Origin of the sequence: Mucilaginibacter sp. 14171R-50 (assembly GCF_010093045.1) — a bacterium.
In the GTDB taxonomy this organism is placed as follows: Bacteria; Bacteroidota; Bacteroidia; order Sphingobacteriales; family Sphingobacteriaceae; genus Mucilaginibacter.
Genome location: NZ_CP048115.1, coordinates 4,433,938 through 4,491,608, shown reverse-complemented (window position 1 = coordinate 4,491,608; position 57,671 = coordinate 4,433,938). Strand labels below are relative to the sequence as shown.

General features: G+C 44.3%; 51 protein-coding genes and 1 tRNA gene (2 of these 52 only partly in view). 35 read left to right on the top strand and 17 right to left on the bottom strand.

The genetic code is table 11. The annotated features are described in order from the left end of the window. Positions 1-518, bottom strand: partial view of a lysophospholipid acyltransferase family protein gene (locus tag GWR56_RS20315; RefSeq protein ID WP_162433020.1) — the beginning only. 1,237 nt of this gene lie to the left of the window's left edge; only the first 518 of its 1,755 coding nucleotides appear in the window; its start codon is at positions 516-518; its stop codon lies beyond the left edge, outside the window. A 55-nt stretch (positions 519-573) separates the two neighbouring features. On the opposite strand from GWR56_RS20315, the gene GWR56_RS20310 reads away from it, so the two are divergent. Together GWR56_RS20310 and GWR56_RS20305 are read left to right on the top strand one after the other, a co-directional pair. After that, complete coding sequence (locus tag GWR56_RS20310) at positions 574-1,407, top strand: ComEA family DNA-binding protein (RefSeq protein ID WP_162433019.1); 834 nt, start codon at positions 574-576, stop codon at positions 1,405-1,407. Further along, the gene (locus GWR56_RS20305; protein WP_162433018.1) at positions 1,404-1,931 is read left to right on the top strand and encodes an adenine phosphoribosyltransferase; all 528 of its coding nucleotides are present in this window, start codon (positions 1,404-1,406) and stop codon (positions 1,929-1,931) included. Before GWR56_RS20310 ends, GWR56_RS20305 begins: the two co-directional genes overlap by 4 nt. Positions 1,932-2,018: 87 nt before the next feature. Here GWR56_RS20305 and GWR56_RS20300 read toward each other — a convergent pair whose 3' ends face one another. Continuing rightward, positions 2,019-2,186: a hypothetical protein gene (locus GWR56_RS20300; RefSeq protein ID WP_162433017.1), complete on the bottom strand. Its 168-nt coding sequence runs from the start codon at positions 2,184-2,186 to the stop codon at positions 2,019-2,021. A gap of 52 nt (positions 2,187-2,238) precedes the next feature. Here GWR56_RS20300 and GWR56_RS20295 point away from each other — a divergent pair, with 52 nt between their 5' ends. The 5 genes from GWR56_RS20295 (at position 2,239) to GWR56_RS20275 (ending at position 15,624) form a co-directional block, all read left to right on the top strand. Continuing rightward, a complete protein-coding gene (locus tag GWR56_RS20295) occupies positions 2,239-3,858 on the top strand; it encodes a DUF6377 domain-containing protein (protein WP_162433016.1) in 1,620 nt (539 codons plus the stop codon). A gap of 453 nt (positions 3,859-4,311) precedes the next feature. Then, complete coding sequence (locus GWR56_RS20290; protein WP_162433015.1) at positions 4,312-7,347, top strand: SusC/RagA family TonB-linked outer membrane protein; 3,036 nt, start codon at positions 4,312-4,314, stop codon at positions 7,345-7,347. Positions 7,348-7,360: 13 nt separating this feature from the next. Further along, positions 7,361-8,899 carry a RagB/SusD family nutrient uptake outer membrane protein gene (locus GWR56_RS20285; RefSeq protein ID WP_162433014.1) on the top strand — a complete coding sequence of 513 codons (1,539 nt, stop codon included), beginning with the start codon at positions 7,361-7,363 and terminating at the stop codon, positions 8,897-8,899. Positions 8,900-8,985: 86 nt separating this feature from the next. Continuing rightward, positions 8,986-12,282, top strand: coding sequence for a VCBS repeat-containing protein (locus tag GWR56_RS20280; protein ID WP_162433013.1), 3,297 nt, complete (start codon positions 8,986-8,988; stop codon positions 12,280-12,282). A gap of 6 nt (positions 12,283-12,288) precedes the next feature. After that, positions 12,289-15,624 (top strand): VCBS repeat-containing protein, encoded by a 3,336-nt coding sequence (locus tag GWR56_RS20275; protein ID WP_162433012.1) that lies wholly within the window; start codon positions 12,289-12,291, stop codon positions 15,622-15,624. A gap of 6 nt (positions 15,625-15,630) precedes the next feature. On the opposite strand, the gene GWR56_RS20270 is transcribed toward GWR56_RS20275, so the two are convergent. Continuing rightward, positions 15,631-16,569, bottom strand: coding sequence for a GyrI-like domain-containing protein (locus GWR56_RS20270; RefSeq protein ID WP_162433011.1), 939 nt, complete (start codon positions 16,567-16,569; stop codon positions 15,631-15,633). A 203-nt stretch (positions 16,570-16,772) separates the two neighbouring features. Here GWR56_RS20270 and GWR56_RS20265 point away from each other — a divergent pair, with 203 nt between their 5' ends. The 3 genes from GWR56_RS20265 (at position 16,773) to GWR56_RS20255 (ending at position 21,700) form a co-directional block, all read left to right on the top strand. Next, on the top strand, positions 16,773-18,101 hold the full coding sequence (locus GWR56_RS20265; RefSeq protein WP_162433010.1) for a vanadium-dependent haloperoxidase: 1,329 nt from the start codon (positions 16,773-16,775) through the stop codon (positions 18,099-18,101). Between the two features lie 5 nt (positions 18,102-18,106). Continuing rightward, on the top strand, positions 18,107-20,140 hold the full coding sequence (locus GWR56_RS20260; RefSeq protein WP_162433009.1) for a glycoside hydrolase family 65 protein: 2,034 nt from the start codon (positions 18,107-18,109) through the stop codon (positions 20,138-20,140). A gap of 216 nt (positions 20,141-20,356) precedes the next feature. Beyond that, positions 20,357-21,700: a M20/M25/M40 family metallo-hydrolase gene (locus tag GWR56_RS20255; RefSeq protein ID WP_162433008.1), complete on the top strand. Its 1,344-nt coding sequence runs from the start codon at positions 20,357-20,359 to the stop codon at positions 21,698-21,700. 14 nt (positions 21,701-21,714) lie between these two features. Here GWR56_RS20255 and GWR56_RS20250 read toward each other — a convergent pair whose 3' ends face one another. Further along, a complete protein-coding gene (locus GWR56_RS20250; protein WP_162433007.1) occupies positions 21,715-22,761 on the bottom strand; it encodes an endonuclease/exonuclease/phosphatase family protein in 1,047 nt (348 codons plus the stop codon). A gap of 65 nt (positions 22,762-22,826) precedes the next feature. Continuing rightward, a complete protein-coding gene (locus tag GWR56_RS20245; RefSeq protein ID WP_202925353.1) occupies positions 22,827-23,486 on the bottom strand; it encodes a phosphatase PAP2-related protein in 660 nt (219 codons plus the stop codon). A 228-nt stretch (positions 23,487-23,714) separates the two neighbouring features. Between GWR56_RS20245 and GWR56_RS20240 the strand changes: the two genes are divergently transcribed. Then, positions 23,715-24,104, top strand: a complete 390-nt coding sequence (locus tag GWR56_RS20240; RefSeq protein WP_162433006.1) for a plastocyanin/azurin family copper-binding protein — start codon at positions 23,715-23,717, stop codon at positions 24,102-24,104. A 144-nt stretch (positions 24,105-24,248) separates the two neighbouring features. Then, on the top strand, positions 24,249-25,454 hold the full coding sequence (locus tag GWR56_RS20235; protein WP_162433005.1) for a GAF domain-containing sensor histidine kinase: 1,206 nt from the start codon (positions 24,249-24,251) through the stop codon (positions 25,452-25,454). Between the two features lie 3 nt (positions 25,455-25,457). On the opposite strand, the gene GWR56_RS20230 is transcribed toward GWR56_RS20235, so the two are convergent. The 3 genes from GWR56_RS20230 to GWR56_RS20220 all read right to left on the bottom strand — a co-directional run bounded on the left by GWR56_RS20230 (position 25,458) and on the right by GWR56_RS20220 (position 27,405). Then, positions 25,458-26,078 carry a type II toxin-antitoxin system VapC family toxin gene (locus GWR56_RS20230; RefSeq protein WP_162433004.1) on the bottom strand — a complete coding sequence of 207 codons (621 nt, stop codon included), beginning with the start codon at positions 26,076-26,078 and terminating at the stop codon, positions 25,458-25,460. Beyond that, positions 26,078-26,410 (bottom strand): STAS-like domain-containing protein, encoded by a 333-nt coding sequence (locus GWR56_RS20225; protein ID WP_162433003.1) that lies wholly within the window; start codon positions 26,408-26,410, stop codon positions 26,078-26,080. Before GWR56_RS20225 ends, GWR56_RS20230 begins: the two co-directional genes overlap by 1 nt. Before the next feature lie 98 nt (positions 26,411-26,508). Further along, positions 26,509-27,405 carry a hypothetical protein gene (locus GWR56_RS20220; RefSeq protein ID WP_162433002.1) on the bottom strand — a complete coding sequence of 299 codons (897 nt, stop codon included), beginning with the start codon at positions 27,403-27,405 and terminating at the stop codon, positions 26,509-26,511. A 164-nt stretch (positions 27,406-27,569) separates the two neighbouring features. Between GWR56_RS20220 and GWR56_RS20215 the strand changes: the two genes are divergently transcribed. The 4 genes from GWR56_RS20215 to GWR56_RS20200 all read left to right on the top strand — a co-directional run bounded on the left by GWR56_RS20215 (position 27,570) and on the right by GWR56_RS20200 (position 30,216). Continuing rightward, positions 27,570-28,508, top strand: a complete 939-nt coding sequence (locus GWR56_RS20215) for a sugar phosphate isomerase/epimerase (protein WP_162433001.1) — start codon at positions 27,570-27,572, stop codon at positions 28,506-28,508. An 86-nt stretch (positions 28,509-28,594) separates the two neighbouring features. Continuing rightward, positions 28,595-28,990 carry a hypothetical protein gene (locus GWR56_RS20210; protein WP_162433000.1) on the top strand — a complete coding sequence of 132 codons (396 nt, stop codon included), beginning with the start codon at positions 28,595-28,597 and terminating at the stop codon, positions 28,988-28,990. A gap of 67 nt (positions 28,991-29,057) precedes the next feature. Continuing rightward, the gene (locus GWR56_RS20205) at positions 29,058-29,657 is read left to right on the top strand and encodes a Crp/Fnr family transcriptional regulator (RefSeq protein WP_162432999.1); all 600 of its coding nucleotides are present in this window, start codon (positions 29,058-29,060) and stop codon (positions 29,655-29,657) included. A gap of 115 nt (positions 29,658-29,772) precedes the next feature. Beyond that, on the top strand, positions 29,773-30,216 hold the full coding sequence (locus GWR56_RS20200; protein WP_162432998.1) for a carboxymuconolactone decarboxylase family protein: 444 nt from the start codon (positions 29,773-29,775) through the stop codon (positions 30,214-30,216). 64 nt (positions 30,217-30,280) lie between these two features. On the opposite strand, the gene GWR56_RS20195 is transcribed toward GWR56_RS20200, so the two are convergent. Both GWR56_RS20195 and GWR56_RS20190 read right to left on the bottom strand, forming a co-directional pair. Then, positions 30,281-30,622, bottom strand: coding sequence for a hypothetical protein (locus tag GWR56_RS20195; RefSeq protein WP_162432997.1), 342 nt, complete (start codon positions 30,620-30,622; stop codon positions 30,281-30,283). 45 nt (positions 30,623-30,667) lie between these two features. Then, a complete protein-coding gene (locus GWR56_RS20190) occupies positions 30,668-32,686 on the bottom strand; it encodes a beta-L-arabinofuranosidase domain-containing protein (RefSeq protein WP_162432996.1) in 2,019 nt (672 codons plus the stop codon). Positions 32,687-33,083: 397 nt separating this feature from the next. Between GWR56_RS20190 and GWR56_RS20185 the strand changes: the two genes are divergently transcribed. The 3 genes from GWR56_RS20185 to GWR56_RS20175 are packed head-to-tail and all read left to right on the top strand — an operon-like array spanning position 33,084 to position 35,240. Beyond that, positions 33,084-34,292, top strand: a complete 1,209-nt coding sequence (locus tag GWR56_RS20185) for a hypothetical protein (RefSeq protein ID WP_162432995.1) — start codon at positions 33,084-33,086, stop codon at positions 34,290-34,292. 25 nt (positions 34,293-34,317) lie between these two features. Next, the gene (locus tag GWR56_RS20180) at positions 34,318-34,698 is read left to right on the top strand and encodes a GreA/GreB family elongation factor (RefSeq protein ID WP_162432994.1); all 381 of its coding nucleotides are present in this window, start codon (positions 34,318-34,320) and stop codon (positions 34,696-34,698) included. A gap of 35 nt (positions 34,699-34,733) precedes the next feature. Beyond that, positions 34,734-35,240: a hypothetical protein gene (locus GWR56_RS20175; RefSeq protein ID WP_162432993.1), complete on the top strand. Its 507-nt coding sequence runs from the start codon at positions 34,734-34,736 to the stop codon at positions 35,238-35,240. A 70-nt stretch (positions 35,241-35,310) separates the two neighbouring features. On the opposite strand, the gene GWR56_RS20170 is transcribed toward GWR56_RS20175, so the two are convergent. Next, a tRNA-Arg gene (locus GWR56_RS20170) sits at positions 35,311-35,382 on the bottom strand. 43 nt (positions 35,383-35,425) lie between these two features. Continuing rightward, complete coding sequence (locus tag GWR56_RS20165) at positions 35,426-35,968, bottom strand: DUF6702 family protein (RefSeq protein WP_162432992.1); 543 nt, start codon at positions 35,966-35,968, stop codon at positions 35,426-35,428. 46 nt (positions 35,969-36,014) lie between these two features. Between GWR56_RS20165 and GWR56_RS20160 the strand changes: the two genes are divergently transcribed. Together GWR56_RS20160 and GWR56_RS20155 are read left to right on the top strand one after the other, a co-directional pair. After that, the gene (locus GWR56_RS20160; protein WP_162432991.1) at positions 36,015-36,593 is read left to right on the top strand and encodes a HupE/UreJ family protein; all 579 of its coding nucleotides are present in this window, start codon (positions 36,015-36,017) and stop codon (positions 36,591-36,593) included. 28 nt (positions 36,594-36,621) lie between these two features. Beyond that, positions 36,622-39,021: a M1 family metallopeptidase gene (locus GWR56_RS20155; protein WP_162432990.1), complete on the top strand. Its 2,400-nt coding sequence runs from the start codon at positions 36,622-36,624 to the stop codon at positions 39,019-39,021. A gap of 153 nt (positions 39,022-39,174) precedes the next feature. Here GWR56_RS20155 and GWR56_RS20150 read toward each other — a convergent pair whose 3' ends face one another. Both GWR56_RS20150 and ychF read right to left on the bottom strand, forming a co-directional pair. Continuing rightward, positions 39,175-41,604 carry an outer membrane beta-barrel family protein gene (locus tag GWR56_RS20150; RefSeq protein WP_162432989.1) on the bottom strand — a complete coding sequence of 810 codons (2,430 nt, stop codon included), beginning with the start codon at positions 41,602-41,604 and terminating at the stop codon, positions 39,175-39,177. Positions 41,605-41,704: 100 nt separating this feature from the next. Continuing rightward, positions 41,705-42,808, bottom strand: a complete 1,104-nt coding sequence (ychF, locus tag GWR56_RS20145) for a redox-regulated ATPase YchF (RefSeq protein ID WP_162432988.1) — start codon at positions 42,806-42,808, stop codon at positions 41,705-41,707. A gap of 199 nt (positions 42,809-43,007) precedes the next feature. Here ychF and mgtE point away from each other — a divergent pair, with 199 nt between their 5' ends. Both mgtE and GWR56_RS20135 read left to right on the top strand, forming a co-directional pair. Continuing rightward, complete coding sequence (gene mgtE, locus GWR56_RS20140) at positions 43,008-44,378, top strand: magnesium transporter (protein ID WP_162432987.1); 1,371 nt, start codon at positions 43,008-43,010, stop codon at positions 44,376-44,378. A 62-nt stretch (positions 44,379-44,440) separates the two neighbouring features. After that, a complete protein-coding gene (locus GWR56_RS20135) occupies positions 44,441-44,929 on the top strand; it encodes a DUF5362 family protein (RefSeq protein WP_162432986.1) in 489 nt (162 codons plus the stop codon). An 81-nt stretch (positions 44,930-45,010) separates the two neighbouring features. Here the strand turns inward: GWR56_RS20135 and GWR56_RS20130 are convergent, their stop codons facing one another. Together GWR56_RS20130 and GWR56_RS20125 are read right to left on the bottom strand one after the other, a co-directional pair. Then, complete coding sequence (locus GWR56_RS20130; RefSeq protein WP_067052999.1) at positions 45,011-45,331, bottom strand: DUF3276 family protein; 321 nt, start codon at positions 45,329-45,331, stop codon at positions 45,011-45,013. A 124-nt stretch (positions 45,332-45,455) separates the two neighbouring features. After that, positions 45,456-47,243: an ABC transporter ATP-binding protein gene (locus GWR56_RS20125; protein WP_162432985.1), complete on the bottom strand. Its 1,788-nt coding sequence runs from the start codon at positions 47,241-47,243 to the stop codon at positions 45,456-45,458. Positions 47,244-47,462: 219 nt separating this feature from the next. Between GWR56_RS20125 and GWR56_RS20120 the strand changes: the two genes are divergently transcribed. From GWR56_RS20120 to GWR56_RS20080, 9 genes are all read left to right on the top strand, one after another. Next, entirely contained in the window at positions 47,463-48,548 is a 1,086-nt protein-coding gene (locus GWR56_RS20120) for a Glu/Leu/Phe/Val dehydrogenase (protein WP_162432984.1), read from the top strand. Positions 48,549-48,597: 49 nt separating this feature from the next. Next, positions 48,598-49,545, top strand: a complete 948-nt coding sequence (nusB, locus tag GWR56_RS20115) for a transcription antitermination factor NusB (protein WP_162432983.1) — start codon at positions 48,598-48,600, stop codon at positions 49,543-49,545. A gap of 68 nt (positions 49,546-49,613) precedes the next feature. Next, on the top strand, positions 49,614-50,063 hold the full coding sequence (locus tag GWR56_RS20110) for a DUF1573 domain-containing protein (protein WP_162432982.1): 450 nt from the start codon (positions 49,614-49,616) through the stop codon (positions 50,061-50,063). A 10-nt stretch (positions 50,064-50,073) separates the two neighbouring features. Next, positions 50,074-50,397: a preprotein translocase subunit YajC gene (gene yajC / locus GWR56_RS20105; protein ID WP_162432981.1), complete on the top strand. Its 324-nt coding sequence runs from the start codon at positions 50,074-50,076 to the stop codon at positions 50,395-50,397. A 95-nt stretch (positions 50,398-50,492) separates the two neighbouring features. After that, positions 50,493-51,440: a YbbR-like domain-containing protein gene (locus GWR56_RS20100; RefSeq protein ID WP_162432980.1), complete on the top strand. Its 948-nt coding sequence runs from the start codon at positions 50,493-50,495 to the stop codon at positions 51,438-51,440. After that, positions 51,440-52,042, top strand: coding sequence for a dephospho-CoA kinase (gene coaE / locus GWR56_RS20095; protein WP_162432979.1), 603 nt, complete (start codon positions 51,440-51,442; stop codon positions 52,040-52,042). The genes GWR56_RS20100 and coaE overlap by 1 nt, the downstream gene beginning before the upstream one ends. Continuing rightward, positions 52,039-52,977: an MBL fold metallo-hydrolase gene (locus GWR56_RS20090; protein WP_162432978.1), complete on the top strand. Its 939-nt coding sequence runs from the start codon at positions 52,039-52,041 to the stop codon at positions 52,975-52,977. Before coaE ends, GWR56_RS20090 begins: the two co-directional genes overlap by 4 nt. After that, the gene (locus GWR56_RS20085) at positions 52,977-53,165 is read left to right on the top strand and encodes a DUF5522 domain-containing protein (protein WP_162432977.1); all 189 of its coding nucleotides are present in this window, start codon (positions 52,977-52,979) and stop codon (positions 53,163-53,165) included. The genes GWR56_RS20090 and GWR56_RS20085 overlap by 1 nt, the downstream gene beginning before the upstream one ends. 110 nt (positions 53,166-53,275) lie before the next feature. Beyond that, on the top strand, positions 53,276-53,725 hold the full coding sequence (locus GWR56_RS20080; RefSeq protein ID WP_162432976.1) for a MarR family winged helix-turn-helix transcriptional regulator: 450 nt from the start codon (positions 53,276-53,278) through the stop codon (positions 53,723-53,725). Positions 53,726-53,872: 147 nt separating this feature from the next. Here GWR56_RS20080 and GWR56_RS20075 read toward each other — a convergent pair whose 3' ends face one another. Continuing rightward, a complete protein-coding gene (locus GWR56_RS20075) occupies positions 53,873-54,442 on the bottom strand; it encodes a phosphatase PAP2 family protein (RefSeq protein WP_162432975.1) in 570 nt (189 codons plus the stop codon). Between the two features lie 136 nt (positions 54,443-54,578). On the opposite strand from GWR56_RS20075, the gene glmM reads away from it, so the two are divergent. The 3 genes from glmM to GWR56_RS20060 all read left to right on the top strand — a co-directional run. Further along, entirely contained in the window at positions 54,579-55,970 is a 1,392-nt protein-coding gene (gene glmM / locus GWR56_RS20070) for a phosphoglucosamine mutase (RefSeq protein WP_162432974.1), read from the top strand. Between the two features lie 77 nt (positions 55,971-56,047). Next, positions 56,048-57,184, top strand: coding sequence for a cysteine desulfurase family protein (locus GWR56_RS20065; protein ID WP_162432973.1), 1,137 nt, complete (start codon positions 56,048-56,050; stop codon positions 57,182-57,184). Between the two features lie 85 nt (positions 57,185-57,269). Beyond that, positions 57,270-57,671, top strand: partial view of a hypothetical protein gene (locus tag GWR56_RS20060; RefSeq protein WP_162432972.1) — the 5' portion only. It continues 108 nt past the right edge of the window; the window shows 402 of its 510 coding nt (coding positions 1-402); the start codon lies at positions 57,270-57,272; the stop codon falls past the right edge of the window.

The following is a 57,671-nucleotide window of genomic DNA, read 5'->3' as shown; positions in this document are numbered from 1 at the left end:
ACCTCTTGTTTTTCTATTTTAAAGGTAGATACTTCGCCCGCCGGGAAGATACCGATAGGCGTACCCTTTGCCAGTAGTTCCAACGTATTTTTTAGCCCGCTTATGCTTGACGAATGCTCAACGTTCTCAAAAGGGTTTACAGCGATAAAATAATCACTCAGGTTAGGTATCTTTTTTAGCAGAAAATTAGCCATCAGTTTGGCGTCGGGCCTAACCATGGTTAATATTTTAAGCAGTACCAGTCCTTCTATTCCGCCATAGGGGTGGTTGGCAATGGCTATAAAAGCGCCATTTTTAGGTATATGCTTTAACTCATTTTCGTCAAAATCGATTTCAATACCACAGCCTTTTAAAATAGCGTCGATAAACTCGGGGCCTTTTTTGGGTTGGGCCTGCGCAAACAGGTCATTCACCTGGTTTATTTTCATGAGCTCCATCAACAAAGCTGCCAGGCCGGGCATTTTAAGTTTATCCAGTTTGGTAGCCTTTGCAAACTCTTCGGTGGTTATTATTTTCATGCTAAAAGCAATAGATCTGTCGAAAATTATTAATTTAACAACTCAATGGCCGTTAATGAAAGCGCAGTTCAAAAATCACATCTCCCTTACTAAAAAAGAATGGAATGGCATGGTTGTGCTGCTGTTATTAATAGCGTCGGCGCTTGCCGCACCGTACGTTTATCAATGCTTTAGCAAAGATACTACAATAAACGTTACGGAATTCAAAAGCAATATAGCGGCGCTTAATAATGCCGGCCGGAAGTCTTTAAACAGCCTTAAAATGTCTCGAACCCCGCTTTTTAAGTTCAACCCCAATACCGCCGCCGCGGCTGACTGGCAAAAACTCGGGATTACAACTAAACAAGCGGAAACCATAAAAAACTATATAACCAAAGGCGGCCGATTTCGGAAGGCGGATGACTTAAAAAAAATATACGGTCTTACAACAAGCGATTATGAGCGCTTAGCGCCTTATGTTGTTATCCCGGAAGAGAAGGCCCCACCTACAGCACTTGTAGAATTAAATAGTGCCGATTCAGCCGGTTTAACATCCGTTGAGGGTGTTGGCCCTGCATTTGCAAAGCGTATCATATACTACCGCGAAAGGTTGGGGGGATTTGTTGCAAAAGAACAACTAAAGGAAGTTTATGGGATAGACGAGTTGAAGTATAAAGAGATAGCAGGGCAGGTTAGAGTTGATGCAGCTAACATTCGCAAGCTTAATATTAATACCATCAGCTTTGATAAATTGCGCCTGATGCCATACCTTAATTATAAGCAGGTGAATGCCATTATAGAATACCGCAAACAGCATGGCGACTATGCATCCATCAGCGATATGGAAAATATCGCCATTATTGATGCAGGAATTTTGCGTAAAATTGAACCTTATTTAATTTATAGATGATAGAGCAGCAAATTAAAACAGCTATACGCGATATTCGCGATTTCCCGAAGCCGGGCATCATATTTAAGGATATTACCCCTATATTAAAAGATCCGGCGCTTTGCGAAAAAATTAATGATGCCTTTATTGAAAAACTTCAGGGTATGCATATTGATGCCGTAGCGGGGGTAGAAAGCCGGGGTTTTTTGTTCGGCCTGGCCCTTGCAAACAGGTTGGGACTGCCGTTTATACCGGTGCGCAAAGCGGGTAAGCTGCCACATACCGTTAACCAGAAAGTTTACGATCTGGAGTATGGCACGGCTACTATAGAGATACACACCGACGCCTTTAACCCTGGCGACCGGATACTGATACATGACGACCTGCTGGCTACGGGCGGTACGGTAACAGCTGCCAGCGAGTTGATACAAGAGATGGGCGGCACTGTTGCGGGCTTTAGTTTTATAGTTGGATTAAGCTTTTTGAACGGCCTGCAAAAAATATCGCCCATTAGCGACAATATTACTGTATTAGCCAATTACTGATCCTCGCTTTTTATCGAGCCATTCCGGTATGTTTTAGCTATAAGATTTAAGAGATTTTTCTGTTAAATACAGCTGCCCGCATCTTATTTATACGCTGCGGGCTTTTTTATTAGGGGTTTTATAAAAATGTGTGTTTTGTAACAAATTTGGCAGATAATTAGTAATATTACGTTCAGGTAGATTTACCAGTTGATCTATAAAACCAAGCAAATTATAACCAGCGTTACCACTAATCAACTTGATCAGCAGCTGCATTTATGGCTTGTTTTATAGCGTTTAAGTTAAATCCCTTTTTTTGTAAACAAGTATGCGGTTTTTTCTGAAGGTTTTATTTACCCTGTCCCTGGCCTATCCTGTTATTACTATCGGCGCCGGTACAGACACCATTCTTACAGCGTTAAAAACCGAAATAAGTCGCAAAAACATATACGATAACGCCAAGCAGGCGCGCATACTCCGTTTAAAGAAATTACAACGCACCACCTCCAGACTCAATTATGCTAAGCAATATGATATTTGCCTGCAGTTATATGATGAATATAAATCGTACCAATACGATTCGGCGTATGTGTATGTAAATAAGCTCAAGGATATCAGCGTATCTATGAACGATATGTCGCGCGCGTATTACAGCCAGATAAAGCTTGGGTTTATTTTACTTTCATCCGGGATGTTCAAAGAAACCTTCGATAGTATGCGTGCGGTGGACCCGAAAGTGCTTAACGATTCGATGAAGGTGGAATATTATTTTATTATGTATCGCTGCAATACCGATCTTGCGAAATATAACAGCGATAAATATTTTGCCCCCGATTACATCAAAAAAGGCTACGCCTATATTGATTCGGCTATAAAGCTAAGCAAACCCGGCTCGGTAAACCGTATTTACTATACAGGGTTGAAACACGTTGCCGAGAATGATAATATAAACGGATCGCAGGAGCTTAGCAAACTTGCAGCGCCCAATGCGCCTGTATCTATGCACCTGCGGGCGATGATAACCTGCTCTTTGGGGCAGATTTACCTCAACAGCGACCGCAGGAAGGAGGGGGTAGCCTTGCTTGCACAATCGGCCATTGCTGATATTAAATCGTCGACGAAAGAGACTGTAGCGCTTTTCACCCTTGCCGAGCAGTTATATAAATCAGGTAATATAAAAGATGCTTATGCTTTTATCCAACTGGCTAAGGCTGATGCAGATTTTTATGGTGCAAGGCAGCGTAAAATACAGATTGGTGCCATTTTACCTTTGGTTGCGGCCGAAGAATTAAACCACTCTGAAAAAGAAAAACAAACCATCCTGATGTATTTGCTGGCTATTACGGCCCTTGCATCGTTAGTTATTTTGTTTTCGGTAATGATATATAAGCAACTGGGGAAACTTAAACACAAGGAACGCATTATTGAAGACCAGAACGTACAGTTAAAAGATATTAATTATAAACTGGTTGAAGACGCCCATATTAAGGAAGAATATATAGGTCAATTTTTCAAGATCATATCCGGCTATATACTAAAATTAGAGAAACTTAAAATGTCGGTTGATACCAAGTTATCTATAAAAAAGTATGACGACATCCGTCTGATAATCAACGGTATAAATATTAAGAAAGAGCGCGAGGCGTTATACTACAGCTTTGACCATATTTTTCTTAAGATATTTCCAAATTTTATCTCGGTATTTAATTCTCAGTTTGAAGAAAAAGACCAGATATGGCCGCATGAGCACGAGGTACTAAACACCGATCTGCGCATATTCGCCCTAATCCGCATGGGTATAAATGATAACGAAACCATTGCCAAGATCCTTGAATATTCTGTAAACACCATTTATGTATACAAGATGCGTATCAAAGCAAAGTCTAAAAATCCTGAACAGTTTGAACAGCGTATTATGGATATAAAAGCTGTTGATACCATTGGATAATGAAAACATGTTTCTGTATCATTTTAGATACTTTAAAAACTATATAGCATACTTTTTTAACATATTTTGCCCATAAAAGTGTTAATATTGATTATATTTTTCACTAAAAAAAGCAATATAAGTTACTGTAAATAAGCGTTTTAATGTTTATAAAGCTTATATTTTTTTATAAACGCACCAAAGTAGTAGGGAATGAGGCGCAGGACACACATCTTTGTATAGAGATAAAAAGTTTAGGCGACAAATGTTTATTTAACTTATATCCGATTGCTTTACAAAGCAAAGCTATAAACCAATATATACCGTACTAAGTATTAAGTTTTACAGGGACAGCCTATTACGCCGTGTCATTTTTTGTATGGCCGATTTTATATGCAACCCGAATATTTTATTAGTAAATAACAAAACCATGTACTAAATTTATATAACCAATTATTAATTAAACCACAAACTATGCAATTTAAACACTTACTCACATTATGTTTTTTTGCTTTAACCTGCCTCTTTGCTCAGCCGGTCCTGGCGCAAAACACAGCAATTACAGGTAAAGTAACTGATGCCAAGACCAGAGAGCCGCTGATCGGCGTATCTGTAGGCGCGGCAGGTGGTCTCGGAACATTAACCAGTGTTGATGGTACTTTCAGGCTTTCGGTACCGGCAGGAACTTCTGCCTTAACTTTTACCTACATTGGGTATAAAAGCTTAACGGTTCCGCTTAACGGCCAAACATCATTATCTGTTTCGCTCGAATCTTCAAGCACCTCTTTAAACGAGGTAGTTGTAATAGGTTACGGCAGCCAGCGTGTTAAAGATGCAACCGGTTCTGTAGCCTCGTTAAGCCCTAAAGATTTTAACAAGGGTGTTATAGCTACCCCCGAGCAGTTATTGCAGGGCCGTATTGCCGGCGTGCAGGTAACACCGGCAAGTGGCGAGCCGGGTGCAGGCGCTACCATAAACATACGTGGTGCCAGTTCTATCCGTTCGGGTAGCAGCCCGCTTTACGTAGTTGACGGCGTTCCGTTAGACAATGGCGGTACCTCCGGCGGTTTTGATAGCGGTGCAGGTAGCTCATCTGCACGTAACCCGCTGGCGTTTATCAACCCTGCGGATATCGAAAATGTATCAATATTGAAAGATGCATCGGCTTCTGCCATTTATGGTTCGCGTGGTGCAAACGGCGTTATATTAATTACTACCCGTAAAGGCCGCAAAGGGCAGGGCGTACAGTTCGGCGCAAGCACAAGCATTTCTAATGCCGCAAAAACTTACGATCTGCTTAATCGTCAGCAATTTTTAGCCGGCGTAAAAAGTGTTGGTTCAAACCCCGGCACTGTTGCTAAGGGTGGTGTAGATTATGGTGCTAATACCGATTGGCAAAAAGAAATACTGCGTACTGCCATATCTCAAAACTATAACTTAGCTTTTGGCGGTGCCAGCAATACCGGTAACTACCGCGCTTCAATAGGTTATGATAACCAGCAAGGTATCATAAAAAGAACCGACCTTAAACGTTTAACAGGTCGTTTAAACGCGTCGCAATCATTTTTTGGCGAGCGCTTAAAATTTGATCTGCAATCAACTATCTCTAATGTTAAAGACAGGTTTGCGCCAATTACCAACAACGCAGGCTTTAATGGTAGCTTAATTGGTGCTGCAATTCAAACTAACCCAACCATCCCTGTGTTTGACAGCGAGGGCAGGTACTTCTCATTAAACGGCTACGAAAATGGCTTCCCTAAAGGTAACACCTTCAGAAACCCGGTGTCATTATTAAACCAGATAGATGATACCGATAATGTTAACCGTTACCTGAATAACCTTACCATGACGATAAGATTATTTGAAGGCTTATCGTATAAAGGCAATGCCGGCGCGGATATAGCAAGGGGACAGCGGGAAACTTATTACGACCCTACCATCGTTGGTTTTACTGACGAATCGAACATAGGCGATTTTAAAGTTCCGTCGGCAACCGGCAACGGCCGCGGCATATTGGTACACAACGAAGTTACCAACTTAACAACTGAGCATACCTTAAACTATGATAAAAAATGGACCGACAACAGCTCAATCACAGCTTTGGTTGGTTATTCATATCAAACCTTTAAAAACTTTAACCGTGGTAACCTGGCCTGGGGCACTGCAACAGCCGGAGAGTTTGTGAAGGATTTTGACAAGTTTAAAAGCCACATGCCATACGATTTTAGTAACCGGAACGGCCTGGATAGCAGCAGCTATAAATTACAATCGTATTTTGCACGTGTAAATTACTCTTATAAAGATCGTTATATCGTAACTGCTACTGTAAGACGCGATGGTTCGTCTCGTTTTGGTACAAACAACCAATATGCAACTTTCCCGGCCCTGGCAGCTAAATGGCGCATAAGCAATGAAAGCTTTGCTCCAAAAAGCATATTTGATGATCTGAGCCTTCGTTTAAACTACGGTAAAACCGGTAACCAGGACTACCCTTCATATGCTTCAAAAAAATTAAGACAGAGCAATTATCTGGGTACTTCAAGCGCCACAATAGGCGCCGATAACCCCGACCTGAAATGGGAAACCCAAACCGCTTATGGTGCCGGTATTGATTTCAGCGTACTTAAAGGCCGTTTAAACGGTACCGTAGATTATTTCAACAAATCGCAGTCGGACCTTTTATTCTTAGACATACTTGCACAACCGGCTTCTTCTACAACCATCTGGAGAAACTTAGATGGTAATGTTAGAAATACCGGTGTTGAGGTAGGCTTAAACTTTGCCGCAGTACAGGGTAAGGATTTTACCTGGGATATTGCCTACAACATGACGTTTATAAAAAACAGGGTAGAAGATTTTGGTGCACGTAACGTAATTACCGGTAACATTGATGGCCAGGGCTTATCTGGTGCATACGCGCAGTTTATTGGTAACGGTTACCCGCTTTATAGCTTTAACGTTCCAAACTACTCTGGCTTAGGCCCTGATGGTTTCGGTATATACCCTCAAGGTATCGACGTATCGAGCATCCAAGGCAGCCCGCTGCCAACATTTACCGCTGGTTTAACAAACAGCTTCGGATATAAAAACTTTAACTTTAGCTTCTTCATGAACGGGGCTACCGGATTTTATATCTACAACAACACAGCTAACGCTTTCTTTTACAAAGGCAACCTTGTTAGTGGTCGTAACGTAACAAAAGCAGTAGCCATGACAAACGAAAATGCACTTAACTCTGGCGAGGTATCAACCCGTTTCTTAGAAAAAGGTGATTTCTTAAGGTTAAGCAACGCTACTGTTGGCTATACAGTGCCTGTAAACGGTAAGGTATTTAAAACACTCAGGTTCTCATTAACAGGCCAAAACCTGTTCCTGATTACTAACTACAGCGGCCTTGACCCAGAAATTAATACAAATAAAGAAAGAAATGGCGTGCCATCAAGAGGTATAGATTACACTTCTTATCCAAGCGCACGTACATTCACATTAGGTTTAAATGCAGGTTTCTAAAAAAAATATTAGTATGAAAAAAATAACATTAAGAGCGACGATTTGCAGTTTTGTTCTGTTAGCCACTGCAGGTTGCGCAAAATTAGATGAAAAAACATACGGCTCGGTAATTATAGATCCAAACAACGCATCGTCTACAGCGGATCTTAACGGGGTGTATTCTCAATTAAACGGTCAAACAGATCAGGCTAACACATATGCCCTGCAAGAGCACTCGACAGACGAAATGATGGGCCCGACACGTGGAACTGACTGGGGAGATTTTGGTACCTGGCGTAAGTTACACACACACACCTGGACACCGTCGCACAACCAGGTAAGCGATACCTGGGATCAGTTAAACATTGGGGTGTTCCGTGCAAGCCAGGTGATAGCCCGCGCTACTGATAACCAGATAAAAGCCGAAGCAAGCTTTTTGCGGGCTTACTTTATGTTCCAGGTAGTAGATTTGTACGGACAGCAACCCTTCCGCGATCCTGATGCTCCGAACTCTGCCATACCGGTTGTATTTAACAGGGCCGACGCTACAGCGTTCATCATCAAAGATCTTGAGTTTGCCGAAGCAAATTTAGGTGCTGCACCAAACATTGGTAAAGCAAGTAAAGCAGCAGCACAAGCATTATTAGCAAAAGTTTACTTGAACAAAGCGGTTTACACTGCAGCAACTGTGGGCGGGCCTTTCACTTTCCCTAAAGAGGATATGGATAAGGTTATAGAATATGCCAATAAAATTACAGCCGCAGGCTACACATTAGAGCCGGCTGGTAAATACTTCCAGGATTTTGCATGGGATAACTCTGAAAAATCTAACGGAAATATCTTCGGTATCTACAATACCCCATCAAACGTTCCGGGGTCGGCTAAAAACCGTTGGAAAATGGGCTTGCACTATAACCAAACACCAGATGGATGGAATGGCTTTACAACGCTTGCAGAGTTCTACAACTCGTTCCAGCCGTCAGATGAGCGCCGTGGTGTTGCTTATCCAGGCTTAACAGATAAGGTTGGTTTAAGGGCGGGTTTTGCTGTTGGTCAGCAATATGGCCCGGGCGGTAAAAAGTTAACACAACGTAGCGGTACGCCACTGGTGTTCACTCCCGAAGTTAACCTGAACTATTCTACCGAAGCACAGGGTATCAGGGTGTTCAAATACTTTCCACACCCAAATGCTGACGGAACTGTTACCGATAGCGGAGAAGATAACGACTACGTAATACTGCGTTACGCTGATGTGTTGTTAGAAAAAGCGGAAGCAATTATGCGCGGCGGTACCGATCCTAATGGCCAAACACCGTTGGCTATTGTTAACGCTATACGCACACCTCGCGGTGCGACAGCGTTAGGCAGTGTAACCGAAGCAGACCTGCTTGCAGAACGCGGCCGTGAGCTTTACTGGGAAGGCTGGAGAAGAAATGACCTTATCCGTTTTGGTAAATTTAACGATCCGGTTGATCAGCGCCCAAATGCTTCTGATAAAACACGCACTTTGTACCCTATACCACAACGTGCTGTTGATACCAACCCTAACTTGAAACAAAACCCAGGTTACTAACAGTTGAAACCAGTTTCCAATTAGTTATATTTGATTTTAAACGTAGCGAAGAGATTCGCTACGTTTGTTTTTTTGTATACTCTGCAATGTTAAAAAAAGCCAGCCTTTACCCCTTTGTCGCTATTTTTATAGCGCTGTCGGCCTGCCATAATAACGATGTGAAAAACCCGCTTTTTACGCTGCAGGATAATGCAGATTTGGGTGTGAATTTTATAAACCAATTGGTCGAAAAAGATCAAACCAACGTATTCACATTCCGTAATTATTATAATGGCGGCGGCGTAGCCATTGGCGATGTGAATAACGACGGGTTGAATGATATTTACCTTACCTCAAACCAGGGGGGCAATAAGCTATACCTGAACAGGGGAAACTGGAAATTTGACGATGTAACCGATAAGGCCGGGGTTAAAGGCACTAAATACTGGAGCACCGGCGTTACCATGGTTGACATTAACGGCGACGGATGGCTGGATATATACGTTTGCCATAGCGGTAACGTAATTGATAGAAAAGGGAATGAGCTTTTCATAAATCAGCATAACGGTACGTTCAAAGAAGAAGCTGAAAAATACGGTTTGGTGGATAACGGGCTGTCAACCCAGGCAATATTTTTTGATTTGGACAACGACGGCGATCTGGATTGTTTCGTTTTAAATAATTCGTTCAGGCCCATCGGATCGTTTGATTTCAGCCAGGACCTGCGGGCCCGCGTTGATGAACTTGGCGGGGCACATTTGTATCGTAACGATGGCGGGCACTTTACCAACATTACCAAACAGGCTGGTATATTTTCAAGTGATATAGGCTTTGGTTTGGGCGTATCTGTTGCCGATGTTAACCAGGACGGGTACCCCGATATTTACGTTTCAAACGACTTTTTTGAGCGCGATTACCTCTACATTAATCAACACAACGGTACTTTTAAGGAAGATATCCAATCTGAAATGGGGCACTTGAGCCTCGCATCAATGGGGGCTGATATTGCCGATATCAATAACGATGGCCACCCGGATATTTTTACTACCGAGATGTTACCCGAAGGCGACAAGCGCCTGAAACAAATGACCTCCTTCGAATCATTTGATGTAATTAAGCTTAAACAGCACGATGGGTACTACAACCAGTTTATGCAAAACTGTCTGCAATTGAACAATGGAGATGGCACATTCTCTGAAATTGCGTTCAAGGCAGGGGTTAGTGCTACCGACTGGAGTTGGGGCGCACTTTTTTTTGATATGGATAACGATGGCTGGAAAGACATTTTTGTATCAAACGGGATATTTAAAGATCTTACCGACCAGGATTATATCGAGTTTTTGGGCAATCGCGAAAGCATGGATAAAATTGCCGAAAAGCGGAAGTTTAACTATAAAGACTTCGCCGATAAAATGGTATCAACTCCGCTGGTAAACTACGCCTATGCGAATAACCGCGACCTTACTTTTACCAACAAAGTAAAGGAATACGGGCTGGATAAAGCTGCTTTTAGCAACGGCGCCGCATACGGCGACCTTGATAACGATGGTGATAACGACCTTATAGTAAACAATGTAAACTCGCCGCTTTTTATTTATAAAAATAATGCCGAAAAGCTGCATAATAATTACACACAGCTAAAATTACAAGGAGAGGGGCTTAACCGCTTTGGGGTGGGAGCCACCATAAAGGTGTTTGCCAAAAATGCGTCGGTGATGTATTATCAGCAGCCAACCCGGGGTTTCGAAAGCAGCACATCGCCCAACCTGATCACCATAGGTATAGGTAAGATAACCAAGGCCGACTCAGTACAAGTGATATGGCCGGGCGGTAAGTGCCAGGTTGTAAAAAACGTTCCCGCAAACAAAGCCTACACGTTTAAAATTGCCGATGCTAAACTACAGTACAATTTTGAGAAACCGGCTGTAAAGACACTGTTTACCGAAACTGCCACAACCCTGTTCGACACCGTCCCAAAGCACACCGAAGACAGCTTTATTGATTTTGATAACGAGCGACTGATGCTGCAAATGCTATCAACCGAAAACCCGTATATGGCAAAGGGCGATATCAATAAAGACGGCCTCACCGATTTTTATTTCGGCAGTTCAAAAGATAGTCCGGCTGCTATATATGTTCAGCAAAAGAACGGCAGGTTTAAGCAATACATCCCGCCTGATCTGGAAAAACAAGTGTATCTTGAAAACGCCGGCGCCGCATTTGGCGATTTTGACGGCGATGGTGATGAAGACCTGATCATTGGTGTGGGTGGCAATGCCGAAGAGGCGGGCACAAATATCTATTTTCCGCGGTTTTACGAAAACGACGGTAAGGGCAACTTGCATCGTAATCCGCAAAAAGCCATTCCTGTGTCGGTGAACGCGTCGGTAATAGCAGCCTGCGATTATGATAAGGATGGGCACCCCGATCTGTTTATTGGCGGGCGCAGTGTGCCCGGCACTTACGCCGTATCGCCGAACTCCTACGTCATGCACAACGATGGTAAAGGCAACTTTACCGATGTAACCAAACAAGTGTTAGGTGACATAAAACCCGGGATGGTTACGGCGGCCCAGTGGGCAGATATTGACGGCAACGGCTACCCCGATCTGGTAATTGCAGGCAATTGGATGGGCATTAAAATTTACCGCAATAATAACGGCAAATTTACGCCGGATAATCAACTCGACGGTTACAAAGGATGGTGGAGCAGCCTTGCAATTGCAGATATCAACAACGATGGGAAATTAGATATTATAGCGGGTAACCTGGGCCTGAACTCCAAATTTAGGGCAACTCAGGCCGAACCTATGAAGATATATATAACGGATTTTGACGGCAACGGAACAAAGGAGTGCATTACATCAATATATCGCCAGCATAAACCTTATGTGTTTCACATGAAGCCCGACCTTACCGGCCAGATACCCATGTTGAAAAAGAAGTATCTGAAATACGCAGATTACGCAGGGAAGCCCTTTGACGAAGTTTTCACTGAGGAGATGTTATCAGGAGCTGAAATGCATGAAATAAATTATCTGGCCTCAGCGGTGTTTATCAACAATGGCAATAACAAATTTATAGATAACCCGCTGCCATACCACGCGCAGCTCTCAAACGTGGGCACTATTTTGTGCGATGATATCGACCATAGCGGCACGCCGTCTATTATGCTTGGCGGTAACTTTTATGGCTTTAAGCCGGAGGTAGGCCGCCTTGATGCAAGTTACGGGCAAATTTATAAGTATACTAAAAAGGGATTTGTTTATATTCCGCCTGCAATAAGTGGCGTTAAACTTAACGGTCAGGTAAGGTCATCATTGATGATAAAAAACAGCCGGGGAGATAAGTACTACTTATTTGGGATGAATGATGATAAGCTTAAAGCTTACAAACTACGTTAAGCATATATGCTAAAGGCTAAACTATTCAAAAAACAGATCGTAATAATTTGCTGTGTTGCGCTTGCAGGCGCTATTGTGTGGATTTCGTGCAAAACAAAAAAAAGCGGCAATGGCATTTTTAAGCTCCTTACAGCGGAACAGACCCACGTCGACTTTGTAAACAAGAACACCGTTACCGACTCGGTGAACATACTCGACTACCTGTACTTTTATAATGGCGCCGGGGTAGCAACAGCCGATTTTAACAACGATGGGCTCGAGGATATTTACTTTGTATCAAACCAGAGCCCTAATAAACTTTATCTGAATAAAGGCGGGCTGAAGTTTGAAGATATAACGGCAAAAGCAGGCGTGGCCGGTACGGGTAACTGGAAAACCGGCGTGACCGTTGTTGATATAAATGGTGATGGTTTAAAGGATATTTATGTTTGCGTAGTGGCCAACTTTAAAGGTTTTAAGGGGCATAACCAGTTATATATAAATAACGGCGACCTTACTTTTACCGAGAGCGCCGCTAAGTACGGACTCGATTTTTCGGGCTTCTCTACCCAGGCTTCCTTTACAGATTACGATAAGGATGGCGATCTGGACATGTTTTTGTTAACATCATCCGTACATAGTAACGATACCTATGGCGACTCTACCCTTCGTTTTAAAACCAGCCATGATGCGGGCGACCACCTGTTTCGTAACGACGGCAACAAGTTTACAGATGTAACCGCCGGGTCGGGCATATACTCCGCACCGATAGGTTACGGGCTGGGCATTAGCGTGGGCGACCTGAACAACGATGGATGGGATGATATTTATGTAAGTAACGATTTTTTTGAGCAGGATTACTACTATATCAACCAAAAAAACGGAACATTTAAAGAGGAAATGAAAAATGCCTTTGGGCATACCAGCTTATTTTCAATGGGCAACACCTTAAGCGATGTTAATAAGGACGGCCACCTTGATGTGATTAGCACCGATATGCTGCCCGAGGAAATGAGGGCGCTAAAATCAACCATAAACGATGAACCTCTTGATATTTATAACCAGGAGGTTAATGCGGGGTATTATTATCAATACTCCAAAAACAGTTTACAGTTGAATGTGGGCAACGGTAAAAAATTTGTTGACCTGGCCCTGTATTCGGGCGTGTCGGCAACCGACTGGACGTGGTCGCCGCTGGTGCAGGATTTTGACATGGATGGCCGTAAGGACATGTTTTTTTCGAACGGAATAAAAAAACGTTTGAACGATATGGACTACCTGAAGTATCTGGGCGACCCTAACGTTATTAAAGACTTTAAAACCAGCCGGTTTTTTGATAAGGAGAAAATAAATTTAATGCCTGATGGTGATGTGCACAACTACCTGTACCATGGCGGGGATAAGCTGAAGTTTGAGGATGTATCTGCAGGCAACGACATGAAGGACCCGTCTATATCTGCAGGCGCGGTAGCGGTTGACCTGGATAACGACGGCGACCTTGAGCTGGTAACCAATAATATGGACGCGCCGGCTTATATTTATCAAAACATGACGATGGAAAACAGCAAGGAAGCCAAGCCGTCGTTCGTCAAATTAAGCGTTAAATACACCAAAGCCAACCCCGATGGCGTGGGCGCCAAGCTATTTATGCGGTCGGTAAGGCAGGTAGACCATCAGGAGATACAAACCAGTACCGCTTATGAAAGTACACAGGGCAATAACCTGCTCTTCACCTTTTTGCCCGGCGACAAACCGGTAGAACTGATGGTGCTTTGGCCTGATAACTCGTATCAGCTGATCAGGGATTTTGCCCTAAACAAAAAGACCGTTATAACTTATGTAAAAGAAAAAACGCAGACGGTGGCGGATGTAGGGCAATTTATTACCGGCTACATACAAGGCCATAGTGAATTTACCTATACGGATGTAAAGGCAAATGTTTTAGCTACGTTGCAACCGTTTGAAACGCCCGACTTTAATTACTATAATCTTTTACCACACACCTATTTGCCACATACGCCGGCCATAGCGGTTGCCGATGCCAATAACGATGGTATCGATGATATTTATGTTGGCGGAATAGCGGGAGAAGAAAAATATATTTTAGCAGGCAACAAGGGCGGTACATTTAAAAAGATAGCTGTTGAAGCATTTAACCAGTTTAAAGATCATGGTGATACCGAAGCCCAGTGGGCCGATATAAATAACGACGGCTTGACCGACCTGATAGTGCTGACTGCCAATCACCCTTTTATCGAGTTTGAAAAAACAACACCTCCGCGGCTTTTTATCAACAAGGGTAATTTCAAATTTGAATACAAGGCTTTGCCCAAAGTAAATGCGCTGGTATCAAAAATACTGGTTTACGATTTTGATGGTAACGGGCAAAACGATCTGTTTTTTAGCAGCACCATACCTTTTCGCGACTACACCATGGCGGCAACATCGGTAGTGTTATTGAATAAGGGGGGGGGCGATTTCAATGTAGCTCCTGCAAAGCAATTCGCTGATTTAACCGGTATACGCTTTATAAGCAATATTTCTACAGCAGATATCGATCATAATGGCGCCGACGATATTATCATCAGTTCGGAATGGCAGCCTGTGCATATATTCCTGAACAAAAACAAAAAGTTGGTCAAGTTCTCTTCGGCACTGCTTGACGGCCAAACCGGCTGGTGGCAATCGGCAATTGTGACCGATATAGACGGAGATGGTAAGGCCGATCTGTTGGCTGGTAATTGGGGCGCCAATAACAAATATAACGTAAACCCCGATCAGCCGTTATATGCCTACAATAATGATGTAGATAAGGATGGTAAGAATGACCTGATACTATCCTACTTTTATAAAGGTGAGTATTATCCTTTCCGCCCGAAGAACGATTTGGAGCAGGAACTGCCCTACCTGAAAAAAGAATTTCTCAGCTATCAGAAAATGGCGGATAAAACTACTTCCGAAATTTTTAAAGATAACCTTACCGATAGCGGCCGGTTAACTGCTAATCAGTTCAGTACTATTTTTATAAGCGATGTTTTAAACGCTAAAGAAATTACTGCGCTCCCTTATTTGTACCAGCAGGCGCCTGTGCGGTCAATTCTTCCGATAAATAACAAGCAAGGCGACGTTTTGCTGAATGGTAACTTTTGGGGAGTTGTGCCATACGAAGGGAAATATGACGCTTTGGGGTTGGTAACCGCCCATTATGACAGGCGCACAAAACAGTTTGCCATGCCCGAATATTGGTTGAATGATATGTTCAACTCGCAGGAAATAACACACCTGTACCCTTACAAAAACAACAGCGGTAGCGGCTACATTATTACTACCTACGATGGCAAGTTAATGCTCATAACCAAATAAGCGCATTTAAAAAATAGGCCAGTAAATTCTGGTTGTCCATTTAGTGGTATCTTTTTCGGCAAGCCTGTTGGTTATCAATAATTCATATGGCATTGCCGGCGATATTAACCCGTGGTCTTTTTGATAGCGCTTAACCTGTCTGAAAGCATTGGCAACCGTATTTTTACCGCCTGTAACCTCGGCTTCCAAAACGTTCCCGCCTTTAACCAACCTGTTTATTACGGTATTGGCCCCTGGTGTTATTTGCTTGTCAACAGGGATAGCCACCATCACCGCGTATCCATTTTTTTCGTCCTTATGAACGTTCATCATGGGCGAATCTAAGGCCAGGGCACCCTGTGTTATTATTTGCTTTTTAAGGTCGCTTACCAAACTGTAAATAACCGTAGGGGTAGGGTAACTTGCGGTGTGCGTGGTCGACGCCAATACAATAGGATTTTTGATTTTGGCAAGTTTTATGTTCATGCCGTAAACGTTCTTTTCTGTTTGCATGAATCTTTTAAAAGCAGTTAATAAAGTGTCGATGTTTTTTGTCAGGCGTTTAATTTTTATGTATTGGGCAATACGTAAAAAAGGATTAGTGCTGCTTTGCATCTCGGTAAACCAGGTAACCTCGCACATGCCTTCGCCTGTTGTAGCGTAAATAACCTGGCTGTTAAGTTCAATATTGCCGCGCCTGATGGTTAGCCTCATCTCGCTGTTGGTGCTTTCAAGTAAGTGATAGCTGGCGCCCTGGTACATATACAAACTGCTGTCGCTTGTGTTATGCTGGCCCGGCCACCACTTACTCCACGGCTTTTTATTAACCAGGAACCTTGCCACATTTATGTCGGTAGCATCTATTTCAATAACACGCGCCGTTTTTATTTTTTGAGGGATGATGTAGTAAATACTTATAAAGGCTAAAAGCAGTAAGCCTATTGCTATCAGGGCTGGTTTTTTCATATAAAATACACAAACAATAAAACGGCGCCAAAAGCCGTTTCGGGTGGCTAATTTGCGCCGTAAAAGTAATTATTTAAGCGGGTTAATATCAAACAATTTATGTGCTTATCAATTGGCGAAAAAACTCTATATTAGCCTGTAATCCAAGAAAACCGATGTGTTTTGATGGGTGGCACCATCATTATTTTAAACTAAGATTTTATATGAACCGTTTCCTGTTTTTGATTGCGGGTGTGATTTTAATATTCGCATCCTGTAAGAGGCCCGACTACCAAAAGGTTACCCACGATCCCGAACTTTACCGCGTTACCGTAAAAAAATTAAATGATATAGTGCTCGAAAATAATTTCCCGCCGGTTATCGCGTCGCGTAATTATGTGTATGCCAATATAGCCGCCTACGAGGTTATTGCCGCCGGCGACCCGCAGCATTACCGCTCGCTGGCCGGGCAAATAAAACATTTGCCGGCGGTTCCGCAACCCGAAAAGGGCAAGGAAATAGACTTTCAGTTTGCATCACTGTTAGCGTTTTGTTTTGTAGGCAATGCGGTAACCTTCCCTGAGGGCAGCATGTTTGTTTATATTGATGAACTAAAGCAGAAAGCTAAGAATGCCGGCATGCCATCGGACGTGTTTGAAAATTCTGTGACCTATTCAGACGTTGTTGCAAAACATATCATGGCATGGAGTAAAAATGATAATTACGCGCAAACCCGGTCGGCAAGTAAATACACGGTTACACGTAAAGATGGCCGCTGGGTGCCTACGCCGCCCATGTATGCGCAGGCGCTTGAACCGCACTGGGGCGAAATACGCACCATGGTTTTAGATTCCGCATCGCAGATACCCGCGCCCGAGCCGCCGCCTTATAATATGACCGATAAGAACAGCCCCTTTTATAAAGCTGTAATGGAAGTGAAAACCTTAGGCGACAGCTTAACAACTGATCAAAAACACATGGCTGATTTTTGGGATGATAACGCCTTTAAAATGAATGTTGTAGGCCACGCCATGTTTGCTACAAAAAAGTTTGGGCCGGCGGGGCATTGGATGAATATTGCCGGTATCGGTTCACAAATAAAGAATTCTGATTTCGGGACGACTGTTGCGGCATACACGCAATCGTCTATAGCGTTGTTTGATGCCTTTATAAACTGCTGGTATGTAAAATTTAAAGCCAATAGTGTTCGCCCCGAAACGGTGATTAATAAGGTTTTAGACCCCGACTGGAAACCGCGTATTCAAACCCCGCCATTTCCGGAATACATAAGCGGGCACGCCGTAATATCTGCCGCCGCCGCTGAAGTGCTGACACATTGCTTTGGCGACAACCTGGCCTATACCGACGCTTCGGAGTCGGAGTTTGGCATACCCGCGCGTACCTTTACATCGTTCAGGGCCGCGGCGCAGGAAGCCTCTATGTCGCGGGTATACGGCGGTATCCATTACAAGAACGCCTGTATCATCGGCAATATGTCAGGTCGTAAAATAGGCGAACTAGTGAACCAAAAACTGCACCTGAAGATAAAATAAAACGGATGAGAAGAATATTTGCCTTACTGGCCGGGCTATTTTTAACATTGTCGTTATCGGCACAAAATATAAGCCCGTGGGTTGTTACGGCTAATAAAATAGATCCGAACAACTATTATGGCATAACAGTGGCCAACGGGATGATCGGCATAGTATCGTCACCCGAGCCTTTTAAAGTTAAAAATGTAGTGCTTGCAGGTGCGTATGATCTTTATGGCCGTGGCCGTGTAAGCAATTTTTTAAACAGCTTTAACCTGCTGAACATGTACCTGGAGATTGATGGCAGGCGCCTGGACGCTAAGATGGTAAGCAACATGAAGCAGGAACTGGATATGCAGCATGCGGCCATGACCACCACCTTTGATTATGGCGATAAGGCAAGTATCAAATACACCTACTACTCGTTAAGGCAATTACCATTTACCGTGCTGATGGACGTTGCCATCACCGCAAAAAAAGCCATTAATATTACCGCCGCAAGCGTTATGGAAGCGCCCGATGCATTAAAGGATGTACAGAATTATTACAACGAGATAGACCGCCCGCACGTAACTATCAGCCTGTTAACCTCAACGGCAAAAAGTCCCACGGGTAAGCTGCAGTTATGTGCCTCTACATCCTTTTTATTTAACGAGGAGCATGGTAAAGAACCGCGCGTTATCCACGAGATGTGGGACAATAACATGCACCTGATGAAATTTAGCCGCGCTATTGCCGCGGGGCAAACCTATAAATATGGGGTAACAGGCTCTTCGATAACATCGGCGCACCACGCCGACCCGCTGAACGAAGCCGAACGCCTCACCATTTTTGCCAAACTGGAAGGCCGCGACAGGTTGATACAATTCCATAACAAGGCATGGGATGAGCTTTGGAAAAGCGATATCCAGATAGAAGGCGATGCGCAGGCGCAGCAGGATGTGCATAGCATGCTGTATCACCTGTATTCGTTCTCGCGCGCGGGTACTGCTTTGTCGCCATCGCCAATGGGCTTATCAGGCCTGGGATATAATGGACATGTATTTTGGGATACCGACCTGTGGATGTTCCCGGCCATGCTGGTGATGCACCCGGAAATAGCCCGGTCGATGGTGGAATACCGCTTTGAACGTTTAGAGAACGCGCGCAAGAATGCCTTTTCGCATGGCTATAAAGGCGCCATGTATCCCTGGGAAAGTGCCGACAGTGGTGTAGAAGAAACCCCTGTTTGGGCCTTAAGCGGCCCGTTTGAGCACCATATAAGCGCCGATGTGGCTAATGCTGCCTGGGCTTATTACTGCGTAACGCAAGATAAGCAATGGCTGCGCGAAAGGGGCTGGCCCATACTACAAGCCACCGCCGATTTTTGGGCAAGCAGGGTAGAGCGCAACGGCCCCGGGCATTATGATATCAAGAATGTAGTTGCCGCCGATGAATGGGCCGAAAATATTGATAATAACGCCTTTACCAATGCCGCCGCGCAGGCCAACCTGATGAACGCTGCAGCTGCCGCAAAAATTTTAGGTATGCAGGCCGATACCGATTGGGTACACGTTGCCAATAATATCCCCATTTTAAAGATGGCTAACGGCGTAACGCAAGAACATGCCCAATACAAAGGCGAGGGCATCAAACAAGCGGACGTGAACCTGCTGGCCTATCCGCTGAAAACCATAACCGACCCGGCGCAGATCAGGAAAGACCTTGAGTATTATGATACACGCGTACCTAACGAAGGTACCCCTGCCATGACACAGGGCGTATTCGCACTGCTTTATGCCCGTTTAGGTGATGGCCAAAAGGCCTACAAATGGTTTAAGGAGGCATACGAGCCTAACCTTAACCCGCCGTTCAGGGTGATTGCCGAAACCAAGGGTGGTACCAACCCTTATTTCGCCACAGGCGCGGGCGGTATTATCCAGGCTATGCTGATGGGCTTTGGCGGCTTGGATATCACACCAACAGGAATAATTCAGATAAAGAGCACGCTGCCGCCTAACTGGAGATCCTTAAAAATTACCGGCGTTGGTGTTAATAAGGCAACTTATACAGTGAAATAAATAATGTAGGGGCGCGGTACTTCGCATCTCTACCGGTTATTCCATACGTGTCCCTTTCTCCACGCGTCATTGCGAGGTGCGAAGCAATCTCCAGATTTCGCATCCCGCTTTGTATGTGAAGAGATTGCTTCGTACCTCGCAATGACGGTTAGGCAGTTATTTGTAACAATATCAACTCACTTATCCTGTGCAAAACTCATTTTTATAAATTGCTTTATGAAACGTATCAGCCTATTCATCATCTCCGTTATCACCATTTCGGCATCGGCACAAACTACTGTAAAGCAGGACGCAGGCATCAAACAAATGGTCGACGAAGTATCCTCCAAAAACATTGAGGCCATTGTACGCAAACTGGTGAGTTTTAAAACACGACACACCCTAAGCGATACGGTGAGCAAAACCGAAGGGGTTGGCGCTGCCCGCAACTGGATAAAAGCCGAATACGAGCGCTATGCGGCAGCGTCAAACGGCCGTATGAAGGTGCAGTTTGACGAGTTTATACAACCCAAGGGCAACCGTGTAGATAAGCCAACGCCCATGAAAAATGTGCTGGCGATATTAAAAGGCACCGATACCGCCGATAAGCGGGTTTACATTATATCAGGCCATTACGATTCGAGGGTGAGGGATGTGATGGATGTAAAGTCATTTGCGCCCGGCGCGGTAGACGATGCATCGGGTACTGCGGTATCCATGGAGTTGGCAAGGGTAATGGCTAAGCGGTCTTTCCCGGCTACCATTATATTTATGGCCGTAGTGGGCGAGGAGCAGGGGCTTTACGGCTCTACCAACGTAGCCAAACGCGCTAAGGCCGAAGGCTGGCAGATAGATGCCATGCTTAACAACGATATTGTGGGTAATACTTACGGCATGGAAACCGGCCTTAAAGACAACCGCAGCGTGCGTGTGTTCAGCGAAGGGGTACCTGCTGTTGAAACCGAAAGGCAGGCCTCGGTGCGCAACTCCGTAGGCGGTGAAAATGACAGTCCTGCCCGTGAACTGGCCCGTTATACGAAAGAAATTGCCGAGCGCTATGTAGAGCAGTTGGATGTAAAACTGATCTACCGCCGCGACCGTTACCTGCGCGGCGGCGACCATATCCCGTTTTCGCAACAAGGTTACGCGGCCATACGTATAACCGAAATGAACGAGGATTTTAATCGCCAGCACCAGGATATGCGCCAGGAAAACGGCGTGGATTACGGCGACCTGCCCGACTTTGCCGATTACGATTATATACAAAAAGTTGCCCGCATGAACCTGTCAACGCTGGCTAACCTGGCGCTTGCCCCGGCCGCGCCGCAAAACGTGGGTGTTATAACCAGCGGCCTTACCAATAAAACACAGCTTAAGTGGGATGCTCCCAAAGGCAAAGCTCCCGCAGGCTACTATGTACTGATGCGCGAAACCATTAGCCCCTATTGGGAAAAGAAATTTTACGTAACCGGTACCACCACCACCCTGGGCTACTCAAAAGATAATTACCTGTTTGCCGTACAGGCAGTTGATGCCGAAGGGCACGAGAGTTTGCCGGTATTCCCAAAACCGGTGAGGTAACAAGTTTTTATTCCTCAGATCTTTTCTTTCTTTTCCGCTGCTTCTTCTACGTCAGATGAGTCGGCCTGCAAAGGCTGTTGTTCGTTGTAAGCATCACCCTCTAATTGAACATTCAAGAAAATGGGAAAGTGGTCTGACTTGCAGTTATTAAGCCGTTTTATTTTTATAAGCTTAAAATGCCTGGACACAAAAGCATGATCTAAGGGGAAACGAATGAAAAAGTAATGGGCGTGGAAAGAATTAAAAAAGCCGCGGCCCCTGCGCGGGTCTAATAAACCACTCATTTTTAAAAACAGTTCGGTAGTGTGGCTCCATGCTACGTCGTTCAGGTCGCCTGCCACTATTACCGGCAGCTCACTGGCTTTAGCCAGGTCGGCAATCAGCAATAGTTCCTTGTCCCGCTCGGTCGATCTTATATTTTCGGCAGGTACCGGCGGCGTAGGATGCACCGCATAAAATTGCACCAATTGCCCGCCGCTTAATTTTATTTTGGTGTGGATGGATGGTATATCCTTTTCAACAAGGTATTTTACCGTTGTATCTGTCAATTCGAGTTTAGAATATAGCAGCAAGCCGTAAGTGTTCTCTAACGGTACCCGTTTAAAATGAGGGTAAGTGCTTTCAAGGCTGCGTGTCTGAATATCCCAGCGCTCGTTGGTCTCCAGTAATAAAACCACGTCGGGGTCGGCTTTGGCGATCTCTTTTAAACAACCCTTTGAATTGGTATTATCCTGAAAAACGTTGGCTATCATAATGCTTAAGCTCATGTTGCCATTATGCGGGCCGGCCCTTAATACCTGTTTTTTTGCCAGTGTGGTAAAAGGTAAAATAAGCGATAATAGGTAGGTTGTGTTGAGCGCCAGCAGCGAAAGGAAAATATATTGTGTAAGTGCCGGGCCGGTGTAATATAGTACCATCAACACAAATGCTACACAATTTAAAACCAGCTTTTGCAGGCGGGGGTAATCAAATATCCTGAAGATCCAGTACTCACTTCTGACCAGTGGCAAGAGTGTAAAACAAAACAGTAAGCAAGAAAAAATAATTATGGTCAGGTTCATTAAAGTAAGTATGGCGCAATTTAACAAATACCATTTACCATCAGGCATTTGTGGGGGATGAGATTTTAATCCTCGTGATTTTTTAACTTATCCAGCTTCAGCAAACGGCGTGTTAAAACAAATATCATGTACACAATAACCGGGGCGGCCACAACATCAATGGTGTAATGTATATGCTGCACCAGTAAAAGCGCCATTACCGCAACTATTGATATAAAACCCAGTATTTTGTCTGTGCGTTTTTCCAGGCATAAAAATATCAGCACAAGGGTTGAAGTATGCCCCGAAAAAAACAGATCGCGGGTAATTACATTATTACCATAAAATACGCCTGTTAAGGGGTCAACCAGGTGTATTAGGCCTTTTGGCGGGTCGAGCGCTACCAGGTAAATGGTCAACATGCGGGCGATATTAATAAATATAAGCGTCCAAACGTAGTTGATATAAATAACTGGGTTATAAAGCGCCCTTATAAGTATCAGCAGGGCCATTCCCCAAATGATAGTGAATATAACTACCGATACATCATAAGCCGGTACGTGTGCCAGTACCCAATCGTTCAGCACTGTGCCTTTCCGTTTTTGTATGAAACTAAAGAATAGCGGCAACGAGGAAAGTATAATGGCGACGATGAAAGACCCTATCAGTAACTTATCTCGTTTTTTGGGCGATTGAAGGGCTGCAGTCCAGGCTTGTTTTATAGATGGTGTACCTAATTCCGTCACTATTACAAATCAATTAAGGACTGCAAATTTACTAAAACCGCCAATATTAAATAAGGGTTAGTTAATTATTACACTTTTGTTAGAATCAACGCCAGCGCCTGCCATCCCCCTTTGAAATTATCGTGCTAGCAATCAGTTGCTTATCTCTTGCCTGCGCAAACAATTTGCATTGAAGCAACCATCAATCAAATGTGCCCGTAACCTTATTAAACACTAAAACTATTCAACATGAAAAAGTACCTTTTAGGCATATCGTTTATGATAGCTGTTATGATCATCGCAGTTGCCGCCTGTTCAAAATCAGATAGCGGCAATACACCCACGCCCCCGGGTAACAACCAGCAAAATCCTCCCCCAACAACGGCCGATGCCACCGTTACGATAAAAGACTTTGCTTTTGGTTCCGGCTCGGTAACGATAAAGCCGGGGCAAACGGTGCAATGGAAAAATTCAGATGCCACGCCCCACACCGTAACTGATAATAACGGTGGTTTTGATAGCGGCACCATAAATGCCGGCGGCAAATTTTCGCACACATTTGCTACCGCCGGTACTTATACTTACCACTGCACTTTTCATAGTACTATGGCAACTGCAACGGTTATAGTTGCACCTTAACCGGCTAAACATAGCTATCGGGTGGAGTTCTGTTAAACAGAGCTCCGCTTTTTTTTAAAACTATGGGGAATAACCGGAAATTTTTGGAATAATTTTTACTAATTACACGCCAATAAAGTAATTAGTACCGATCCAAATTTATCTATGCAGAAGCAACCTATTCCCAAAAACGAAATGGAGAGGGTCATCAGCCTTGCCGATTATGACCTTGATTACACCAGTTTCCAGGAAAATTTTAAGGACCTGGCTAAATTAGCCGCAAAAGTTGCGGGTACCGAAATATCACTTATTAACCTTATAGATTCGTACACCCAGTGGACCATTACCAATCACGGGCTGGATATTGAGCAAATGCCGCGCGAAGACTCGGTTTGCCAGTACACTATAGCCGGGAATGGCGGGCACTTTGAGGTGCCGGACCTGAGAGCCGACGAACGGTTTAAAGACAAGTTTTACGTTGCGGATGACCCAAGCCTGCGTTATTATTATGGTATACCGTTAACAACCGACGATGGGCATAACCTGGGCGCGCTTTGCATGCTTGATAAAAGCGTTAAAACGCTCTCGCCCGAAAAGGAGGAGCTACTGAAAATTATTGCCGGCGAGATTGTAAACCGCTTGAACGTACACCGGGTAATTACTGGTTTAAAAACCAAGTTGCACGAAGCCAACGAAACAAAAAAGAAGGTAGCGCACGATATACGCGGCCCTTTAGGGGGCATTATCGGCCTGGCGCAGGTGATCAGCGAACAGGGGAAAGAGAATGAAATTGACGAGGTGCTTGAATTTATTGAGCTGATACAGCGCAGCGGCCGGTCGTTACTTGAACTTGCCGATGAGATATTAACTTCAGATAAACCCGCGCCAGACCTGAAAGCCGACGAGTTTAACCTAATTGTGTTTAAAGACAAACTGCAAAAGTTGTATACTCCGCAGGCTATCAATAAAAAGATAATGTTTATCGTAAACACCTCGGCAAATTCTGCAACCGTACCATTCTCAAAAAATAAGCTGTTGCAAATAACGGGTAACCTGATATCAAACGCCATGAAGTTTACCCCGGTTAACGGTAAGGTAATGGTTGATCTGAGCCTGGAGATTGAGGAAAGCCACAACCTGTTGAAAATAAGGGTAACCGACACCGGTATTGGCCTTAACCAGGATGCAATAGATACGATACTGCAAGGTAGGGCCGGGTCTACAAGCGGCACACTAGGCGAACAGGGTTATGGCTTCGGCCTTGCTTTGGTTAAACACCTGGTAGATACCTTGAACGGTACTTTGCATATTTATTCGCAACCGGGCAACGGGGCCAATTTTGAGATACTGCTGCCGCAGGCGCGGGCTTAATAATTAAGAATTTTTGACATTCAATTTTATTAAGGAACTTTGGTGTTGATTAATCATTTTTGGCAGCATCGTTACAATACTCACGCCTTGGTTATAAAAATCGGCGTCATGCGTAACTATCAAAGCATTATATTCTTTAGCTGTAAGCAAAATGTAATTATCATTAAGGTCTAACTTTTTTAGATCGAAAGTTAATGACTCTCCGATTGTTTGATGAATAGATGAATTTCTTAGCACAAAGATTGATTCATAAATTTCCCATTCACTTTTATATTTATTGAAAGTGATTTCGAAGTCAGTTGAAGGGCGAAATATCTCTTTATAAAATTTGGATGGGCTCCAACCCTTACGCCCATTGTATACGGAGTTATGATATCGAGTGTCACTTTCGTATCTTAGTAACCTATTAAAAGTTTCGCTTATTTGAACTTGGGGTAAAATGATTTTACAAGAAGGATCAATCTCGCTTAATCCATATACACTCATAAAAAAGGTTAAATATTCTGTAACAAAGGGTTCGTTACTTGGTAAGCCTAATAAATAAAGTAAAATATTAGTATCAAAAATATAAAAGCAATTTAGAGGAGTAGGGTGCAGTTTAAGATTTGTAACTGTAAAACTCATTAGCTAAGCGCCATGTTTAGAAAAGGTTTATATGAATCTTTATTTTTTATGTTATCTACAACCCAATTGAACTTCTCATTATATGTTTTAAGATGATCGGTAGATATCACATCAACTTTATCATAAAAATATACCATCCCTTTTTCCATCATTAATTTTCCAAAAGAAGCATTAAGAAATTGTGTTGTCAGCACCATAATATCTGAAAAATCAACCTGTACTTTTTTAGCACCATTATTTAATTCATTAATAATTGCAGTATATAGTTTCAATCCATCAGGATGAAACATTGCGTTTCTGCTATTGATGACTTCGACGATTTTTATACTCATTACATTACTGATTAAAAGTTACCTAATTTAAATAAAAAAAACATATAAATGTTTGATTTGAAAATAAATTAATATAAGGGTGACAAATATACAAATTATTATTTCTTTGAAGTAAGTACTTTTTTGTTGAAAATTAAATGTACGGTGCTTCCCATAAAATTTTGCGATGTTTTAGTTATGCAACCATTCGCCTGTTCTTTATCCTCTGATTCAGAGTTGTAATAAGCACTTCCGCTTATTATGTGAATTTGTCCTTCATTTTTTTGCATGAAGTTTTTCATTCTAAAAAGATGGATTCCCCCTGGCGCATCTATCTTAGATGAATTTCCATTAACTGCCCATTGAATGGCTTCCCTATCATTATTTACAGTATGGTCGATTAAAGATATCTTTGGTAAAAAACCTTTACCTAAATCTGTTACAGTAAAAATTATTTGTTTTTTCCCTCTAAAATATTGCCCGCACACAAAAAATGGATCAATAGTATTTTGAGAATGAAGATTTATATTTCCACATAATTCAGCTAAATCCTCAAGTAAATAGTTTTTAACGCTCTCAGAAAATTTTGGCATTTCGGAATGAACTAATAACTCATTCAATACGTAATCTACAAATCCATCTTTATCATCTGGAGCGAACATTTTCAATGGGATAGTGCTACTATTCCCATTGCCAACCTTATTTATGCCTTTAATGCTAATCAAGCCGTTCTCAAAAAGGATTTTAAACTTTGCCTGTACATCTTGAAAGTTAACGATAAATCTTAAATTATTGGTTTTTTTTAATTGATATAATGCAGATCCAAGTACAGCACTCATATTGCCATCAATCCATTCCATTTTTTTCATGCCAATCTCTATAGTGATGTCATGAAATAATTTTGCTTGATTGTAGAAATGTTGAATTGTCTCAATACCTGCGCTGTCCGTTAAAATTTTACCATCACACAATTGGATTGATTGCTTCTGAATAATTGGTGATAAAAGATTTGGCATATTTTATTTGTTCTACAAACATACGTTCTTTTGTTTAATCTTGAATTCCAATCTATTAATGATTGTAAAGGACATACTGAAAAATAAAACTTTTTTAACACAACGTTTGATGCATGTTATAATTTGATAACTTTACTATCAACCAACACATCAAACCGGTTACCATGAAAAAGCAAACCATTAGCAGGCGCCAGTTTATTGGCACCGGAGCCTTAGCGGCAACAAGTATACTCTTCCTTTCAAAAGCCTCATTGGCCAAAACGGCCGTAAGCGGGGCAGTAAAACCGAATTCTGTAATAAATGGGGTGCAGATAGGGGTGATCACTTACTCGTTCCGCAGCATGCCGGACACCGCTGAGGATCTGCTGAAATATTGCGTTGACTGTAACATTAACGCGATTGAGCTGATGGGCGATGCCGCCGAGGCTTATGCAGGTGCGCCAAAACGCGGGCAAGGCCAAAGCTGGACAGACTTTGCCCCCCAAATGGCCGAATGGCGTGCAGGCGTAACTATGGATAAATTTAAAGACTTGCGTAAGATGTATAACGATGCCGGTGTTACTATTTACGCGTGGAAACCAAACGCGCTTGGCGCTAAAAATACCGACGCCGAAATTGAGTATGCTTTTAATGCCGGCAAGGCGCTTGGCTGCAACCACGTTACCGTTGAGCTGCCCGACGAGGCACAGACCAAACGCCTGGGCGACCTGGCCGCTAAACATAAAATGCTGGTAGGCTACCATGCCCATACACAGGCTACGCCAACTCTTTGGGATGCCGCGCTCGCGCAGTCAAAATACAATGCTATAAACCTGGATATTGGCCATTATACTGCGGGTACCAGCAGCAGCCCCATACCTTTTATTGAAAAGTATCATGATCGTATCACCAGCATGCACATCAAAGACCGCAAGTTTAACAATGGGCCGAACGCGCCGTGGGGCCAGGGCGATACACCCATTAACGAGGTGCTGCAGCTGATGAAAAAAAACAAGTATAAGTTCCCGGCCACTATCGAATTGGAGTATAATTTACCTGCCGGCTCTGATGCAGTAGCAGAGGTAAAAAAATGCCGTGCGTATGCAGCAGATGCATTAAAATAATCAACATTTTTTGACACCTTTTAACGGATCGGTACGTCTTTTACACGAATACATCGATCCGTTTAATATTAAAGCGCTAATTATATATGAAAAAACACCTGTGCCTTTTTGTTATTGCTATACTGGCCGCCAGCTGTAGTTACAATGTATATGACATGAATCGCGGAGAGCTTAGCCTCGCTAAAAAAGACACTTACCAGGTTGAGTACATGACCGATATCCCCCAGGGAACTACTGCAACCATTAGCTATACCGATAAGGATAACACCCAGCATATAGAAAAACTTTACACCGGCAGGTTAGATTACACGGTAGAGCTGCCATCGGGCAAAAGCTGTTATTTTACCGTTGATGTTGAATTGCCCAAAACAACGCCGACAAGCAGTTTACATACCTTTGTAAAGGTAAACGGCGAAACCATTACCGACCAAACACAAACCAATAAAAATGCGAAGTTCAGGTTTGCTTTTAAACTGCCATAAACCGTAATTAAATGTTATACCGCGGTAATACCGGTAATAAATAAACGCAAATTATTATTTTAGCGGGATGTATCCGCAACTGCTTGCCCATGTAAAGCGCCAGGTGCAGCTAACCCCTGCCGAAGAACACCTGCTGTGCGAGACGATGGAATTGCTGAAATTTAATAAAAAGCAAATTATCCTGGAGCCCGGCCGCCATTGTAAAGGGGAATATTTTGTACTGAGCGGTTTACTAAGGCAATACTATGTTAATGCTAAACTGAACGAGCAGATAGTGCAGTTTGCTTTAGAGAACTGGTGGATTGCCGATCATGATAGCATTGTTAACCATGTGCCTGCCGGCACTTATATCCAAACCATCGAAGCATCAGAGGTACTGCTGCTGCATAATAAAGACAAAGGCCCCTTGCTTGAAAAGATACCGAAGCTGGAAACTTACTTCAGGCTAACAATGCAGCGGGCATTTATCGCGTCGCAAAGGCGTATCGGTTTTTTGTTTAACCAAACCGACGAAGAGAGGTACCGGTATTTTATCGGGCTCTTTCCTGATTTTGTGCAGCGTGTGCCTCAATACATGCTGGCATCATACCTGGGTTTTACCCCGCAGTTTTTAAGCCGGATAAGAGCCAAAAAAGCCCCCCAGCCCCCTGAAGGGGGAGTTTTTTAATATTGATGCTAATTAACTTCCCCCTTCAGGGGGGCAGGGGGTAATTTCTTAACCTCAGTTCATTTTTTTACGGGTCGTTTGTCTGCAACTTTGTGTTGACAAAAAACAAAAGACAATGAAAAGGACAAATTTATTACAGACCCTGCCTGATGCTTACAAAGCCATGAGCGCTTTAGAAAATTACGTTAATGGCACCGAACTTGACCCCATCCATAAAGAATTGATAAAATTGCGCGCATCGCAGATAAACGGCTGCGCTTATTGCCTTGATATGCATAGCCGGGACGCACGCAAAATGGGCGAGACCGAGCAGCGCATTTATACTTTGCGAGCATGGCGCGACACCCCATTTTTTAATGAAAAGGAGCAGGCTATACTTACTTTAACAGAAGAGGTAACTTTAATAAGCAAAGGCGGCGTATCCGATGATACGTATAACAAAGCCGTAGAGATTTTAGGCGATAAATATGTAAACCAGGTAATAATGGCCGCGATAACCATAAACGCGTGGAACCGCATTGCCATTAGTACGCACCTGCAGCCTGCTTTGCAAAAATAAGCCTGCAGTTATGTAAAAAAGCCATCAGCTAAACAGTTGATGGCTTTTATTGGGATGATACGGCCTATTTAAATGCTGATATGTGTGTGGTTTTTATGCTTAATACAAACGATTTACCTACGCTTATTTTAATATTTTTATCCCGCATCATCTCGTTGATGGCGTCGTCGGCTTTTAAGGCTTCGTACAGATCGCGCGCCACAGCCGAGCCGCTGATGTTGTTGGTTACCTTACCGTTTTCTATAGCAAGGCTAAAGGTATAACCAGATTTCCCCCTGTCGCCCGCCGATTCAAAATCGGTGATGTTAAGCTTAAAACTTTGATCTTCGTTGAGGCTTCTTTTCAGGTGCAGGCGTATAACCGGGATGTATTTTCTCCAGGTTGTTAGATATTTTCGTTCTTCCATGTGTGCGGGTAAAGGTAGAACATTAAATCGGTTACCCTAATGTATCTACCTTTTCTCGATCAGCGGGAACTGCGAAATGCGTAAGCGTGTGCAGCCATAGGGTATCAGCGTTAGCTCTTCTTCCTCTTTTGCGGTCTCAAAGTTCCATATTGTGCTAAAGGGCAGCGGCCCGGCCATATTATTATACAATTGCCACGACGGAATACGCCTGCCCTTGGTTTTTAGCTGGATTGGGGCGTTTGCCTGGCTCCAGGGATAACTGCTAACTGCTTTTACATCTTCAACCTTATAGTTCTCATCCAATTTATTATCGGCAGTTTTGATCAGGCCATAGTTCCAGGGGGTAGTAGGGCGTATTTCGGTATAGCTATCGCCATATACATCGGCATCAACGGTGTTTTTTACCTGTTTTACCTCTTCGCCAATTTTTAAGGCATAAACAATGGGCCCCCGCTGTATCGAAACAGAGTTTTCATAGCCGGTGTTTTTAAATACATGCATGGGCAGGGTAAGTTCAACCACATCGCCGGGTTTCCACTCGCGGCTAAGTTTGATAACCTGGCCGGCACTGGCCAGCTGCTGTACTTTACCGTTTATTTTTACCGTAGCCTTGGTGCACCATGCCGGTACCCGCAAGCTAAGCGGGAACGCCACCGCTTTTTTACTGCCAAAGGTGAATTTAATAGTTTCATTAAAAGGATAATTTGTTTCCTCTTTAAAGGTTACCGGGGTGTTATCAGCTACAAACGCCTTTACTTCGCTGGCCGAGTAAACCAGCGCGGCCAAACCTTTGTCAGGTGTAGCATACCAAAGGTTCTGGGCGAATTTTGGCCAGCCCTGGTGCATGTTTGATGTGCAGCAGGCATATCCCGTAAGTATGCCGTAACAAAGGTCGGTGCCATCGTGGTTAATGTCGAAATTACGGACACCTCTTGTGATCATCACCTGGTTAGCTTGCTGGAAATACTGGCGGCCAATAAAGTTTTCGTCTATTTGTGTGGGCAATACGTTAAAGGCAACTTTTTCGAGATGATCGGCATAATTTACATCGCCGGTGATGGATAGCGTGTTTTCGAGCGTGTACATCATTTCTACAGCGCTGCACAGTTCCGAGCCCTGGGTAGGGTTATTGCCATGCAGCGATTCATCTCCGCCAAACATACCCGGCACCGATTCGTTGTATTTACGCATATCGGCAAATCCTTTGATCATAGCGTCGGCATATTTCGCTTCCGGGTGTCGCTGATAATAAATTATAGGTTCTTTCATGCCTTCGGCAAGGTTAACGCCGTGGATGCTTCCATCGGTCAGCATCATTTCGGTGTTCAGGAAGGCGTTTATATAGTCAAATGTCTGTTTATGCAGCAGTTCGCCCAGGTCGAGCAGGAATTTATCACCGGTTTTGTTGTACAACCAGTAAACCATAGCCAGGTTATCCCCGCCGCGGTAGCGTGCCCAAAACGTCCAGTGGTCCAGGTGATTTTTTGGCAGTTCCTGTAGCTGGTACTTAAAATATCTGGTCATGAATGGGATGATCCGCTTATCGCCCGTAGCCGAGTAATATTGCTGCATTACTTTAAGCATCACCATTTTGGGCCACCAGTCCTGCGCGTTATCGCGCTGTATGCCAGCCTCCGGCCCCAGGTCTTTCGACGGGCCGAAGTATCCATCTGCCCGCTGGCTTTTCAGGCTCCATTCTATCCATGGCTGCACCTTGGCTATAAGTTCTTTATCTTGTAAAAGGTAAGCCAGTGGAACCAAACCGTCAATCCAGTAGGGGCCGCGTTCCCAAAGGTCGCCGTCGCCGCCGAGCCAGCCGTTACGTTTACCCATTACCAGCGGGTAAAGTTTATCCAGGTTACCTGTGGCGCCGGTCTTTTGTCGTACCAGCATTTCCCTTAGCCATCCCTGGGGTTTTATCGCGCCAAGGGGCAGTTCAATGTAAGGGTTTTGGCGCAAAGGTGCTTTAGCCTGCGTGTAGGCGGCGATCGAAGTATTGTTATTTTGTGCTATTGCATTTATACTAAAGGCTAACAACACGGCAAGGGCAAATCTGGTCTTCATAAAGAGTTTAGCGTTTGGTTAACTGAATTCGACTTTACAATAATAGTCAGTAATACAGTTAAAACAAAAATCGCTTCGCATATCATTTTAAATCATGTAGTTGGTAAACAATAGAGGATTTTGAGTTTACGACAATAAAGTATCAGCATTATCGTTCAATATGTTCAACCCCGGCACGCATGAAGCCCGCACAATTGGCATCGCATATAGCAAAACCTGTTCCTGCAATTATTTTGCGGACAAGCAATGCTATGCCCGGTGCTGTACTCACCGGCTTAAAGCTCAGTTACGCTTTCTTAAAAACAAGTAAGGACTTTATTAAGTAAGCCCCAGCCATTTTTGGTTTTGGGGCCGTTTGTCAAAGCGAACGTTTTTATTTCCTTTTTAAAACTTACTTATGAATTTTGCTGCACCCCGTACTTGGGCAGGTATAGGTTTTGTCCTGCTTTTTTTAATAAATGCCGGCCTTGTTATCGCAGGCCTTATTTTCGATAATCTTTGGTGTACCCTTTCGGGTATGTTGATGGCAATTGCCCAGTTTTGGCTGCACAAGCGGTTGCTTCAAAAGCAAAACGGCTTAGCCGGCTATTCCCTTTTTTCTGATGCTGACCTGCGCACGGTTATCGGGCGGTCGCAAACACGCGTGCCGTTAAGTAATACCGGCGGCGAGGAAAGCGTTTTTGATTTCGGCTATAGCTCCGTGCAATGCGGCGAAACTACCCTGCAGATAGCCGGCAATATGCTTTTTACCGAGATAGGCATGGGCAATTGCCGCATGCCCTATCGTATGAACCTGTTAAACATTGGCTTATCAAACGTTGATGTGCCCAACAAAGGCTCATTGCTGGCGCTGTCGCGCAGCGCGAAAGGGAATGATTGTGCCATAAATACAGGTGTTGTGGGTATTGTGCCCGAATTGCTCAGGGGCGGCAGCGACCTGGTATGGCGGATAGACCGCCTGGAAGCACTTTACAGAAACCCCGACGGATCGTTCAATGAAGCAGTATTCGGGAAGGCGGCAACCCGGCCATATATCAAAATGATAGAAGTTAAGTTAAAAGCGGCGCACTTTTCACCCGATATTTCAGAAAGCTCTTTGAACTGCCTTATCACTTTCCTGGAGCGGATCAAAGTGCTGTCGGGTGGTAAACCTACAGGTGTATGCCTGGCGGTGGCAGATCATGAGTTGGTTGCAAGGCTTTGCCATGTAATGGCATCAAACGTGGTTTACCTTGATTTTGTGACCATAGAAAGCGCCCCTGGCGATGGTGATGTAGACGCGTTATTCGCCGCTATAAACGCAGCACGGCTTGCAATTGATGCGCAAGCCTTACCAACCAAGGTTATTGCCTCGGGCGATCTGGCAAAAGAACGGGATATATTGCGGGCAATTGGGTATGGCGCCCATGCCTGCTATAGCGTACGTCCTTTTCAGGTGTCGCTTGCTGCTGCCCGCGGGCTTATCAGGTCAACAACAAACAGTAAAGTGGCTTCGGTAACTGCCTTTCACCAAAATACGCTGGCGGCTACTATGCAGTTGATAACAGCCTGCGCAACACAACAGCAACAGGCGGTTGAGCAGGAGCCGATAAGCGCTGCCAACTAACTACTAATCACTAATCCATCCAGATATGAAAACGCAATATTTGATCATGCCTGCAAAAGAGCATGAACTGTTAAAAAAGCATTGTAATCATGGAAACCTTTCTAATTACAATTTAAAAAAGCTTACGGACGAACTTGCTTCGGCCAGTATAATACCTAAGGATCAGTTACCCGATGATGTGGTATGCCTTAGCGCGGCCATCCAATTTAAAGAAGTGCTTAGCGGTAAGCATTATGCTTTCAGTATTGTAGAGCCGCATGAGGCAGATATCAGGCAGCATAAAATGTCGGCGCTGGCACCTTTGTCAATCGCTTTGCTGGGGTATCGCAAGGGAGCATTGGTTGATTGGCAGATGCCCGGTGGCATCATGACGTTTGAAATACTGGACGTGGTACAGAATGCCTGAATATTAAAATGAATTGTACACTTAATTTTTAACCTATGAAACAAATAATAGAAAACACCCTGGTGGTAAGCGCCTTATTGGCACTAACGGTATTGCCGTTTATCGCTATCAACAGGCGAATAAAGAAGAAAAGGGAAGCCGAAATGATAGACAGGCTAAAAGAAGCTGCCCGTATATATGGTCGCAACTTGTCACGCTACGGAATGATCAACAGTATTTTGCTGGGTTGGGACGAAGAAAACCGGGTGCTTTTAGTTGCCACAGACGAAGATACGCCCGAACAAATAAACCTCGACGAGGTTTCGCGGTGCTATACGCTAAAGAAAATGAATGGCCGCGATGTGCGTTCCGTAAGCCTTGAATTACTGGATGGCCGTGGCAGGGCGATTTACAGTATCCCTTTTTACAGGCAATTTGCTGATAGCGAAATCACCCTGAACAAAGCGCTTAAATGCTCAGCTGAATGGGAGTCGCTAATTACGGATAATATCAGGCAGCAGCTTAAAAATCCATTTAAACAGCAGGAACTGGAATGCTTATAAAATGAGCAACTTATTCGTGCCTTGTTAGGTAGATAAAAAAGCCGCCCTAAATAATTAAGGCGGCTTTTTGTGTTCTCGATGAGATTCGAACTCATATCGACGGCTTCGGAGGCCATAATTCTATCCATTGAACTACGAGAACAATATTGGGGCAAATATAGAATATTTTTGTGGGTGGCGTATCGCTAAAAAGTTTGCGTTACTGTTTTTTCCGGCGCATCAAGGCGGGTGCTTTTGCGGGTGCCGTTAACCGTCATGTGTACAATGTTCAACTGGTCGGCATACAGGCTTTGCAGCAGGGTTACCTGCGCGTCAATTTTTTTAGGAGTAGCGATCTTGCCCGATTCCAGGTACACGTTTACTGCCTCCCGGTTTATCTCGAACCCAAGGTACGACAGGGGTAACGCCGCGGGGCTTGTTTTTAATTGCAGGTGGCCGTTAATGTAATTTTTCACCAGGGCATCCATCGCGGCGTGCATATCGGGCTTGGACAGGTCGGCTTTGGTATGGAATTGCTTTTCGAGCGCCAGCTCAAAATCGTCTGTAAAAATGGTGCATATCACTTCCAGCTGACTGTCTTTAGCGTTAAAGTTCACATCGGTAGTGCTTACATGCAGCGGGTGAAATTTGGCGCCGGCAGGCGTTTTAGTAAAAAACAATCCTGTTAAAATGTAACAATATAGTAGAGGTTTACCTAAAAAAGCCGTCATAGCGCCAGTGAAATTCATTTATGTTTAAAAGCTGTTAAATTTACGCTTTCGTTAAAGAAATATTATGTCTGATCTTGGTTTTTATTTCGGGCTTGGATGGAAACACATTATCAGCACCGATGCGCTTGATCACCAGTTGTTTATATTGGCGCTGGCATCGGTTTACACCTTTAAAAATCTAAAACAGGTACTGATACTGGTTACCGCCTTTACCATAGGCCACTCGTTAACCCTGGCGTTGAGCGTGCTCGATGTGATCCGTTTCCCGGGCAAGTGGGTGGAGTTTTTGATACCCTGTACCATTTTTATTACCGCCATAAACAACCTGTGGCGGGTAAATAAAAAAAATGGCAGCGTGAACGTAAATTATTGGCTGGCCTTGTTCTTCGGGCTGATACACGGGATGGGGTTCGCAAACACCATTCGCATTATGCTTGCGCGCGACCAAACCATAGGCTGGGGGCTTTTTGGCTTTAACCTGGGGTTAGAAGCAGGGCAGATAGTGGTAGTTGCCGTAATATTGATACTGGCCTTGCTTTGCATCAATTTTATGAAGGTAACCCGGCGCGACTGGGTGTTTTTTATATCAGCAGGTGTTTTTGCGCTATCGGTACAGATGGCGTTTGAAAGATTGCCATTTTAATTTAAATTTGATTTTTAAACGATAAACTATGAAGCGAATTTTTACAAGCTTTTTTCTTTCGGTAACTATTGCGGGTGCGGCCCTTGCCCAGGATATACAAAACAACCCCGGCAGCAACCACGGCAATAAGTTTGAGCAGTTAGGCACTATTTTAAGTACGCCTAATGAACAACGGACGGCCAGCGGCGCACCCGGCGCAAAATACTGGCAGCAGCGTGCCGATTACAACATTAAGTGCGAACTTGATGAGAAAAACTTAAAGCTAACCGGCAGCGAAACGGTTACTTATTACAATAACTCGCCAGATCCGCTTACCTATATCTGGCTGCAGTTAGATGAAAACGAACACAACAGCCTCAGAAACGCCGGCTATCAAAACAGTTCGGGCATGCCAAGGGCCACTACTACGCAAAACGTTGATAAAAACGACGCCCGGAACAGCGACGCAGATAACGGCCTTGGTGATATGATCACCAAGTTAACCGATGCCACAGGCAAAAACTTAAAATACACCATCAATAAAACCATGATGCGTATTGACCTGCCAACACCTTTAAAACCGGGAGCGCAGTTTATTTTTAACGTTGACTGGACCTATAAAATTACCGACCGTATGACTGTTGGCGGACGCGGAGGCTACGAATATTTTCCCGAAGATGGCAACTACTTGTTTACTATGACACAGTGGTACCCGCGCCTTTGCGTTTACAGCGATTTTCAGGGCTGGCAAAACCACCAGTTTACCGGCCGTGGCGAATTTGCGCTTACCTTTGGTAACTTCCGTGTACAAATGACTGTACCTGCCGACCATGTTGTTGGCGGCACCGGCGAATGTATCAATTACAGCGCTGTATTAAGCCCTGCAAGGCTGGCACGCTATAATAAAGCAAAAACATCGGCAACACCGGTTGAAATAGTGAACCTGGCAGAAGCAAAGGCAGCGGAAAAAGCACCTTCGACCGCGAAAAAAACTTGGGTGTTTGTTGCCAATAACGTACGCGATTTTGCCTGGGGATCATCGCGCAAGTTTATATGGGACGGTATGGGTGCAAAAGTTGGTGGTAAAAATGTAATGTGCATGAGCTATTATGGCAAAGAAGCTTACAACCTGTACAGCAAATACTCCACCCGTTTGGTAGCTCATACGGTTAAAACCTATTCTGATTTTACCATTCCGTACCCATATCCGGTAGCGCAATCTGTTGAAGCTTCAAACGGTATGGAGTACCCGATGATATGCTTTAACTATGGCCGTACCGAAAAAGACGGCACCTACAGCGAAAGCACCAAAAATGGCATGATCGGCGTTATCATCCACGAGGTTGGGCACAACTTTTTCCCGATGATCGTGAACAGCGATGAGCGCCAGTGGACTTGGATGGACGAGGGCTTGAACTCCTTTGTTGAATATCTTACCGAGGAACTTTGGGATAACAAGTTCCCGAGTAAAAAGGGTGCTGCTTACACCATTGTTGATTACATGAAGTTACCAAAGAACGAACTGGAGCCGGTTATGACCAACTCTGAGAATATTGTTCGTTTTGGCCCTAACGCATATTCTAAACCTGCTACCGCGCTAAACATCCTGCGCGAAACCATAATGGGGCGTAAGCTTTTTGATTACGCGTTTAAAGAATACGCACGCCGTTGGGCATTTAAACACCCAACGCCCGCCGATTTGTTCCGCACAATGGAAGATGCCAGCGGCGAAGACCTGGATTGGTTTTGGAGAGGATGGTTCTACGGTACCGAGCCGGTTGATATCTCTTTAGATTCGGTTAAATACGCCAAAGCCGACCTGGATGCCAAACTGCCTGCCATGAGGCAGCGTGGTGGTTCGCCAAGGGTTGCTGCACCGGCGGTAAATACCTTCGAAGATATTTCCAAGGTGCGTAACCGTACTGATAAGAATATCAGGTTTCAAACAGACCGGGATACTGCTACGCAGGATTTTTACTGGAAATATGATAGAGGCATGGTAACCGTTGACACGGTTAAGTTTGCTGCTATGGTTAAAGCACAGCCTGCGCCGCAGCCCTTTGCTATCGACGAGTTAACTGATGCTGATAAAGCTAAATACAACAGCAAATACTTTTATGAACTAAACTTTAGTAATAAAGGTGGTTTGGTGATGCCTATTATAGTTGAGTTTACCTTTAAGGATGGTACTAAATGGACCGACCGTATCCCGGTACAAATTTGGCGGCTTAACGAAAAGACAGCATCTAAGTTTTACATCCATGATAAAGAGGTTGCCTCTATAAAGCTCGATCCAATGCGCGAAACCGCTGATATTGATGAAAGCAATAACTATTGGGGTAAAATGCCGGAACCATCAAAGTTCCAGTTGTTCAAGCAAAAAGTAGGCGGGCCGGTGCGAGGCCAGTCAGTTGGTACCAACCCAATGCAGGTATCGTCATCAAAATAGTCAGATAAAACATGAATAAGAAAAGCGCCCGTTAGCTAACAGGCGCTTTTCTTATTTGTAATATCGAACACCGAATGTTTAATGCCGAATGATGAAGGTAAAATTCGGAGTTGGATATTCGATGTTCATAATCCGACATTGATTTTTTCTGCTTTATCCGTTGCCAACCCTTTCCATTTCATCTGTCGCGCTGCTGGCAGCCCGTTTGGTGGTTTTGTATGATTTGCCAAAACGGTAAGTAAACGATAGGGTAACCACCCGCGTATCTCTATGCAATAAAAAGTATTCAGTTGCATTAGGGAACGAAGTGAATCCTTCCATAGCGTTGGTAAAAAACAGGTCTCGGGCGTTAAGCCTTAACGTGCCCTTTTTACCAAATATTGGCCGCGATAAACCCACAGACACCTGCCCGGTAGGGTAAAGAAGTTCCTGCACATCATTTCGCGCTTTAGTAGTGTAAAAGCCTGTTAGTTCTGCGGTGTATTTGCCTATGGTAAATTGGTTGTTTACGTTTACGTTCAGCTGGTCTATCTCGGTTGTAAAGCTATTGCCATTAAAACCGCGCAGCTGTTTATGGTTGTAAAGCGCCTGCGCAGTAACCGACCACCATTTAACCGGAGAAGTAACCAATGTAGCCGATAGGCCGAGATTGTAAGTGCTGCCTACATTGCCCTGCGTGTATAAAAGTATGGCATCGTCGTTTGGCGCTGATAAGAATATCTGCGAAAAATAATTGGTGATGCGGCTATACGAAGCGGTGGTGGTAAGCAGTTCCTTGTATTGGTGGCTAAGTTCAAAATTCCAGCTTAATTGGGGTAACAGATAGGGATTTCCCGTGCTATAGGTATACTTGTTAATGATGGCATAAAACGGGTTAAGCAATTGAAACGGCGGGCGGTCTATCCTGCGGCTGGCGGTAAGGGTGAAGCTGTTAACAGAATCGGCCTGGTAGGTTAAATAACCACTGGGAAATAGCTGGCTGTATTTACGCGAAAACGACGAATCGGGCTGAACGGCATTGCCCAGTTGGTGCGCGTTATAACCGGTATGCTCGTACCTTAAACCGAGTTGGCCGGATACCTTGCCCATTTTTTTATCTAATGTACCGTACAGGGCGTGTATGTTTTCTTTATAAATAAAATGGTTTGTTTTGGCGTTGTCAACCTCCCACACCGATCCGTTCAGGTTTTCATACGCTGCCAGGTTATCTGTATTTGTTAAAGATGATTTCCACCCCAGGGCAAGTGCATCCGTTTTATTCAGCTTTAGGGTGTAATCAGCCTTGGCTGACGCTATCCTGATACCTGTAGGGATATTGCCCCTTGATAATTCGTGGTAACCGTTTGCAGCTACCAGTTGGTTCTCAAATGTTTGATCGGCCTTTATATCGTAGTGCAGATAGTCGGCATTCACCTCCAGATCCTGCGAAGCAGAAAAACCATGCCTAAGGTTAAGGTTTATGGTGCCGTTTTTGAAGCGGTTCCGGCTTTCGTTTGTGGTGTTAATAGCCGAGTCGGGCACACCCTGCGGGCTCAGCCAGTTGGCGTTTGCGCGGTTACTGCTGTTTCGCTTAACAGTGGTGCCGCTTATGGCGAAACCGATAGTGGTTTTGGGCGATATAAAGTAATCCATGCCTGTTTTTAGCGTATTGTTAAAGCTGTTACCCGGTAGGTACGAGTATTGATCGAACATGGCAGTTAACGCGCCGTTAGGGTCATAGTACTTGCGTAAGGCGTAAATATCCATCATGTATTCCACGTAATTAACGTTGTAATTCAGGAAAGTGTTAACCTTGCCCACGCGGTAATTTAACACCAGGCTATTGGTATTTTTTGGGTAAATGCCCTGCCCAAATGCTGTAGTTAACGAGCCGTTAAACCCTTTTATATTGTTCTTTTTTGTTTTGATGTTGATGATACCTGCATTGCCGTTAGCATCATACCGCGCTGTTGGATTAGCAATGAGCTCTATTTGTGCAACCTGGGTCGAGCTCATGCTCGTTAACAGGTTGTTCAAATCAGCACCCGACAAATAGGTGGGCTTGCTGTCAATCATCACCAGCACGCCGGGCTTGCCGTTTAAGGATATGCCGCCGTTTTTATCAACCATAACCCCGGGCGATTTTTCAAGCACCTCGAGCACAGTTAAGCCCGTATTGGTAACCGATGCCCCAACATCCAGTATCACTTTACCTTGCTGATGCTGTATAGGCGGCGTACGGGCCACAACACTTACTTCGTTTAAAGAAGTGCTGGCCGGCTGCAGGGTAACTGTTGCCGACGTTATTTTTCCTGGGATCTGGTACGTTGGTGTGGTTTGCTGCTGGTAACCGGTATAGGTAACCACAAAGGTATATGTACCGGCTTTTATGGCTTTAAAGTGTGCCAAACCCTTGTTATCGGTAACTGCGGTTAATACTGTTGCGTTGTCTTTTTGAAGTTTTACGGTCGCGGCTTCGGCGGGCTGGGCGCTTTCATTTAAAACAGCTATAAAAAAATCATGGGAATTGGCCTGCTGGCAAAACGTGTTAAGGGCACACAGGCTTAATAAAATACAACACGCTGCTGTTTTAAATGGCATCATAGATCAGTTTTTCCACGTAAGACATCCAAGCCGGAAAATAGTTACAAGAAAGGCCGCTTGTCGGCGGCCTTTCTTGAGTTTCTATGTATTTTGGTGATAATCACACATTAAAGCGGAAGTGCATGATGTCCCCATCCTCAACCACGTAGCTTTTACCTTCAACGCCCATTTTGCCGTTCTCTTTGATCGCAGTTTCCGAACCGTTGAACTTTACAAAGTCATCATACTTTATAACCTCGGCACGGATAAACCCTTTCTCAAAATCGGTGTGGATAACGCCAGCCGCCTGCGGCGCGGTAAAGCCCTGTGTAATGGTCCAGGCGCGCACTTCCTGCACACCCGCGGTAAAGTAGGTTGCCAGGTTAAGCAAGCGGTAAGCCGCCTTAATAAGTTTATTCACACCAGATTCGGTCAGTCCCAGGTCGTTCAGGAACTCCTGGCGCTCTTCATATGATTCCAGTTCGGCAATCTCGGCTTCTATCTGAGCCGATATCACCAGTACCTCGGCGCCTTCTTCTTTTGCTACCGCTTTTACCTTTTCTACATAGGCGTTACCGTTAACTACTGAACTTTCGTCAACGTTGCAAACGTATAATACAGGTTTGGCGGTAAGCAGCCAGATGTCTTCAATGTATTCCTTATCCTCTTCGGCAACAGGCGCGGTGCGGGCCGATTTGCCCGATAGCAGGTGGTTTCTGTAAATAGTTAAAACATCATACGTTTTTTTAGCCTCTTTATCACCGCCGGTTTTCGCCATCTTCTCAACCTTCTGTATCTTTTTCTCTATCGAATCAAGATCTTTCAACTGCAGTTCGGTATCAATGATCTCCTTGTCGCGTATCGGGTCAACCGAGCCGTCTACGTGTATCACATTATCATTATCAAAACAACGCAATACGTGTAAAATAGCATTTGTAGCACGTATATTGGCCAAAAACTGGTTGCCCAAACCTTCGCCCTTGCTGGCGCCTTTAACAAGGCCCGCAATGTCAACAATCTCAATGGTGTTGGGCACCACATTTTTGGGGTTAACAATCTCTGTAAGCTTTGTAAGGCGCTCGTCGGGCACGGTAATTACGCCCACGTTTGGCTCTATGGTGCAAAACGGAAAGTTTGCTGCCTGTGCCTTGGCATTTGATAAACAGTTAAAAAGTGTCGACTTACCCACATTTGGCAAACCCACTATACCACATTGTAAACCCATTATTTATAAACTCTAATTTCTAAATCCTAAAAAAATAAATTGACCCAATGACCCAATGACTCAATGACTCAATGACTCAATGAACCAACAAAGAAGCCGCAAAGATAACAGAAAAAACTGCCTTGTAATTTGAAAAAATAAACGACTTTTGCCTGCGTTACAAAAGGAAATAAGTACAAACATGTAAAACGGGCACTGTATGGAAGAGATGGTTGAGCAAATAGAACTACTACTGGAGCAAGAGGATAACACACAGCTGCAGGATTATTTGAACAACCTGAATATATCTGACGTAGAGCAACTTATTGACGAACTGCCGGAGCATGGCCCCAAATTCATCGAAACGCTTTCTATCAACAGGGCGGTAAATGTTTTCAGGATATTAGATTTCCCTACGCAGGAGCGCATTATAAAAAAGCTTTCGGGCAAAAAGGTAAGCGAGATCATCAACGAGCTGCCGCCTGATGACCGTACCGCCTTTTTCAGCGAGCTGCATGGCGACGCGGTTACCAAATTGATATTGCACCTTTCGCCGGCCGATCGCAATGAGGCACTATCGCTGCTGGGTTACAAGGAAGACAGCGTTGGGCGTTTGATGACCCCCGATTATATTGCCGTTAAAAAAAGCTGGGATGTAAACCGGGTGCTGTCGCACATACGCCGCTACGGTAAAAACTCCGAAACTATTGACGTAATATATGTAATTGGCGAGAACGGCATTTTGCTGGACGATATCCGTATCCGCGAGATATTGCTGGTAGCGCCCGAAACCAAAATAAGCCAGCTGATGGACGGGCGACTGATCTCCCTTAGCGCTAATGACCCGCAGGAAGATGCGATTAACGTTTTCAGGATGAATAACCGCACGGCACTGCCGGTAGTTGATGAAGAAAACATACTACTTGGTATTGTTACTGTAGATGATATTCTTTGGATAGCGAACGAAGAATATACCGAGGATATACAAAAAATTGGTGGTACCGAGGCTTTGGATGAGCCGTACCTGGATATCAACATCTTCCGCCTGGTAAAAAAGCGTGTGGGCTGGCTGATCATTTTGTTTATCGGCGAAATGTTTACGGCCACTGCAATGGGCTTTTTTGAAGGTTCTATAAAAAAAATGGTAGTGCTGGCGTTGTTTATACCGTTGATCATATCAAGCGGCGGCAATAGCGGCTCGCAGGCATCAACGCTTATTATACAGGCCATGGCGCTGGGCGAGGTTACCGTTGCCGAGTGGTGGCGCGTTATGCGCCGCGAACTGCTCTCGGGCTTAATGCTTGGCCTGACACTTGGTGTAATAGGCTTCTTAAGAATTTTCACCTGGACATTTTTTACCGATATATACGGCCCGCACTGGCTGCTGGTAGGCCTAACCGTTGGCATTGCGCTGGTAGGGGTGGTGCTGTGGGGATCGTTGGCGGGCTCAATGCTGCCGCTGCTTTTAAAGCGTCTTGGCGCCGACCCCGCAACCTCATCCGCGCCGTTTGTGGCCACATTGGTTGATGTTACCGGCCTTATTATTTATTTCAGCGTGGCGGTGTTATTTATGCAGGGTGTATTGCTGTAAGCTTGGTTTGGTTTGGGATAATTTTCTATATTTAAAAGAAATTTAAACCTTTATTAAACACAATGGAAATCGACGAAACACCGATGCAGCCGGCCGCACCAGAGCCGGAATCAAAACTAATTTTAACGGACGAAGCACAGTATTATTTGCAAAAAGCCGGGCAATGGGCCTACTTTTTAGGGATAATGGGCTTTATAGGTACAGCATTTGTAGCGATAATGGCGCTGTTTGTCGGTGCATTATTTTCAACTATGGCATCTATGAACCCCATGATGGCAGGCGCTGCCGGCATGGGTGGCGTAGTCACGTTTTTTTACTTGCTTATTGCCGTATTTACCTTTTTCTTCGCCTTATACCTTTACCAATTTGGCGATCGTGTTAAAAAAGCAGTAGCTTTTCAAAACACACAAGAGATGACCCTGGCATTAAGTAAGCTTAAATCTTTTTTTAAGTTTTGGGGTATTTTTACTATTGTGATCCTAGCCTTGGATATTCTGATATTTGTTATCTTCATAATTGCAGGTGTGGGTGCTGCAACTATGGCCAGGTAATAGGTAAGATATATAATACAAAAATACCCGCCTTTTGAGCGGGTATTTTTGTATTTTATTTAGGTTTGTTTAGTTCGCTTTTTAAAAGGAGAAATCCTCGTCGGCTTTGGCCACTTCGGTATTTTCGCTAAACTCATAGCGTTTTTCAACAACCTCCTGGTGGTCTTTTATGTAATCTACGGTGTCTTTTAACCCCTCGGCAAATTTTTCAAAGTCCTCTTTGTATAAAAAGATCTTATGCTTAATAAAAACCCCATCCTCTAAACGTTTTTTACTTTCTGTGATGGTCACATAATAGTCGTTAGACCTGGTAGCTTTTACATCAAAAAAATAAGTTCTCTTCCCGGCCCTTACCTTCTTCGAGTAAACCTCTTCACGCTCTCTGTTGTCAAAATCTCCCATATATTTTTTTTATTGTAATAGTTTTGGTGGCCTAAATATATATAAAAATTCAATTGCAAGTATATTTGCACAATAATTAAACTTTATTGAATCTTTTACGCCGAAAGCGGTAAATGGTTACCTATTAGGCCTGTTCTTCTTCCTCAAGCAATTGCTTTTCGTACAACTCAAAGTAAGCGCCTTTCAAATCCATCAGTTGGTTGTGGGTGCCTTGTTCAACTATTCTACCACCATCAAGCACCAGTATGTTGTCGGCATTTTTGATGGTTGATATACGATGCGATATGATCATGCTGGTTTTATCCTGCATAATACGCCCAAGGTTATTTAATATTTCCTCCTCGGTGCGGGTATCAACGGCCGACAGGCAATCGTCGAATATAAGCACCTGCGGATGCTTAACTATAGCGCGCGCAATGCTTACGCGCTGTTTTTGCCCGCCCGATAGCGTTACACCACGCTCACCTATCAGGGTTTCAAAGCCTTTTTCAAGCTCCATAATATTATTGTAAACAGCAGCATCTTTGGCGGCCTGCTCAACACGCGGCATATCCAGCACATCGGCACTAAAGGCAATATTGTGCGATATGATATCCGAGAACAGGAAAACCTCCTGGGGCACAAAACCTATCTGTGAGCGGTAATTATCCAGGTTTAAGCGGGTGAGCGGGGTATCGTCTACAAGTATTTCGCCGCCGGTGGTATCATACATGCGCATAATTAAATTACCTATCGTAGATTTACCGGACCCTGTACGCCCTATTATCGCTACCATTTCGCCGGGATTTACCGTAAACGATACGTTATTTAAAGCGGTGATACCTGTATCTGGATACCTGAAAGATACATTTCTGAACTCTATTTTTCCTTTGAGTGTGTGCGGCGCGGCAGGGGGCGATATGATCTCGGGCTGCTCATGCAGAAACTCGTTTATCCGTTTTTGCGAAGCTGCCGCGCGCTGTATCAGCGAGGTTACCCAGCCCAGCGATATTACCGGGAAGGCCAGCATATTCAAATACACTATAAACTCGGCGATATTACCCGGGGTGATGTTGCCCTTCATTACCTCGACACCCCCGATGTACATAGTGATTACATTACTTAACCCTATCAGCAGCAGCATAGAAGGAAAAAACAGTGCCTGCACTTTAGCCAGCGCCATGCTTTGCGTTTTGTAATCTTCGCTTTCTTCGGCAAATTTTTGGCGCACAAAACCTTCGCGCACGTAGGATTTGATGACCCTGATGCCCGAAAAATTTTCCTGTACAAAGCTGGATAAGGCCGAAAGCCGTTGCTGTATCTTTTCGCTGCGAAACTCGATGACCGTGTTTACATAAAATATGATGACTGCCAGGATAGGCAGGGGGAGTACCGAAAATATAGCCAGCCTTACATTTACCGTTAGCATGGCATATATTACCAGTATAAACAATATAACCGTGTTAATGGTGTACATGATACCCGGCCCAAGGTACATGCGCACACGGCTTACATCCTCAGTAACGCGGTTCATCAGGTCGCCGGTGTTGTGGCGGCGGTAAAATGCCAGCGATAACACCTGGTAATGGGCGTAGATCTCGTTCTTCAGGTCGTATTCGATATGCCGCGACATCAGGATAATGGTTTGCCGCATAAAAAACAGGAACAAGCCCCTTAGTAAGGCCAGCATTAACACCAATGCGCCGAAAAGCAACAGGCTGGAGCCAAAAATATCATAAATAATGTGCTGCCTGTTAAACCCGTCGAAAAGCTGGTACACACCAATGTTTTCGGTAACCAGGTCAAAGGCAACGCGGATAACCTGGGCAGGCAGTACCGCAAAGATGTTTGATATGATAACAAACAGCACACCGGGCACCAGCCGCCAGCGGTATTTATAAAAGAATTTATTGAGGTATGCGAGTTCTTTCATGTGTTTTGAAGTCCGGAAAGTCAGTAAAGTCCGTAAGACCGGAAGATGCTGCCTGTATTTCAAAAGTACAGGTTTAATAATAACTCCAAAGTAAAAAGTAGCTGTGATATCATCTTTCGGACTTTCCCTCTGCCGACTTTCTGACTTATACTTTGCCACAATAAAAAAAACCGTTAGTTTTGCAGTGCTAACAAACAATTACATTTGCCGCTACCACAAATGCCCGCTCAACAGCCAACTACAAGTATCTTTAACCAGCTCGATGTTTTCGGACACAAGAAAGTTGTGTTTTGCAGCGACCCGGATACCGGTTTAAGGGCCATTATAGCTATACACGATACAACGCTTGGCCCGGCATTTGGCAGCACACGCATGTGGGCCTATAAAACCGAAGGCGACGCTTTGAACGATGTTTTGCGCCTTTCTAAAAGCATGACCTATAAATGTGCCATAGCAGGGCTTAACATGGGCGGTGGCTACTCGGTTATTATAGGCGACTCGCGCAAGGATAAAACCGAAGCGCTGATGCGTAAGTTTGGCCGGTATATCAAAAACCTTAACGGCGAGTTTATCACATCGGAGGATGTGGGCACCAACCCGCGCGACATGGAGTACATACGCATGGAAACCCAGCACGTAACCGGGATACCCGAAAGTCTGGGCGGCAGTGGCGACCCCGCGCCAATTGCGGCAAAAGGCGTGTTTATGGGGATAAAAGCATGTGTAAAAGAGCAGTTTGGCAGCGATAGCCTTACCGGCAAATCGGTAATTGTGCAGGGCATAGGCCACGTGGGCGAGAGCCTGGTTAAACTGCTGCGCGACGAGAATGCCAAGGTTTATATAAGCGACATTAATGACGAGCGCACACGCCAGGTATCAAAGAAATATGGCGCCGAGGCGGTATCAAACAATTCAATTTTTGATATCGATGCAGATATTTATTCGCCCTGTGCGTTAGGGGCTACCATTAATACCGAAACCATTAAGAAAATTAAATGCGGCATTATCGCGGGCTCGGCCAATAACCAATTGCAGGACGAACAGGAGCATGGCAAGATGCTGCTTGATAAAGGCATCCTTTTTGCGCCCGATTACGTTATAAATGCGGGAGGTATTATTAACTGCTATTCGGAGTTAATGGGTTTTAGTAAAAAGCGCACCATGCAGCTTACCGAAAATATTTACGAAGCTACGCGCAATGTTTTAAAACTTTCTAAGCTCGAAAGCATTTCTACAACTGACGCGGCAAACAAAATTGCCGAAAAACGTATTGCTGATATTAAAAAAGTAAAATCAACCTATTAAAAATTTATCATAGGCGTGCATAAGGCGCGGCCATAATCGTTCTTACAACATGTTAAACAGAAGGCACCTCAGGGTAAAAGTGTTACAATCGCTGTACGCGTTCCACCAATCGGATACTAAAGAAATCAAGGCACATGAAAAACATCTGCTGCACAGTATCGACCAGGTTTTTGAAATGTATATATGGATGCTATCGCTGATAAGCGAAGTTATTGAATATGCAGAAATCGATGCTGCGGAGAGGGCTAACAAACATTTACCCACAGCCGAGGATCTGAACGCGAGTGTAAAAATATTAAGCAACCGATTTATCCTCTCGTTAAAAGAAAACAAGGATTACCTTGCCGCCCTTAAAAAGTATAAGGTGGAGTGGTCGTTCGACCCTGAACTGGCAAAATCTTTATTCACCACCCTGAAAAAATCAACGGAATACGCCGAATATATAGCTAAAACCGACGACACCATACAAACTGACAAAGATATCATCAAATTCATTTTCAAGAAGGTGATCCTAAAATCGTCGTTAGCCGAACAGGTGTTCGAGGATAAATTTATTTACTGGCCGGTTGACCGCGAAGTGCTGCAGGCGCTGATCGCCAAAACGTTCAAGAATTTCTCGTCTGACAATTATGCCGAAAATAAACTGGCCGAAATTAGCGGTAATTGGGTAGAGGATAGGGAATTTGTGATCAATCTGTTTGAGCAAAGCATCCGTCACGATGCCGCTTACCAGGAGCTTATTGCGCAAAAGACGCAAAACTGGGAACCCGACCGTATTGCCATGATGGATACCTTATTAATGAAAATGGCCATTGTAGAATTTATTAACTTTACATCTATCCCGGTTAAAGTTACCATTAACGAATACCTGGAGATATCAAAAGAGTTTAGTACGCCTAAAAGTAATTCGTTTATAAACGGTATATTAGACAAGATTTTGTTTGAGCTTAAAGCCGACAACAAAATAAAAAAGATAGGCAGGGGGTTGATAGAGTAGGTATAAATGTGCAGATGAGCCCATCTTAAAATGTATAAAGAATTCATTAAATCAATAAATAAGTTCAGATGAAAAAGCTGTTTTTATGTGCAATTGCTGCCGGTTTGTTAATTACAACGGCCTGCAACCAATCAAGCCACAGTGCTAATGCGGCCGTTGCCGCTACCGGCAATGTCGCCGCAACTAACGCGCCTGTAATGAAGTTTGAAAAAGAAACGCATGATTTTGGCAAAATAAAAGAAGGCGAAAAAGTTACTTACGAATTTAAATTTACCAATTCGGGTAAATCGCCATTGATAATTAAAGATGCAGTTGCCACATGCGGCTGCACCAAGCCCGAGTGGCCTAAAGCACCTATACAGCCCGGCCAGGCCGGTGCAATAAAGGTTACCTTTAACAGCGCCGCCAAAATGGGCCTGCAGGATAAACAGATAACTATTACAGCTAATACCAACCCAGCCCAGAATATGGTGCATTTAATTGGCGAGGTTACCACTGCATCAACTACTACTAAATAATAATTATATAATGATAGCAACAGTTTTATTACAAGCCGCCGGCGGGGGAATGGGTTACCAGCAATTGATAATGTTTGGCTTAATTGCCATTGTGTTTTACTTTTTTATGATACGCCCCCAGGTTAAGAAACAAAAAGATCAGAAAAAGTACGTAGAAGAGCTAAAAAAAGGCGATAAAATAATTACAACCGCCGGTATACACGGTAAAATATACGAAGTTGCTGATACAACCTTCCTGATAGAGGTTGAAGGTGGTACGCGCATCCGTTTTGATAAATCGGCTGTATCGTTAGATGCCTCTAAGGCGCTTAATACACCGGTGGCTACTAAGTAAGGTTCAAAGGTAAAAGGTTAAAAGCGAAAGGAAAACCTTTCGCTTTTTTGTTTAAAGCCATTTACCCTTTACCTTTACTCTTTCACCTCAACAACATGGCAATAATCAAATTATCTGCAATTGAGCGCCGGCGGTTATCAGCCTTTGTTACCTGCCTGGTGCTTGCCATATTTGCATGGTTGTTCACTTCGTTATCAAACCCATATAAATATACGGTTAGGCAGGCGGTGCATTTCAGGAATGCTCCCCAAAAGCGCGCGTTTCATCCGTTACAGGCCGATACGGTTAATGCTATTGTGCAAGGCACCGGCTGGCAAATGTTGTTTTCGAAAATCAACGAGGATAAAAAGGTAATTGACGTTGACCTGCGCACGCTTGATACCCGGAACTATGTGGTGTTAAGCGCTCAGTTACGGCAAATTAACGCCAAACGGGAGGTTGGCCGCGAAATTATAGCGATCACTCCGGATACGCTCTTTTTTGATTTTAGCAGCCGTACGGTGAAAAGGGTACCTGTAGAACCGGTAATTGCCATAAGTTATCAAAAGCAGTTTGCACAGTCGGGTGATGTTAGCATTAAACCCCGATACGTAACCATCAGTGGCCCCGCCGAGGCGTTGAGCAGGATAAGATCATGGAAAACTGATTCGATAAAAATAAATGCCGCCAACGAAGACTTTAACGGCCGGATTAACTTACAGGGCGCCAAAGAGGGTAATTTGAATATTGTGCCCAAAAATGTAATTGTGAACATCCCCATTGATGAATACACCGAAAAAACGATCGAGGTACCTGTTAAACTGATCAATAATCATAATTATTACGATGTAAAGGTATTCCCGCAAAAAGTTAAGGTAACCTTAACCACATCGTTAGGTAATTTCCCCGACCTTAATGAAGATGATTTTGAGGCCGTAGCCGACCTTGAACTGTGGCGACACAGCGGTTATAGCATGCTGCCGGTAAAGGTAACCCGTTTGCCATCGTACAGTAAAGTGGTTAAAATAGAACCCCGGAACATAGATTTCATTATCAAAAAATAATGTTGAAGATAGGCATCACGGGCAATATAGGCAGCGGCAAAACAACAGTCTGCAAAATATTTGAAGTATTGGGAATACCCGTATTTTATGCGGATGAGGCGGCAAAAGAGGTAATGATAGCCGATGCAACGTTAATGACCGGCATAAAACAAGCTTTCGGCGCTGATGCCTATTTCAAAGACGGCACCCTTAACCGCAAGCATATAGCAGCGATAGTGTTTAACGATAATGAGCAGTTGAATAAACTGAATGCGCTGGTGCATCCTGCTGTTTTCAGGGCGTTTGATAAATGGGTGCTGCGTCAAAAAGATGCACCTTACGTGCTAAAAGAGGCCGCAATATTATTTGAAAGCGGTTCGTATAAAATGTGCGACAGGACCATAATGGTTTCCGCACCGTTAGAGCTGCGCATCAAACGCGTTGCCCGCCGCGATGGAATAAGCGCCGGCGAAGTTAAGGCCCGCGACGATCGCCAGTTTACCGAAGAACAAAAGCTGAAAATGGCCGATGATGTTATTTTTAACGATGATACCCAACCAGTAATTCCGCAAGTGCTGAAACTGCATCAGCTGTACTTGTCCCTTGCCCCGCAATATCAATGATCCTCGATGATTTTATCGCCTTTAATGCAAATGGCCTTTACTGCCGTTACGCCGATTTTTACCTGGACCCGCAGGCGCCTGTTAGCAATGCCGTGATATCCCACGCTCATGCAGACCATGCTGTAAGTGGTAATACCAACGTTTATGCTACCGCGGCTACCATTGCCTTTATGCAGCTGCGTTATGGCAAAAGCGCGGCAAAGGTGAGCTATACAGCGGCATATAACGCGCCTTTTACCATTGGCGATGTGCAACTAACCCTTATACCCGCGGGGCATATGCCGGGCTCGGCACAGGTGCTGATGGAGTATAAAGGCACACGATATTTATATACCGGCGATTACAAGTTACAACCCGATAGTACCTGCGAGCCGTTCGAATTTGTAAAAGCTGATGTGTTGATCACCGAAAGTACTTTTGCCGACCCCAACACCGCGCACCCCGATCCGGTTGAAGAGATCAAAAAACTAAACGATATTAAAATAAATATCCTGCTTGGGGCTTATAGCCTGGGTAAAAGCCAGCGCCTGATCAGGATGATAAACGATTATGCGCCGCAAAAAAAAATACTGGTGCATCACCGGGTGATGCCTGTTAACGCCGTATACCAAAAAATGGGTTTTGACCTGGGCCCTCACCGGATATATGGCCGTAAATTGATGAAAGAGCAGTTGGAATACGTGTATATAGTGCCCCCCTTTACTTTTGATAGTTATCTAAGGGCAACAGGTGTTAAGCGCCTGTTTGCCTCCGGGTGGAAAAACCTGCAGGTAAATGCGCAGGACAGCCTTTTTATATCGGACCACGCCGACTGGAACGATATCATTAAAGTCATCAAACAAGCCCAGCCCACGCAAATATGGACCCTGCACGGCAACGGTACACACCTTAAAAATTATTTTAATAATAATATTTTTGTGAAATTGCTTAGCTGATGCTGCAGGAGAATGTTGATTATTACATAAACGAAGACGGTAATTTTGTTTTTACCAAAGAGTACCACCTAAAGCGCGGCTACTGTTGTAAAAATAAATGTTTACACTGCCCATGGAACTACGGGCGCGAGGACGATATCAATGGAGAATCAAGACATTTAGATGCAAGAGTCAAGAAAGAAACATAATCTAAACCAATAAGTTTACAATCAATATGCTTTTTTTACTCTTGTCTTGATTCTTGGTTCTTGACTCTTGATTCGCATAAAATAGGTTATATTTGAAGGATATTTTTATCATGGGAATAGAGGAAGATATTAAAAGCACCAATTTTGAAGATAATTATCATAAAGCGGTAATTAACCTTTCATATACATCGGGCTGGATAAACAACCATATGCGCCCTCATTTCGAGCGTTTTAACCTTACGCAGCAGCAATTTAACATACTGCGTATATTACGCGGGCAATATCCAAAGCCAGCCACGGTAAACCTGCTTAAAGAGCGCATGATCGATAAAATGTCCGATGCTTCGCGTATTGTCGATCGCCTGGTTCAAAAGGGCCTGGTATCGCGTTGCACCAACTCCCGCGACCGCCGCGCTGTTGATATCCGCATCAGCGATGAAGGGTTGGCCATCCTCAAAAAAATGGACGCTGATTTTAAAACCAAAGATTTTTTTAAACAAAACCTCACCGAAGAAGAAGCCGGCCAGCTAAGCGACCTGCTGGATAAGATGAGGGGATAGTGAGATTTACGATTTTAGAATATTGGGCGCTTTACAGCGCCTTTTTTGTTCTCAAAAACGCTTGTCAGTCGAGCTTGTCGAAGACTCATACGCGCGGCAAATGGTTCGACAGGCTCACCATGACAATGTTATTTGTATAAGAGTACGCTACACCTTAAACCCCGGCACCACCTTCCTAAATCCAACCGCGAACAATATTCCTACTAAACTGCCGTAAATAGCGCCGCCTGTAACGTCCAGCGGGAAATGTACACCCACATAAACCTGCGCAAAACAAATAATGGCCGCCCATAATAATGTTGCGGGTAATACCCATCGCCGTTGCTTGTAAAACAACCAGCTTAAAAACGCGGCAATGGCAAAATGATCGGTAGCATGGGTAGATGGGAAACTATAGCCTGTACCGCAAGGCACCCGGCTAACTACCCGTTGCGAGGTAACCGGGTCGCGGCAGGGGCGCAGGCGATGGGCGTATGGTTTGATCAGGCTGGCGCTTGTATAATCGGCAAATCCCACAGCCAGGGCCAGGAAAACTATCAGTATAACGCCCTGCTTTTTATACTGCCAAATGCAAAAACCTATGATGAATAGGTATAGTGGTATCCAAAACTTAGGGTTGCGCATCAGGGGCATCAGCCAGTCGAAAAAAGTATTAGACAGGTCGTGATTGATCAGGTAGAATATATGCCGGTCAAAGTGTAGCAGGTGGTCGGCCATTGGCTTTTATAAGGTGATACTTAGTGTTCTCAATAGCGGGTAAATATAGCTAATAAAATCTCGCTTAAAACTACATCAATTTTACACTGCTATCATTTAAATATTTCTATTTTTGCAGCTTAACATCACATACGTTTTGACACTCATAAAATCAATCTCAGGCATCAGGGGTACCATAGGTGGTGCAGCCGGCGAAGGGCTAACTCCTTTAGACATTGTTAAATTTACCTCGGCATATGGCAGCTGGGCTGTAAAACGCACCGGCATAAAAAAGATAGTTGTCGGCCGCGATGCCCGCCTTTCGGGCAGTATGGTAAACAACCTGGTGATAGGAACCTTACAGGGTTTGGGTATTGATGTTATAGATCTGGGCCTGTCTACCACGCCAACTGTTGAGGTTGCCGTGCCCGACGAAAAGGCCGCCGGTGGTATCATCCTTACTGCCAGCCACAACCCAAAGCAATGGAACGCCCTGAAATTACTGAACGAAAAGGGCGAATTTATAAGTGATGTTGATGGGAAGGAAGTTTTAGAGATCGCTGAAAACAGCGATTTTACCTATGCCGACGTAAATGACCTTGGCAAGCTAACCAACGATGATAGCTACCTGCAAAAACATATTGATAAAGTTTTGGCTTTGCCGCTGGTTGATGTAGCTGCCATTAAAAAGGCTAATTTTAAAATAGCTATCGACTGCGTGAACTCAACCGGTGGTATATTTATCCCTGCCTTGCTAAAGGCGCTGGGTGTAGAGGTTGTTCACGAGCTTTATTGCGAGCCTGACGGGCACTTTCCGCACAACCCGGAGCCACTGCCCGAAAACCTGGTTGCACTGTCGCAGGAGGTTTTAAAAACAAAAGCTGACCTTGGGATAGCTGTTGACCCTGATGTTGACCGCCTTTGCTTTGTATGCGAAGATGGCAGTATGTTCGGCGAAGAATATACACTGGTAGCTGTTGCCGATTATGTGCTTAAAAACACAAAGGGCAACACAGTGTCAAACCTTTCGTCAACCCGTGCCCTGCGCGATGTTACCGAAAGCGCGGGTGGCGAGTACCATGCTGCTGCCGTAGGTGAGGTAAACGTGGTGAACAAAATGAAAGAGGTTAACGCCGTTATAGGCGGCGAAGGTAATGGCGGGGTTATTTATCCCGAACTGCACTACGGCCGCGATGCCCTGGTGGGTATAGCCTTATTCCTTACGCATTTGGCTAATTACGGCAAGCCGGTATCGGTTTTAAGGGCATCGTATCCGGGCTATTTCATATCAAAAAATAAGATAACGCTGACACCCGAGATGGATATTGACGCCTTGCTGTTGAAGGTTGAAGAAAAATACAAACAACAGCCGCACTCTACCATCGACGGGTTAAAAATAGAGTTTGATAAGGAGTGGGTGCACCTGCGCAAATCAAATACCGAGCCTATTATCCGCATATACTCTGAGGGCAATTCAGAAACCGTTGCAGATAACCTGGCTAACAAGATAATTACCGATATAAAGGAAATTTTGAATTTAAACGAGTAACAAGTTGCGCCTTTGGGGTTGGGGAATCCTGTTTGGCCGGCTGTTATTTTACTGACTTATTATTAATTAAAGAAACGATGCGAGTTTATTTTGACAACGCCGCTACTACCGCGCTTGATCCAGAGGTTATCAAAGAAATGTATAAGGTTATGGAAGGCCAGTTTGGCAATCCATCATCTATACATGCCCACGGGCGCGAGGTGCGTACTTTAATTGAGCGATCACGTAAAACCATTGCCGGTTTGCTGCATACTTCGCCTGCCGAAATATTTTTTACCAGCGGCGGCACCGAGGCCGACAATACCGCTATACGCTGCGGCATTGTAGACCATAAGATAACGCATGCCATCACCACTAAACTGGAGCATCATGCCGTGGTACATACCCTGCAGGCTATGGAAAAGGCCGGTGTTATCAAATTAAGTTTTGTAGATGTTAACTGTAAAGGCAACGTTGATTACGACCACCTGGAGACCTTACTGAAAAATAACGACCGTAGTTTTGTATCGCTGATGCATGCCAATAACGAATTGGGCACCCTTACTGATATTGAACGCGTAGGCAACATTTGCGAGGCTTATAACGCGCTTTACCATAGCGATACGGTACAAACTGTTGGCCATTACAAACATGATCTTAGCAAGCTTAAATTGCATTTTATGGTTTGCGCGGCGCATAAGCTGCACGGGCCAAAAGGGGTAGGCTTTCTGCATATCAATAGTAAGGTTAAAATAAACCCCATGATTTACGGCGGCGCGCAGGAACGCAACATGCGCGGCGGCACCGAAAACGTTTACGGTATTGCCGGACTTGCCAAAGCGCTCGAGATGGCTTACGCTGATATGGATGCACATCAACAGCAGATACAGGCCCTGAAAAGCTACATGAAGGCGCAACTGGAGCAAAACATTCCGGGCGTTCAGTTCAACGGTGAAACCGACCCGGCTAAAAGCCTGTATACTGTACTAAATGTATCATTCCCGGAAATGGAAATGGCCGATATGTTACTATTTAACCTGGACATTGCAGGTATATCTGCATCGGGCGGCAGTGCATGCAGCTCGGGTACGGATATTGGCTCGCATGTGTTAACCGCTATCGGCGCAAACCCCAACAGGCCTTCTGTCAGGTTCTCATTCTCTAAATACAACACCCGGGACGAGGTAGACTATACGGTAGCTAAGTTACGTGAGTTGTGCGCTGTTGTAATTTAAGTTAAATTATTTTCATTTATTGAAAATAAAGGCAAACAATCAGTTTGCTTCATAGGTTAGTTATGTACAATTAAAAACAAAACCTATGATGACTACAGAAGAAAACACCTGGAACAACGATTCAACTGATCAGGGCCAGGGCGGAAGCTCAAATTCTTTCGGTAACGGCGGTAATGCCGATACCACAAATCAAAGCAGCGACAATGCCGGTACAGGCAGCGACACAACACAAAACAATCTGGATGATACCGAAGGTGGCGGCAACACTACCGGCGGTTACGCATCAAGCCAGGGCACCGATAGCGGCCAGGACTCCGGTGGCAGCACAACGGGTGGTTACGCAAGCCAGGGCGACGGCATGGGTAACAATGCCGGTGGCAATACCACCGGCGGTTACTCAAACCAGGGTATGGGCGGCGGTAACAGCGCCGGCGGCGAAGATCTGGGCGGCGGATCTGATCTGTCGGGCGATGGTATGTCTGACGGT

Excerpts from the sequence above, each read along its gene's own strand:
- GWR56_RS20180 (WP_162432994.1), top strand. The coding sequence starts at position 34,318 with ATGAAAACGCAATATTTGATCATGCCTGCAAAAGAGCATGAACTGTTA.
- GWR56_RS20175 (WP_162432993.1), top strand. The coding sequence starts at position 34,734 with ATGAAACAAATAATAGAAAACACCCTGGTGGTAAGCGCCTTATTGGCA.
- GWR56_RS20290 (WP_162433015.1), top strand. The coding sequence starts at position 4,312 with ATGCAATTTAAACACTTACTCACATTATGTTTTTTTGCTTTAACCTGC.
- GWR56_RS20080 (WP_162432976.1), top strand. The coding sequence starts at position 53,276 with ATGGGAATAGAGGAAGATATTAAAAGCACCAATTTTGAAGATAATTAT.
- nusB (WP_162432983.1), top strand. The coding sequence starts at position 48,598 with ATGTTAAACAGAAGGCACCTCAGGGTAAAAGTGTTACAATCGCTGTAC.
- GWR56_RS20160 (WP_162432991.1), top strand. The coding sequence starts at position 36,015 with ATGTCTGATCTTGGTTTTTATTTCGGGCTTGGATGGAAACACATTATC.
- GWR56_RS20075 (WP_162432975.1), bottom strand. The coding sequence starts at position 54,442 with ATGGCCGACCACCTGCTACACTTTGACCGGCATATATTCTACCTGATC.
- GWR56_RS20265 (WP_162433010.1), top strand. The coding sequence starts at position 16,773 with ATGAACCGTTTCCTGTTTTTGATTGCGGGTGTGATTTTAATATTCGCA.
- GWR56_RS20210 (WP_162433000.1), top strand. The coding sequence starts at position 28,595 with ATGAAAAAACACCTGTGCCTTTTTGTTATTGCTATACTGGCCGCCAGC.
- coaE (WP_162432979.1), top strand. The coding sequence starts at position 51,440 with ATGTTGAAGATAGGCATCACGGGCAATATAGGCAGCGGCAAAACAACA.
- GWR56_RS20285 (WP_162433014.1), top strand. The coding sequence starts at position 7,361 with ATGAAAAAAATAACATTAAGAGCGACGATTTGCAGTTTTGTTCTGTTA.
- GWR56_RS20240 (WP_162433006.1), top strand. The coding sequence starts at position 23,715 with ATGAAAAAGTACCTTTTAGGCATATCGTTTATGATAGCTGTTATGATC.
- GWR56_RS20280 (WP_162433013.1), top strand. The coding sequence starts at position 8,986 with ATGTTAAAAAAAGCCAGCCTTTACCCCTTTGTCGCTATTTTTATAGCG.
- GWR56_RS20185 (WP_162432995.1), top strand. The coding sequence starts at position 33,084 with ATGAATTTTGCTGCACCCCGTACTTGGGCAGGTATAGGTTTTGTCCTG.
- GWR56_RS20130 (WP_067052999.1), bottom strand. The coding sequence starts at position 45,331 with ATGGGAGATTTTGACAACAGAGAGCGTGAAGAGGTTTACTCGAAGAAG.
- GWR56_RS20090 (WP_162432978.1), top strand. The coding sequence starts at position 52,039 with ATGATCCTCGATGATTTTATCGCCTTTAATGCAAATGGCCTTTACTGC.
- GWR56_RS20220 (WP_162433002.1), bottom strand. The coding sequence starts at position 27,405 with ATGCCAAATCTTTTATCACCAATTATTCAGAAGCAATCAATCCAATTG.
- GWR56_RS20200 (WP_162432998.1), top strand. The coding sequence starts at position 29,773 with ATGAAAAGGACAAATTTATTACAGACCCTGCCTGATGCTTACAAAGCC.
- GWR56_RS20150 (WP_162432989.1), bottom strand. The coding sequence starts at position 41,604 with ATGATGCCATTTAAAACAGCAGCGTGTTGTATTTTATTAAGCCTGTGT.
- GWR56_RS20300 (WP_162433017.1), bottom strand. The coding sequence starts at position 2,186 with ATGCAGCTGCTGATCAAGTTGATTAGTGGTAACGCTGGTTATAATTTG.
- GWR56_RS20215 (WP_162433001.1), top strand. The coding sequence starts at position 27,570 with ATGAAAAAGCAAACCATTAGCAGGCGCCAGTTTATTGGCACCGGAGCC.
- GWR56_RS20100 (WP_162432980.1), top strand. The coding sequence starts at position 50,493 with ATGGCAATAATCAAATTATCTGCAATTGAGCGCCGGCGGTTATCAGCC.
- yajC (WP_162432981.1), top strand. The coding sequence starts at position 50,074 with ATGATAGCAACAGTTTTATTACAAGCCGCCGGCGGGGGAATGGGTTAC.
- GWR56_RS20295 (WP_162433016.1), top strand. The coding sequence starts at position 2,239 with ATGCGGTTTTTTCTGAAGGTTTTATTTACCCTGTCCCTGGCCTATCCT.
- GWR56_RS20190 (WP_162432996.1), bottom strand. The coding sequence starts at position 32,686 with ATGAAGACCAGATTTGCCCTTGCCGTGTTGTTAGCCTTTAGTATAAAT.
- GWR56_RS20230 (WP_162433004.1), bottom strand. The coding sequence starts at position 26,078 with ATGAGTTTTACAGTTACAAATCTTAAACTGCACCCTACTCCTCTAAAT.
- GWR56_RS20110 (WP_162432982.1), top strand. The coding sequence starts at position 49,614 with ATGAAAAAGCTGTTTTTATGTGCAATTGCTGCCGGTTTGTTAATTACA.
- GWR56_RS20225 (WP_162433003.1), bottom strand. The coding sequence starts at position 26,410 with ATGAGTATAAAAATCGTCGAAGTCATCAATAGCAGAAACGCAATGTTT.
- mgtE (WP_162432987.1), top strand. The coding sequence starts at position 43,008 with ATGGAAGAGATGGTTGAGCAAATAGAACTACTACTGGAGCAAGAGGAT.
- GWR56_RS20275 (WP_162433012.1), top strand. The coding sequence starts at position 12,289 with ATGCTAAAGGCTAAACTATTCAAAAAACAGATCGTAATAATTTGCTGT.
- GWR56_RS20165 (WP_162432992.1), bottom strand. The coding sequence starts at position 35,968 with ATGAATTTCACTGGCGCTATGACGGCTTTTTTAGGTAAACCTCTACTA.
- GWR56_RS20255 (WP_162433008.1), top strand. The coding sequence starts at position 20,357 with ATGAAACGTATCAGCCTATTCATCATCTCCGTTATCACCATTTCGGCA.
- GWR56_RS20305 (WP_162433018.1), top strand. The coding sequence starts at position 1,404 with ATGATAGAGCAGCAAATTAAAACAGCTATACGCGATATTCGCGATTTC.
- GWR56_RS20155 (WP_162432990.1), top strand. The coding sequence starts at position 36,622 with ATGAAGCGAATTTTTACAAGCTTTTTTCTTTCGGTAACTATTGCGGGT.
- GWR56_RS20250 (WP_162433007.1), bottom strand. The coding sequence starts at position 22,761 with ATGAACCTGACCATAATTATTTTTTCTTGCTTACTGTTTTGTTTTACA.
- GWR56_RS20135 (WP_162432986.1), top strand. The coding sequence starts at position 44,441 with ATGGAAATCGACGAAACACCGATGCAGCCGGCCGCACCAGAGCCGGAA.
- GWR56_RS20310 (WP_162433019.1), top strand. The coding sequence starts at position 574 with ATGAAAGCGCAGTTCAAAAATCACATCTCCCTTACTAAAAAAGAATGG.
- GWR56_RS20195 (WP_162432997.1), bottom strand. The coding sequence starts at position 30,622 with ATGGAAGAACGAAAATATCTAACAACCTGGAGAAAATACATCCCGGTT.
- GWR56_RS20260 (WP_162433009.1), top strand. The coding sequence starts at position 18,107 with ATGAGAAGAATATTTGCCTTACTGGCCGGGCTATTTTTAACATTGTCG.
- GWR56_RS20065 (WP_162432973.1), top strand. The coding sequence starts at position 56,048 with ATGCGAGTTTATTTTGACAACGCCGCTACTACCGCGCTTGATCCAGAG.
- GWR56_RS20270 (WP_162433011.1), bottom strand. The coding sequence starts at position 16,569 with ATGAAAAAACCAGCCCTGATAGCAATAGGCTTACTGCTTTTAGCCTTT.
- ychF (WP_162432988.1), bottom strand. The coding sequence starts at position 42,808 with ATGGGTTTACAATGTGGTATAGTGGGTTTGCCAAATGTGGGTAAGTCG.
- GWR56_RS20125 (WP_162432985.1), bottom strand. The coding sequence starts at position 47,243 with ATGAAAGAACTCGCATACCTCAATAAATTCTTTTATAAATACCGCTGG.
- GWR56_RS20205 (WP_162432999.1), top strand. The coding sequence starts at position 29,058 with ATGTATCCGCAACTGCTTGCCCATGTAAAGCGCCAGGTGCAGCTAACC.
- GWR56_RS20235 (WP_162433005.1), top strand. The coding sequence starts at position 24,249 with ATGCAGAAGCAACCTATTCCCAAAAACGAAATGGAGAGGGTCATCAGC.
- GWR56_RS20120 (WP_162432984.1), top strand. The coding sequence starts at position 47,463 with ATGCCCGCTCAACAGCCAACTACAAGTATCTTTAACCAGCTCGATGTT.
- GWR56_RS20085 (WP_162432977.1), top strand. The coding sequence starts at position 52,977 with ATGCTGCAGGAGAATGTTGATTATTACATAAACGAAGACGGTAATTTT.